This is a genomic window from Paraburkholderia bannensis NBRC 103871 (genome assembly GCF_000685015.1).
Lineage (GTDB): Bacteria > Pseudomonadota > Gammaproteobacteria > Burkholderiales > Burkholderiaceae > Paraburkholderia > Paraburkholderia bannensis.
This window is the reverse complement of the sequence record NZ_BAYA01000001.1, coordinates 511,072-566,802: the sequence shown is the minus strand read 5'-3', so window position 1 is coordinate 566,802 and position 55,731 is coordinate 511,072. Positions and strand designations below refer to the sequence as shown.

Annotated in this window: 55 protein-coding genes and 1 riboswitch (2 of these 56 cut by a window edge); of the genes, 27 read left to right on the top strand and 28 right to left on the bottom strand. The window is 62.4% G+C overall.

Features of this window, described 5'->3' with window-relative positions; all coding sequences use genetic code 11:
* From BBA01S_RS02610 to BBA01S_RS39795, 4 genes are all read right to left on the bottom strand, one after another.
* Positions 1-559 carry the 5' portion of a hypothetical protein gene (locus BBA01S_RS02610; protein WP_027815065.1) on the bottom strand. The gene continues 146 nt to the left of window position 1, outside the view, so the window shows 559 of its 705 coding nt (coding positions 1-559); the start codon lies at positions 557-559; its stop codon lies off the left edge, out of view.
* The gene (locus BBA01S_RS39800; RefSeq protein ID WP_052391655.1) at positions 556-1,287 is read right to left on the bottom strand and encodes a S49 family peptidase; all 732 of its coding nucleotides are present in this window, start codon (positions 1,285-1,287) and stop codon (positions 556-558) included. Before BBA01S_RS39800 ends, BBA01S_RS02610 begins: the two co-directional genes overlap by 4 nt.
* On the bottom strand, positions 1,287-2,078 hold the full coding sequence (locus tag BBA01S_RS02600) for a hypothetical protein (protein WP_027815064.1): 792 nt from the start codon (positions 2,076-2,078) through the stop codon (positions 1,287-1,289). The genes BBA01S_RS39800 and BBA01S_RS02600 overlap by 1 nt, the downstream gene beginning before the upstream one ends.
* Before the next feature lie 438 nt (positions 2,079-2,516).
* A complete protein-coding gene (locus tag BBA01S_RS39795; protein ID WP_042295679.1) occupies positions 2,517-3,224 on the bottom strand; it encodes a recombinase family protein in 708 nt (235 codons plus the stop codon).
* Positions 3,225-3,704: 480 nt separating this feature from the next.
* Between BBA01S_RS39795 and BBA01S_RS45690 the strand changes: the two genes are divergently transcribed.
* Both BBA01S_RS45690 and BBA01S_RS46620 read left to right on the top strand, forming a co-directional pair.
* Positions 3,705-4,859 (top strand): AAA family ATPase, encoded by a 1,155-nt coding sequence (locus BBA01S_RS45690; RefSeq protein ID WP_084161733.1) that lies wholly within the window; start codon positions 3,705-3,707, stop codon positions 4,857-4,859.
* Positions 4,852-5,511 carry a DUF3226 domain-containing protein gene (locus tag BBA01S_RS46620; protein WP_156965835.1) on the top strand — a complete coding sequence of 220 codons (660 nt, stop codon included), beginning with the start codon at positions 4,852-4,854 and terminating at the stop codon, positions 5,509-5,511. Before BBA01S_RS45690 ends, BBA01S_RS46620 begins: the two co-directional genes overlap by 8 nt.
* Positions 5,512-5,853: 342 nt before the next feature.
* On the opposite strand, the gene BBA01S_RS02590 is transcribed toward BBA01S_RS46620, so the two are convergent.
* The 3 genes from BBA01S_RS02590 to BBA01S_RS02580 all read right to left on the bottom strand — a co-directional run bounded on the left by BBA01S_RS02590 (position 5,854) and on the right by BBA01S_RS02580 (position 7,058).
* Entirely contained in the window at positions 5,854-6,108 is a 255-nt protein-coding gene (locus BBA01S_RS02590; protein WP_245641403.1) for a helix-turn-helix domain-containing protein, read from the bottom strand.
* 70 nt (positions 6,109-6,178) lie between these two features.
* Positions 6,179-6,505, bottom strand: coding sequence for a type II toxin-antitoxin system RelE/ParE family toxin (locus BBA01S_RS45685; protein ID WP_027815062.1), 327 nt, complete (start codon positions 6,503-6,505; stop codon positions 6,179-6,181).
* Positions 6,506-6,689: 184 nt separating this feature from the next.
* The gene (locus BBA01S_RS02580; protein WP_027815061.1) at positions 6,690-7,058 is read right to left on the bottom strand and encodes a hypothetical protein; all 369 of its coding nucleotides are present in this window, start codon (positions 7,056-7,058) and stop codon (positions 6,690-6,692) included.
* Between the two features lie 422 nt (positions 7,059-7,480).
* Between BBA01S_RS02580 and BBA01S_RS02575 the strand changes: the two genes are divergently transcribed.
* From BBA01S_RS02575 to BBA01S_RS02565, 3 genes are all read left to right on the top strand, one after another.
* Positions 7,481-8,419 (top strand): DMT family transporter, encoded by a 939-nt coding sequence (locus BBA01S_RS02575; RefSeq protein WP_027815060.1) that lies wholly within the window; start codon positions 7,481-7,483, stop codon positions 8,417-8,419.
* Positions 8,420-8,911: 492 nt separating this feature from the next.
* On the top strand, positions 8,912-9,478 hold the full coding sequence (locus BBA01S_RS02570) for an acyloxyacyl hydrolase (protein WP_027815059.1): 567 nt from the start codon (positions 8,912-8,914) through the stop codon (positions 9,476-9,478).
* Between the two features lie 209 nt (positions 9,479-9,687).
* The gene (locus tag BBA01S_RS02565) at positions 9,688-10,548 is read left to right on the top strand and encodes a 3-hydroxybutyryl-CoA dehydrogenase (RefSeq protein ID WP_027815058.1); all 861 of its coding nucleotides are present in this window, start codon (positions 9,688-9,690) and stop codon (positions 10,546-10,548) included.
* Between the two features lie 17 nt (positions 10,549-10,565).
* On the opposite strand, the gene BBA01S_RS02560 is transcribed toward BBA01S_RS02565, so the two are convergent.
* On the bottom strand, positions 10,566-11,651 hold the full coding sequence (locus BBA01S_RS02560; protein WP_042295676.1) for an aldose epimerase family protein: 1,086 nt from the start codon (positions 11,649-11,651) through the stop codon (positions 10,566-10,568).
* Positions 11,652-11,706: 55 nt separating this feature from the next.
* Positions 11,707-12,969: a XylR family transcriptional regulator gene (locus tag BBA01S_RS39790; protein WP_042295673.1), complete on the bottom strand. Its 1,263-nt coding sequence runs from the start codon at positions 12,967-12,969 to the stop codon at positions 11,707-11,709.
* Positions 12,970-13,242: 273 nt separating this feature from the next.
* Between BBA01S_RS39790 and xylA the strand changes: the two genes are divergently transcribed.
* The 6 genes from xylA to BBA01S_RS02525 all read left to right on the top strand — a co-directional run bounded on the left by xylA (position 13,243) and on the right by BBA01S_RS02525 (position 23,551).
* The gene (gene xylA / locus BBA01S_RS02550; RefSeq protein ID WP_027815056.1) at positions 13,243-14,565 is read left to right on the top strand and encodes a xylose isomerase; all 1,323 of its coding nucleotides are present in this window, start codon (positions 13,243-13,245) and stop codon (positions 14,563-14,565) included.
* 89 nt (positions 14,566-14,654) lie between these two features.
* Positions 14,655-16,145 carry a xylulokinase gene (xylB, locus tag BBA01S_RS02545; protein ID WP_027815055.1) on the top strand — a complete coding sequence of 497 codons (1,491 nt, stop codon included), beginning with the start codon at positions 14,655-14,657 and terminating at the stop codon, positions 16,143-16,145.
* A 242-nt stretch (positions 16,146-16,387) separates the two neighbouring features.
* Positions 16,388-17,416, top strand: a complete 1,029-nt coding sequence (gene xylF / locus BBA01S_RS02540) for a D-xylose ABC transporter substrate-binding protein (protein WP_027815054.1) — start codon at positions 16,388-16,390, stop codon at positions 17,414-17,416.
* An 80-nt stretch (positions 17,417-17,496) separates the two neighbouring features.
* The gene (gene xylG / locus BBA01S_RS02535; protein WP_027815053.1) at positions 17,497-19,050 is read left to right on the top strand and encodes a D-xylose ABC transporter ATP-binding protein; all 1,554 of its coding nucleotides are present in this window, start codon (positions 17,497-17,499) and stop codon (positions 19,048-19,050) included.
* Positions 19,047-20,246 (top strand): sugar ABC transporter permease, encoded by a 1,200-nt coding sequence (locus BBA01S_RS02530; protein WP_027815052.1) that lies wholly within the window; start codon positions 19,047-19,049, stop codon positions 20,244-20,246. Before xylG ends, BBA01S_RS02530 begins: the two co-directional genes overlap by 4 nt.
* A gap of 455 nt (positions 20,247-20,701) precedes the next feature.
* A complete protein-coding gene (locus tag BBA01S_RS02525; RefSeq protein WP_027815051.1) occupies positions 20,702-23,551 on the top strand; it encodes an ATP-dependent Clp protease ATP-binding subunit in 2,850 nt (949 codons plus the stop codon).
* 86 nt (positions 23,552-23,637) lie between these two features.
* On the opposite strand, the gene BBA01S_RS02520 is transcribed toward BBA01S_RS02525, so the two are convergent.
* Positions 23,638-25,920, bottom strand: coding sequence for an ATP-dependent DNA helicase (locus BBA01S_RS02520; protein ID WP_027815050.1), 2,283 nt, complete (start codon positions 25,918-25,920; stop codon positions 23,638-23,640).
* Positions 25,917-27,665 carry a VRR-NUC domain-containing protein gene (locus BBA01S_RS02515; RefSeq protein ID WP_027815049.1) on the bottom strand — a complete coding sequence of 583 codons (1,749 nt, stop codon included), beginning with the start codon at positions 27,663-27,665 and terminating at the stop codon, positions 25,917-25,919. Before BBA01S_RS02515 ends, BBA01S_RS02520 begins: the two co-directional genes overlap by 4 nt.
* Positions 27,666-27,821: 156 nt before the next feature.
* On the opposite strand from BBA01S_RS02515, the gene BBA01S_RS39785 reads away from it, so the two are divergent.
* The gene (locus BBA01S_RS39785; protein WP_042295670.1) at positions 27,822-28,397 is read left to right on the top strand and encodes a hypothetical protein; all 576 of its coding nucleotides are present in this window, start codon (positions 27,822-27,824) and stop codon (positions 28,395-28,397) included.
* A 34-nt stretch (positions 28,398-28,431) separates the two neighbouring features.
* Here BBA01S_RS39785 and BBA01S_RS02505 read toward each other — a convergent pair whose 3' ends face one another.
* Positions 28,432-29,775, bottom strand: a complete 1,344-nt coding sequence (locus tag BBA01S_RS02505) for a DUF3443 domain-containing protein (protein WP_042295668.1) — start codon at positions 29,773-29,775, stop codon at positions 28,432-28,434.
* Positions 29,772-30,266: a DUF2844 domain-containing protein gene (locus BBA01S_RS02500; RefSeq protein ID WP_027815047.1), complete on the bottom strand. Its 495-nt coding sequence runs from the start codon at positions 30,264-30,266 to the stop codon at positions 29,772-29,774. Before BBA01S_RS02500 ends, BBA01S_RS02505 begins: the two co-directional genes overlap by 4 nt.
* A 399-nt stretch (positions 30,267-30,665) precedes the next feature.
* Between BBA01S_RS02500 and bamC the strand changes: the two genes are divergently transcribed.
* Positions 30,666-31,931, top strand: a complete 1,266-nt coding sequence (bamC, locus tag BBA01S_RS02495; protein ID WP_027815046.1) for an outer membrane protein assembly factor BamC — start codon at positions 30,666-30,668, stop codon at positions 31,929-31,931.
* A 93-nt stretch (positions 31,932-32,024) separates the two neighbouring features.
* Here the strand turns inward: bamC and BBA01S_RS02490 are convergent, their stop codons facing one another.
* The 5 genes from BBA01S_RS02490 to BBA01S_RS02470 all read right to left on the bottom strand — a co-directional run bounded on the left by BBA01S_RS02490 (position 32,025) and on the right by BBA01S_RS02470 (position 37,967).
* Positions 32,025-33,626, bottom strand: a complete 1,602-nt coding sequence (locus BBA01S_RS02490) for an L-lactate permease (protein ID WP_027815045.1) — start codon at positions 33,624-33,626, stop codon at positions 32,025-32,027.
* Between the two features lie 283 nt (positions 33,627-33,909).
* Positions 33,910-34,461 (bottom strand): hypothetical protein, encoded by a 552-nt coding sequence (locus BBA01S_RS02485; RefSeq protein WP_322787805.1) that lies wholly within the window; start codon positions 34,459-34,461, stop codon positions 33,910-33,912.
* A gap of 263 nt (positions 34,462-34,724) precedes the next feature.
* Complete coding sequence (locus BBA01S_RS02480) at positions 34,725-34,946, bottom strand: glycine zipper 2TM domain-containing protein (RefSeq protein WP_042295663.1); 222 nt, start codon at positions 34,944-34,946, stop codon at positions 34,725-34,727.
* 272 nt (positions 34,947-35,218) lie between these two features.
* Positions 35,219-37,150, bottom strand: coding sequence for a phosphomethylpyrimidine synthase ThiC (thiC, locus tag BBA01S_RS02475; RefSeq protein ID WP_027815042.1), 1,932 nt, complete (start codon positions 37,148-37,150; stop codon positions 35,219-35,221).
* A gap of 98 nt (positions 37,151-37,248) precedes the next feature.
* Positions 37,249-37,388: riboswitch (TPP riboswitch) on the bottom strand.
* Between the two features lie 171 nt (positions 37,389-37,559).
* Complete coding sequence (locus tag BBA01S_RS02470) at positions 37,560-37,967, bottom strand: GreA/GreB family elongation factor (RefSeq protein ID WP_027815041.1); 408 nt, start codon at positions 37,965-37,967, stop codon at positions 37,560-37,562.
* A gap of 724 nt (positions 37,968-38,691) precedes the next feature.
* Here BBA01S_RS02470 and BBA01S_RS02455 point away from each other — a divergent pair.
* A complete protein-coding gene (locus BBA01S_RS02455; RefSeq protein WP_042295761.1) occupies positions 38,692-39,621 on the top strand; it encodes an EamA family transporter in 930 nt (309 codons plus the stop codon).
* A gap of 166 nt (positions 39,622-39,787) precedes the next feature.
* On the opposite strand, the gene BBA01S_RS02450 is transcribed toward BBA01S_RS02455, so the two are convergent.
* A complete protein-coding gene (locus tag BBA01S_RS02450; RefSeq protein ID WP_027815039.1) occupies positions 39,788-39,925 on the bottom strand; it encodes an entericidin A/B family lipoprotein in 138 nt (45 codons plus the stop codon).
* Positions 39,926-40,133: 208 nt separating this feature from the next.
* Here BBA01S_RS02450 and BBA01S_RS45680 point away from each other — a divergent pair, with 208 nt between their 5' ends.
* Positions 40,134-40,295 (top strand): DUF1328 family protein, encoded by a 162-nt coding sequence (locus BBA01S_RS45680; RefSeq protein WP_027815038.1) that lies wholly within the window; start codon positions 40,134-40,136, stop codon positions 40,293-40,295.
* Positions 40,296-40,353: 58 nt separating this feature from the next.
* Positions 40,354-40,896, top strand: a complete 543-nt coding sequence (locus tag BBA01S_RS02440; protein ID WP_027815037.1) for a ferritin-like domain-containing protein — start codon at positions 40,354-40,356, stop codon at positions 40,894-40,896.
* A gap of 51 nt (positions 40,897-40,947) precedes the next feature.
* Here the strand turns inward: BBA01S_RS02440 and BBA01S_RS39780 are convergent, their stop codons facing one another.
* The 7 genes from BBA01S_RS39780 to BBA01S_RS39770 form a co-directional block, all read right to left on the bottom strand.
* Positions 40,948-42,162, bottom strand: coding sequence for an MFS transporter (locus BBA01S_RS39780; RefSeq protein ID WP_042295660.1), 1,215 nt, complete (start codon positions 42,160-42,162; stop codon positions 40,948-40,950).
* A gap of 170 nt (positions 42,163-42,332) precedes the next feature.
* Positions 42,333-43,160, bottom strand: a complete 828-nt coding sequence (locus BBA01S_RS02430; protein WP_027815036.1) for a phosphodiesterase — start codon at positions 43,158-43,160, stop codon at positions 42,333-42,335.
* Positions 43,161-43,207: 47 nt separating this feature from the next.
* Positions 43,208-44,248 (bottom strand): ABC transporter ATP-binding protein, encoded by a 1,041-nt coding sequence (locus BBA01S_RS02425; protein WP_027815035.1) that lies wholly within the window; start codon positions 44,246-44,248, stop codon positions 43,208-43,210.
* A complete protein-coding gene (locus tag BBA01S_RS39775; RefSeq protein WP_042295657.1) occupies positions 44,245-45,144 on the bottom strand; it encodes an ABC transporter permease in 900 nt (299 codons plus the stop codon). The genes BBA01S_RS02425 and BBA01S_RS39775 overlap by 4 nt, the downstream gene beginning before the upstream one ends.
* The gene (locus BBA01S_RS02415; RefSeq protein WP_027815034.1) at positions 45,141-45,965 is read right to left on the bottom strand and encodes an ABC transporter permease; all 825 of its coding nucleotides are present in this window, start codon (positions 45,963-45,965) and stop codon (positions 45,141-45,143) included. The genes BBA01S_RS39775 and BBA01S_RS02415 overlap by 4 nt, the downstream gene beginning before the upstream one ends.
* Before the next feature lie 50 nt (positions 45,966-46,015).
* Positions 46,016-47,047, bottom strand: coding sequence for an extracellular solute-binding protein (locus BBA01S_RS02410; RefSeq protein WP_156965834.1), 1,032 nt, complete (start codon positions 47,045-47,047; stop codon positions 46,016-46,018).
* Positions 47,048-47,153: 106 nt separating this feature from the next.
* Positions 47,154-48,227 carry a substrate-binding domain-containing protein gene (locus BBA01S_RS39770; protein WP_042295655.1) on the bottom strand — a complete coding sequence of 358 codons (1,074 nt, stop codon included), beginning with the start codon at positions 48,225-48,227 and terminating at the stop codon, positions 47,154-47,156.
* A gap of 695 nt (positions 48,228-48,922) precedes the next feature.
* On the opposite strand from BBA01S_RS39770, the gene BBA01S_RS39765 reads away from it, so the two are divergent.
* The 4 genes from BBA01S_RS39765 to BBA01S_RS02385 all read left to right on the top strand — a co-directional run bounded on the left by BBA01S_RS39765 (position 48,923) and on the right by BBA01S_RS02385 (position 51,527).
* Positions 48,923-50,095 carry a tyrosine-type recombinase/integrase gene (locus BBA01S_RS39765; protein ID WP_084161730.1) on the top strand — a complete coding sequence of 391 codons (1,173 nt, stop codon included), beginning with the start codon at positions 48,923-48,925 and terminating at the stop codon, positions 50,093-50,095.
* A 169-nt stretch (positions 50,096-50,264) separates the two neighbouring features.
* Positions 50,265-50,675, top strand: coding sequence for a hypothetical protein (locus BBA01S_RS47465; RefSeq protein ID WP_167335993.1), 411 nt, complete (start codon positions 50,265-50,267; stop codon positions 50,673-50,675).
* Positions 50,602-51,105: a helix-turn-helix domain-containing protein gene (locus tag BBA01S_RS45670; RefSeq protein WP_167335992.1), complete on the top strand. Its 504-nt coding sequence runs from the start codon at positions 50,602-50,604 to the stop codon at positions 51,103-51,105. The genes BBA01S_RS47465 and BBA01S_RS45670 overlap by 74 nt, the downstream gene beginning before the upstream one ends.
* Positions 51,102-51,527 (top strand): DUF6941 family protein, encoded by a 426-nt coding sequence (locus BBA01S_RS02385; RefSeq protein WP_027815031.1) that lies wholly within the window; start codon positions 51,102-51,104, stop codon positions 51,525-51,527. Before BBA01S_RS45670 ends, BBA01S_RS02385 begins: the two co-directional genes overlap by 4 nt.
* A 298-nt stretch (positions 51,528-51,825) precedes the next feature.
* On the opposite strand, the gene BBA01S_RS02380 is transcribed toward BBA01S_RS02385, so the two are convergent.
* Both BBA01S_RS02380 and BBA01S_RS02375 read right to left on the bottom strand, forming a co-directional pair.
* Positions 51,826-52,059, bottom strand: a complete 234-nt coding sequence (locus BBA01S_RS02380; protein WP_027815030.1) for an ECs_2282 family putative zinc-binding protein — start codon at positions 52,057-52,059, stop codon at positions 51,826-51,828.
* 109 nt (positions 52,060-52,168) lie between these two features.
* Positions 52,169-52,738 (bottom strand): winged helix-turn-helix domain-containing protein, encoded by a 570-nt coding sequence (locus tag BBA01S_RS02375; protein ID WP_027815029.1) that lies wholly within the window; start codon positions 52,736-52,738, stop codon positions 52,169-52,171.
* Positions 52,739-53,102: 364 nt separating this feature from the next.
* Between BBA01S_RS02375 and BBA01S_RS02370 the strand changes: the two genes are divergently transcribed.
* The 7 genes from BBA01S_RS02370 to BBA01S_RS02340 form a co-directional block, all read left to right on the top strand.
* Entirely contained in the window at positions 53,103-53,369 is a 267-nt protein-coding gene (locus tag BBA01S_RS02370) for a hypothetical protein (protein WP_156965832.1), read from the top strand.
* Positions 53,362-53,565 carry a hypothetical protein gene (locus BBA01S_RS02365; RefSeq protein WP_042295644.1) on the top strand — a complete coding sequence of 68 codons (204 nt, stop codon included), beginning with the start codon at positions 53,362-53,364 and terminating at the stop codon, positions 53,563-53,565. Before BBA01S_RS02370 ends, BBA01S_RS02365 begins: the two co-directional genes overlap by 8 nt.
* Complete coding sequence (locus tag BBA01S_RS02360; RefSeq protein ID WP_156965831.1) at positions 53,558-53,890, top strand: hypothetical protein; 333 nt, start codon at positions 53,558-53,560, stop codon at positions 53,888-53,890. Before BBA01S_RS02365 ends, BBA01S_RS02360 begins: the two co-directional genes overlap by 8 nt.
* Positions 53,883-54,092: a hypothetical protein gene (locus BBA01S_RS02355; RefSeq protein WP_156965830.1), complete on the top strand. Its 210-nt coding sequence runs from the start codon at positions 53,883-53,885 to the stop codon at positions 54,090-54,092. Before BBA01S_RS02360 ends, BBA01S_RS02355 begins: the two co-directional genes overlap by 8 nt.
* Positions 54,093-54,337: 245 nt before the next feature.
* Positions 54,338-54,733, top strand: a complete 396-nt coding sequence (locus BBA01S_RS02350; RefSeq protein ID WP_027815024.1) for a hypothetical protein — start codon at positions 54,338-54,340, stop codon at positions 54,731-54,733.
* A gap of 78 nt (positions 54,734-54,811) precedes the next feature.
* Positions 54,812-55,222 carry a hypothetical protein gene (locus tag BBA01S_RS02345; RefSeq protein WP_042295641.1) on the top strand — a complete coding sequence of 137 codons (411 nt, stop codon included), beginning with the start codon at positions 54,812-54,814 and terminating at the stop codon, positions 55,220-55,222.
* 36 nt (positions 55,223-55,258) lie between these two features.
* Positions 55,259-55,731 carry the 5' portion of a hypothetical protein gene (locus BBA01S_RS02340; RefSeq protein ID WP_156965829.1) on the top strand. 496 nt of this gene lie beyond the right edge of the window, so the window shows 473 of its 969 coding nt (coding positions 1-473); it begins with the start codon at positions 55,259-55,261; its stop codon lies off the right edge, out of view.

Sequence of the window (55,731 nt, the reverse complement as noted above, 5' to 3'; positions counted from 1 at the left end):
CGGTGTCCACCTCGATACGTGCGGCATCGACCGCCTTGTGACTAGCCGCTACAAGCGTTTCCGATTCGGCGTTCGCGGGGGCTGGTCGCGGGACAGGCCAAGGTTGAGAGGAGTCAGCAGCTTCGGACAGTGGCAAGATGCCGAGTTCGTCCTCACCGCGCACGGCGCGAGCAGCCCGATAGACCGCGAATCCAGCACGGGAAACAATCGCCCATTGCCGTACATCAGCCTCAAGAAGCAACACTTCCTTCCGATTCGGTCTGCGCATTACCGTCCGCTTGGCAAGTTCAGCCGCATTGCGCTGGGAGGTTTCATACGCCGTCAACGCAATCTGGAGCGCGCGTCCGTGGCGGCCCTGACTGCAATCGACCAAGCGGCTTAGATGTTCGTCAATGTCGGCCAACTTGCCGCGAAAGCCTTCATGCGCTGGACCAAGTAAGCGCCGGATAAGTTCGACGCGGAGCTTCTCGGCTGTTTTCTTTCCCCGGCGCTCATACGGCAAGAGCCACAGGGGGATTGCCATGCGTTCGGCGTCAGCCGCGAGCGACGCGTAACTCATGCGGCCTCCCGAAGCTGTGTTGCCAGTTCGATAAAGGCAGCGTCTGGACTCATGACCGCGTCGGCAAAACCAACATCTATTGCGGCCTGGCCCAAAAACGTATCAGCTTGGGTTGCGCGAACTGCTTTGAATGACAAGCCTCGATTGCGGGCAACGGTCGTTACGAACAATTCGCCCATCGCGTCAACGTCGCGTTGGAATCGAGCGCGGGCTGTCAGCGTTAGCGGGGAAGTCTCGACCCCATCTGCTTTATGGTCGCCGTTATGGATCAGCGTTACGACGATACCTTGCTGTGCGAGCGAACCCGAAATATCAACATGGCTCGAAATGGCGCCCACCGAGCCGACACCGCCTGTACGCGGCACCGTCACTTGCTCGCATGCGCTGGCGATGGCGTACGCGGCTGAATACGCGGTTTCGGAGCAAATGGCGAGCAACGGTTTAACTGCACGCGACGCGTAAATAAGGTCTACGAGGTCAAAACACCCCGCGACCTCGCCGCCGTCTGAGTCGATAACAAGGGCAATTGCATTGGCTTTCGAGTCTGCCAACGCCTGCAAAAAATTCGCCTTGATCCAGTCGTATCCGGTCGTGTCGTCTGTGGCGTGCTGAGTGAGCGTGCCAGCGATTGGAATAACGGCGATGTCGTGAACGATGCCGTATTTAGTGTCGGCGGGGACGCCCCTCACGGGGCGAACTGCGGTGGAAAACAGATTCGGAACAAGCATTAGCGTACTCCGCCCGCACTGCGGTTCGTCGGCGCATCCGGCACGCCGTTTGGCCCATGCGAAGATCCACGCAGACTGTTGCCCGGCTTGATCCGCTGTGCCCTCGGGGTGTATTCGTGTTTTTTCAGGAGTGCGCGGGCCTTCGCCATTGGCTGCAATGCCGGGCGGATGGACTTCGCCTCGGCAGAGTCGTCGTGCTTCGGCTGGCTCAAGATGTTCTGTGCAGCGTCGGATGTCCGTCCTGTGCCGATTATTTGCATCGCGTGTCGCGGGTCGCTTACGTGCGCCAGGTGTAACCAATCGGCATTGGCTCCAGCGGCATAAGCGAATGCGCCATACGCTGCGTATAGTTCTCCGAGTTCATCGGCCTTCTCCACGATTCGGTTTGCTAGAACATCGCGCGCTTCATCCACGAGGATATTTAGTTCGAGGTTCAGCGCACCTTGCGCGGCCTGCATCTCGGCATTCAGTTTCTCGCCGGTTGAATCGAGCGCCTCCGATTGCCGCTGAAGACGAGCGGCGGCGGCGCGGGCGCGCTCTACGTCATCTTCAAGAGTGGCAATCTCCAAGTCGATGTCATCAGGGCTGGGCAAAAGTGCCTCCACCTCTTTGCTAGCGAGCTTTTGCTCGGCTTCGAGCACAGCAGTCTCAGCGCGAGCAAGTTTTCCGGGCAACTCCCTCACCGCAGCTTCAAGTGTGCGGAGCTTTGTGGCTACGGTCTCGCAGTCAGCGATAGCAGCGATAAGCTCGTCATGCGGGGCAGGGTACGATGCCGGGATTTGTTTCTTCATAAGCAGGATTCCTAAATAAAATGGTTGGATAAAGATCGAGTTGGGTCATTGGCGTGCCCGCGTCGATTGGCGGGTGGGCAGCCTGTTTCGGTGGTATCCCTCGGGACGATAGAGGGCAACCGCGCTTGGCAAAACGGCCCTCGATGGCCGCTTAACGAAGCGAAGTTCGGTTTCTTTTCGCAGGTGGAGCCGACATCCTTCATAGCCCCGAGGCTGGGGAGCCGTTCCTGCGTCACGACCTGAGTGAGGCCGACGGGCGCTAGCAATTGCCAGCATCCCATACGCTGAATTGTTAAAGAGCAGTTGAAAGCGAAATGCCAGCAGCACTAGGACGCCCCGATGGATGCGGGGAGCCGTAGTGCGCGCTGGTCATATGTTTTTCATCTTCAGTTGGCGCTGAAGAATTAATTAAGATCTTACATATATGATTTGTGAAAGTCAAGGGTGGATTGTTGTGCAGCTATCGCCGGCCGTATTTGGTTGTGCCGTGGAGGCAGCCAGCCCAGCGGCCTTCAGCGCACGCGAAATGGTGGGGCGGGTGGTTTTCAGGGTTTCCACGATCCTGCTGTATGAGAACCCGGCCTTGCGCAGCTCAACAATCCGGGCGTGCATCTTGGTGTCGGCCTTGCGGCCCGCGTAACCGGCTGTTTCCGTTTCCCCTGCGGCATCCCGCTGGCGACGGCGCGCTACACCTTGCGAGGCGCGCTCGCGGCGGACCTCATAGTCCTCTCGTGCCTTCGCTGCGGCTAACTCCACCATCAAATCGCGCAGGGCGGTTTCCGTGGCGTCGTGCGCCCAATCGTTCCTTTGTGCCTGTGTAGCTTCCAGCAATTTCCAAGTCATCGGTACGTACTTCGCGACTATCAGGACCTTCTGAGACTTAATGCGCGCTTTCAGCGCTTCCCAATCGTCCTGCGTTAGACGCGTAAGGCGGTCGATACCCTCGACTAGCAGAACGTCACCCGCGTACGCCTCCGTCAGCAGTTCATCTAGAGCGGGGCGATCCAGCTTCGTGCCGGATGCGTTCTCGACATAGAAAGCTGTGATGCGTGCGCCGTGCTCGGCTGCGAACGCCGTTAGCGATTCTCTCGCCCGGTCTGCGTCCTGGTCTGCGGTTGATGCTCGGAGGTATGCGCGGATCGACATAGCTACTCAGTAACGTTTAGGTGCGTGAATCTTAACTGGTAACGTTTACGTAGAAAAGTGTATTTTAACGTTACCGCCAATCATGCCGTTCCGTGGTTTCGTTACCGCATACCCAAAGAGAACCAACTCGCGCACAGGCTGCCCATCTGAAATGCATTTCCGTTTCTGTTGTTTTGTAAGATTGCAGGAGCTATCGGAAGCATGAGGTGGTGTCAAAATTACAATGAAACATCCGCATCTAGATGCGGCTGGTGAAGAGAGTTGTCGCCCTGATGCTGTTCAGTAGGTGCGCTGCCCAAAGGCAACTCCGCCGTACTGTAAAATTTGTCGCAAGGGCTGCTGTGTGATCGACGAGAGCCTTTTTTAGGCACAGGTTGTAGGGGTGACGAAATTCGAGACTGATGCTAGCAGGTACCTAGGCTGGCAACTTCGTGCGGGGCGAAGACACATGACATTGAATCTAAGTAGCGAGGTGATGGTGTGATCGATTCCATACATTTTGAGGATTTCCGATGCTTTACGGATTTCACTGTTTCCGGCTTAAATCGGATTAATCTATTCGTCGGGATGAATAACTCCGGAAAATCCACATTGTTGGAGGGGCTTCATTTCGTCGAATCTGGAAATTGGAATAGTCTTCTCCAAGTATTATTGCGTCGTGGTTGGTTAAAAAATGTTTTTCAGCAAAGTCAACTATATCAGTACGTTGATGTAAGGCATTCTCTGTTTAATGTGAAATCTCTTGCAGAGGGTAAGGAAAAATTCTCGATAGAAACGAGGAGTAAGAACGGTGATTTCGATAAGCTTCAGCTCGGGTTCGTATCTCCTTCGACGCCTTCCGATGCACAATTGCAGTTGCTGACCTCGCCTAGTGAGAATTTTTTATATCAACAACTTGGTGCTGCTGGAGTAATGCTTCAAGGCCAGGTAGGTCTTAAGGCAGAATATTCATATAGTGCCGATGGTACAGGTGGATCTTTCTCCAGTCCTAAAATTCCCTTGTTCGAAGGATCGGATGTTAGGTTTGATACATTTAATCATCTCGGTATGATGGTCGCAAATCAACGTCCGCAGTCAAGGGTTCTTTTTATAACCCCCGATGCAAATGATATCGGGAGTGCAAATAATGGTTGGTCGAAGATTGCGTTTAACGAGGATCTAGTTTCAAAAATTGTAAAATTTCTTCGAATTATGATACCGGATATTGAGGGGCTTCAGACGTTGCAGCAAACCCCAAATACCCTAAGCTCATTCTTCATTAAACTTAAAGGTGTTAGTGAGCCTCAGCCACTTGGCTCGTTTGGTGATGGTGTCAGACATATTTTGTTTCTGCTTTTGGCGTTCCCAAATACGCAAGGCGGAAGGGTTTATATTGACGAAATAGGGTCTGCTATACATCATTCACTGACGACAACCATGTGGACCGTTATATCTGAATTTGCACGATTTTTTAATGTGCAAGTTTTTGCTACCACGCACAGTCTTGATTGTATAAGAGGGCTGAGTCGTGTCTCTATAAACTGCGATGATATCGCGGCGCATCGGATTGATTCCCGACGGAAAAAATCCGTTCACTATGATTTTGAGGAAATTGCGGCGGCGGTAGACGAAGATCAGGAGATTCGCGGTGTCTAAAAAGGAACCCTCTAAACGACTCCTTATTGTTGAGGGTAACGACGATATTTCGCTTATTAGCGCTATTATGCGATCGCGTATCGAAGGTTGGGAGACTCCGCAGCAATTTTTGGTGGATATCGCGATGGCGGGAAGAGAAAGCTCAACAGGAGGGAAGTCCGCCATCACAGCGAAATCTGCATATACAAAGATTAAATCTGGTCGCTCGCACGTTGGTTTTGTTTTGGATGCGGATAATGATTGTGCTGCTGCCAAGCAACGTCTTGAGAACGTTGTGGCTGAGATAAAAGGGTTATGCGATGCCGATGGATTGGAGTGCCCGAAGATTGATTTTTGGGTTATGCCAAATAATGCAAGCAATGGAATGATCGAGGATTTTGCTCTTACACTGATTCCTGGAAGTTCGTTGTTGCAGCACGCAGAAGATTCGTCTACCTCGGCAAAAGGAAGTCACGCCGCACCGTTTCGAAATGGCGATGGAGCGCAAGGCGCAAACCATTCTTCCAAAGCAAAAATTCGAACTTGGTTGGCATGGCAGGATGAACCGGGGATGCGCATGGGGCACGCTGTTGCAGCAAAGGTCATCGATCCTAGGTCGCCCGGTGCGGACGCTTTTGTTAACTGGTTCAACGCTCTCTTTGAACTGCCTTGAGTGCCCCCTGAGTTGAGCTACTTTCGCGAGCAAGCGGCATAAGGCAAGGTGCATTTGAGACCTAGCTATGCATACAGACGGTGGATTGTTGTCGTGCCGGATCTGTTCATCATGATGCTTGGCTGTTACACTGACCTGTGACGCTGGTTACATCAAAGTTATTTAAGTCATTGATTTTATTGGGGGCGATCGAGGTTCAAATCCTCTCGCCCCGACCAGAAGTTAGAACCCGCACGGTGTCAAAACCGTGCGGTTTTTTTCATTGGTGGCCGGGAAAAGTGATGAGCGCTCGGGCCGCACGCAATGTGCCTTAGCCTGCGATCCACGCACCTCGTGGTTAACCTACACGAGCGAGATGCGCAGCGACTTGCCGCAAGCGGCGGCGTATTTACGTAACGTCGAAAGTGAAGGCGAGTGTTTCTCGCTTGCAAGGCACGACTCCAGGCGAGACACAGCGGAGGTTGTCGTCCCCATGCGTTCAGCGACCTGCGCCTGAGTGAGTCCCGCCTCTTTGCGAGCGGTAAGGAGCGCTTCCAGGGCGGAAAACTCTTCTTCCAGCGCGTCATATGCCGCCCGAAATGCTGGATCCCGCATCATCCGATCTGTGTCGGCCTTCGTGTGAGGCACTGGGTCGTATCGATCGTCGATTTCGGCGTGGCGTTTTGACCTAACCATTGTCCAAAACCTCTTTGAGGCGTTTGCGTCCGATGCGCAACTCAGCATCAGGCGTTTCCTGTGTTTTCTTGACGAATGAATGCAGGACTACGATGCGGTGCCCTAGCTGGGTGCAGTAGAACACGCGGCCTATGCCTTCACGTCCACGCGGGCGCAACTCGAAAAGACCACCACCCATCGCACGTGAATGCGGCATTCGGAGGTCGGCACCGAACATTTCTAGAATGTTTAATAGCCGGAAGTAGTCTGCGCGAATACCGACTGGTAGTGAAAAAACCTCTTTCTTGACCCGCTCGCTGTAGTACGTAACCGTCCACATACTGTCCTGATATTAGCAAATTTGCGAAATTTCAGCAAATTTGCCAGAAGGCAGTCATGGCGAATATGAGCGTGGGCAAAGAGTTGGCGGATTTTTCCGGTAGGTCTGAAATTAGGCGTATGCCGTCGGCTGCACTGCCATTTAAAGCGGCGCCGTTTCACACGGGCGCTGCTCCATGTGCCCCTCACCGCGCCTCGACAAACTCCACCACCTCGCCGCTGTCGCGCTTGAGGTACAGGTCATTGCCCTTCATGCGCACGTCGTTGCACGAGTAGGGAATCTTCGTGCCTTTGCTGCACACCTTGCCGTCCTGGGCCTGCCAGTCGCCGTGGTCGGCGAATCCTTTGCTCGATTTGAAATCGTAGTCGCCACTCATGCCGTACTGAACATGCCACATGCTGCCATCGCTTAGCTTGATGTCGAATGCCTTGCCGTTCAGATGCTGCTGGATATCAGCGGCGCTGGGCGTGGTGGCGTCGGCGGGAAACTCGCTGCCATCGGCAAAGGCAATCGCGGCGGGCAGGAGGAGCAGGGCGGCAAGGTAGTTTTTCATCTCGGTTCTCCTTTGCACGCAATCTACGCCGCCCGTTTTCCCCGTTATGTGGGCTCCCGCACATAGCGCCAGACCTTTCCTCAGACTGTTAACGCTTTGAATTCATAAGGTTAGCGTCGCGTAAGTCGAGAATAACTGAGCAAGAATCGGCTGTTAGTTTTTCTCACATATCGATGAGAATGATTCGCTATGAGAGACACGCCGCGCCGCTTACGATTAGCGCAATTCCGCCGGTGTTTCTGTCACGTTCCGCATGGCGCCGTTATGGCGACAACATGCGGGTTCCGCGCATTGCGCCTTCGCGGCAAATGCGGCCATGCCCGGACGCTTCACGTCGACAAGCAAAACGCGGCAATACCAGGCGATAGCCGGCAACACCCGGCGATACCAGGCATAACAGAGCGCGCCCCCGCGCCACTCCCATGAATCCGATCCAACTCGCTCAGCTCATTTTTCTCGCTTCCCTCTGGGGCAGCTCGTTTCTGTTTATCCGCGTCGGCGTGGTCGATCTGGGCGTGGCGCCGCTGATGGCGTTGCGCGTCGGTATCGGCGCGCTGTTCCTGCTGCTCGTGCTGTTTTCGCGCCGTCCGCCGCGCGAAGCGCTGGCAACCCTTCGCGCACGCGCCTGGCCGCTGCTCGTGGTCGGCATCCTCAATTCGGCGGCGCCGTTTTGCCTGTTCGCGTGGGCGGAACTCACGCTGTCCGCGGGCGTGACTTCGGTGATCAATGCGACCACGCCGCTGTTCGGCGCCGTGGTGGCCTATGTCTGGCTCAAGGATCGTTTGAGCGGCCCGCGCATCGTTGGTCTCGTGATCGGCTTTGTCGGCGTGCTGGCGCTGGTCTGGGATCAGATCGCCACGCGCGCCGGTGACGGCGCGAGCACGTCGGCGACCTTGCTGGCCGCGCTCGCCGCGCTGGTTGCGTCAGCGCTCTATGGCGTCGCGGCTAGCCTCACCAAGCGCCACCTGACCGGCGTCGATTCACTCACCGTCGCCGCCGGGACGATGACTGCCGCGGCGATCGTGCTTGCGCCGTTCGCTGTCGCCACATGGCCTCATGCTGCGGTGTCGCTGCATGCGTGGGGCGCGGCGCTCGCGCTGGGCATCGTGTGCACCGGCCTCGCGTACCTGATGTTCTTCCGCCTGATTGCGGCGATCGGGCCCGCGCGCACGATCACCGTGACGTTCGTGATCCCCATTTTTGGCATTCTCTGGGGGGCGATTTTCCTGGGCGAACGCGTGTCGATCGGCATGGCCGAAGCATGCTTCACGATTCTCGTGGGTACGGCGCTCGCGACCGGTTTCATCAAGCGTCTGCCAGGTCTCGGCCCGCGTACCGATCGCGCAGGCGCCAAACAGTAAATCCGTCTTTCACTCCATACTTGTCGTTGCGCGCACATCGATGTGTGCGCAACGATATCGCTTTGACGGGCAATCATTCTCCGCGTTTGCCCGCGCCATTCAATCGCACATTTGTGCTCTTTGATCCTCGCCGTTTTAAAACAATAATCGCCGCCATTATTCAGAAGTAATGGCGGCGATTATCTGCGAGTGATTCCCATTGCAGTTCCCGTCGCCCCCTTGAAAGCCAGAAGTCAGCTTCAGCATTGCTATGCGGGCGTGTGCGAGCGAACAAGCGGACTTGTTAAATCGCGTCTACACTGGGCGGCACTTTGCATTACTTATTTGCAAACGGCTGTCAGTCAAACGAAGTACTTGCGAAGCCGTTTTCAACAGCAACGGATTTTGCTGCGTCCGCTTACGCGCGCAGTGGCGCAGTAGAAACCCGTAGCAAGGGAGAGCAGGCCGTGCAACGGCCTCGTCGTGAAGTGTCGTTCCTTTTCGGGGATGTTCATGACAGAAAGAAAAAGGGCGTGGCAGGCCCGGCTGACGCGTTGTGCGTTCGCGGCGGCGCTTGCCTTTGGAGCAGCGGCGGCGCACGCCGATCAGTTCGGCGTACAGCTTGGCGCGGGCGTTGCGGATCATGACGTGAAGAAGCTCGATCTTGGCCTGGTCTGGGATCCGGGCTTGCAGTGGTGGCATATCGCCGGCTTCCATTTCACGGTGGTGGGCGAGTTTCACGCCGCCTACTGGAAACTCGACGAACTCGCCGCGTCGCAGCCGAATATCTGGGAGTTCGGCGTGACGCCGGTATTCCGCTTTATCAAGGATTCGGGCTGGATACGGCCGTTTATCGAGGCCGGCGTGGGCATACGCGTGCTCACGCACGTTGAGCTCACCCCCGATCGCACGATGTCCACCGCGTTTCAGTTCGCGGACATGGTGGGCATTGGCGCGCAGTTTGGCGAGCACCAGAATTACCAGGCGGGATTTCGCTTCCAGCACATCTCGAACGCCGACATCAAGACGCCGAACCCCGGCCTGAACTTCAGCCAGATCTACGTGCAATACAACTTCTAGGCCGCTGCGGCGGGCGCTCCCGTCCGCCGTACCGCGCATCGGCCCCCGCATCGCTCCCCCCCCGGTATGACCCCCTGTCGTCTGGCCACCCTCGCGCCGCGCAACCCGTTACACTCTCTGCTTATGATGCACTGCACAACGTGCACGGCATCACCGGTTTTCCATAGACGATGTACCGGCGTCGCAGATAAAGGAGTGAGGAGCAAGGCATGGCAATCGAAACAGTGGGGATCGTGGGAGCGGGCACCATGGGCAACGGCATCGCGCAGGCGGTGGCCGTCGCGGGCCTGAAGGCGGTGATGATCGACGTGACCGACGCGGCGCTGGAGCGGGGCGTGGCCACGCTCGCGCACAGCCTTGAGCGTCTCGTCTCGAAGGGCAAGCTCGACGCCGCCGTGCGCGATGCGGCGCTCAAGCGCATCGAAACCTCGACGGACTACGCGCGCCTGTCCAGCGCCGATCTCGTGATCGAGGCGGCCACCGAGAACGCCGAACTCAAGACGCGCATCCTCAAGCAGATCGAGGCGGCCGCACGCGCGGACGCGATCATTGCGTCGAACACCTCGTCCATCTCGATCACGGCGCTGGCCACCACGCTGGCCGAGCCCTCGCGCTTCATCGGCATGCACTTCTTCAACCCGGTGCCGATGATGCCGCTCGTGGAGGTGATTCGCGGCCTGCAAACCCGCGCCGATGTCGCGGACGCCGTGCGCGAGCTCGCGCAGCGCCTGGACAAGACGCCGATCGGCGTGAAGAATGCGCCGGGCTTCGTCGTCAACCGCATCCTCGTGCCGATGATCAACGAAGCCTTCTTCGTGCTGGCCGAAGGCGTGGCGAGCGCCGAGGAAATCGACGCAGGCATGAAGCTGGGCGCGAACCATCCGATCGGGCCGCTGGCGCTTGCCGACCTGATCGGACTCGACGTGTGTCTTTCGGTGATGGACGTGTTCCTGAAGGACTTCGGCGACTCGAAGTATCGCGCCTGCCCGCTGCTGCGCGAGATGGTGTCGGCGGGCCAGCTGGGCCGCAAGACGGGCCGCGGCGTCTACCAGTACGACAAGGTCTCTTAAGCGCTCTTAGGCCGGCTTCAGGCGCGCACGCCCAGCTTGTACTGGGTCACCTGGCGGTAGGTGCCGCCTGGGCGCAACACGGCGTCGTCGCAGTCGGGCGACGCCATATTGATCTGGTTCGGGAAGCCACCCGCTTCGAGGCACAAGCCGGCGTGCTTCACGCACGGCGCGCCGTGGCGTCCCGGCTGGCCCTCCAGATAATTCCCCGTATAGCATTGCAGCCCGCGCTGGTCGGTCGCGACCGTCAGCTCGCGCCCGCTGCCCGGCTCGTACACGCTCGCCACCTGGCGCAACGTGTGCGGCTGTCCGGCCAGCTCGCCGCCGCGCAGCACGTAGCAATGATCGACGCCGCGGGCGCGCGCGAGTTGCGCGTGTGGCCAGTCCAGCCGCGCGCCCAGCGGCGCGCCGTGCCGGAAGTCGAAGGCGCTGCCCGACACGTCCGCCATGCCAGTCGGGATCATCCGTTCATCGACTTCGAAAAACGCGTCCGCATCGATCGTCAGAATGTGGCCGCGAATGTCCGCACCCGCTTCGCCGCTCAGGTTGAAATAGCCGTGGCTCGTGAGGTTGAGCGCCGTGGGCGCGTCCGTGACGCCTTCGTAGTCGATCGTCAGCGTCCCATCGTCGTCGAGCGAGTAGCGCACCTGGACGCTCACATTGCCCGGAAATCCGCCGTCGCCCTCGGGCGAATCAAGGCGCATCACCAGCGCGCCGCGATCTTCCTCGACCTGCCAGAGCGCGCGGTGAAAGCCGTTCGCGCCGCCGTGCAGCAGGTTGCCGTTCTCGTTGCGATCGAGCGCGTGCTCGATGCCGTCAAGCGTGAAGCGTGCGCCCGCGATGCGGTTGGCCCAGCGCCCGATCAGCCCGCCCATGTAAGTGCTCGCGTTCAGGTACGCGGTGGGCGTGTCGTGGCCAAGCAGAATATCGGCGAGCCGTCCCGCGCGATCGGGTGCATGCCACGAAACCAGCGTCGCGCCGAGGTCGCTGATCGCCAGTTTCATGTCCTGCGCGTTGCGCAGCGTGTAGAGCCGGCAGGTATCGCCGCCAGGCAGCGCGCCCCAGGATTCGACGCTGATCGGGCTCATGTGCAGTGGGTTGTTCATGTGGCTTGAATGGTGGAAGTCGGAAGGCCGCTAGCCGGTCAGATTCAGTTCGATGTCACGACGATGAGGCACGCGAAGGCGAGGGCGAGGGCGAGGGCGCCGCCACGCTGTCCTGATACTCGCGCGGCGTGCAGCCCAGTTCGCGCCGGAACACCGCGTACATGTATTGCAGCGAGGTGAAGCCGCAGCGGATCGCGACTTCGGCGCTCGACGCGTCGCGGCTCGCGAGCATTGCCTTCGCCGCATCGAGCTTGTGCCGCAGGATCTCCTGATGGACGGTGCACTGCAACTCGCGCCGAAAATATTCTTCGAGCGACGAGCGCGACACGCCCACGTAATCGGCGACCTGTTCGGTCTTGATGCCCTGGCACGCATACTGGCGGATGAAATGCCGCGCGCGCATGACGTGCGGGCTCGACAGGGATTCGTGCTTCGTCGATGCGAGCACGTTGATGCCGACCGGCGGCACCAGGATCCTGCGGCCAGGAAAACGCGCGCCGCGCAGCATCTGGTGCAGCAAGTGCGCGGCCGTCTTGCCCATTTCCTCGGTGCCCTGGATCACGGACGAAATCGGAATGCGCGTGAGCGTGCGGGTGAGCGGGTCGTTATCGATGCCGATGATCGCGACCTGCTCGGGCACGGCGATGCCATGCACGAGGCACGCTTGCAGCAGATGGCGCGCACGCGCATCGGTCACGGCGATCACGCCCACGGGCTTGGGCAACGCATGCAGCCATTCGCGCAACTGCTCGCTTGCCTGGTTCCATGACGGTGCGCTGGTGGCGAGTCCCCTGAACACCGGCGCCTGCATGCCTTCCTCGCGCGCGAGTGCTTCGAAGGCCAGTTCGCGCTCCTGCGCCCAGCGGTTTTCCTGCGCGACAGGCAGGCTGTACATCGCCAGATGCGGCAGGCCCGCGCCGATCAGGTGCGTCCACGCGAGCGAAACGAGCTTGCGGTTATCGGTGGCGATATAGGGCAGTCCGGCGGGGTACTGCTGCGCATCCTCGAACGACGAGCCGACGGCCACAACAGGCAGCGGCGAATCCTGCAACGCGGCAGCGACGGCGGGGTCGTCGAAGTCGGCGATGATGCCATCGCCATCGAAGCGCTCGATGCCATCGAGCCGGCAGCGAAAATCCTCTTCGAGAAACAGATCCCAGGCCACGCGCGTCGAGCGCAAATAGTGGCCAATGCCCGCGATGATCTCGCGGTCGTACACCTTGTTCGCGTTGAACAGCAGCGCAATCCGATGAGCCGGATGGGCGGCGTGGGCGGCGTGCGCGGGATGGGGCGTCGGGGAAGCGGGGGCACGGTTCATGGCGTGGCGCGCGTAAGGGTTTCGCGGTCAGTTCCGCGAGTGTCTCCGTCTTGAATGCGGCGCGCGCGATGAAAATGCGCGGCGGCTCCTTTTTAAGCGTCTGGTTATTTTAGGCCGGGTGCGCCGCGTGCGCGCGAACAAAGCAGCGCGCTGGCAGGAAACATTATTCGCCTCGCGCAATTTCGCAATTGCCGCTCGCCCGGCGAGGCGGGCAGTATGGCGTCACCTTGCCGGGCGCTGCGCTGATGCGCCGCAACATTAAATGGAGACGCCATGTCGTATTTCGAAGCCATTCCCGCGATTCGCTACGAAGGCCCGCAATCGGACAATCCGCTTGCGTACCACCACTATGACCGCACGAAGAAAGTGCTCGGCAAGACGCTCGAAGAGCATCTGCGCATCGCCGTGTGCTACTGGCATTCGTTTGTGTGGCCGGGCGTCGATATCTTCGGGCAGGGCACCTTCAACCGGCCGTGGCAGCAGCCGGGCGACGCCATGGAGCGCGCCCATCAAAAAGCCGATGCGGCCTTCGAGTTTTTCACGAAGCTCGGCGTGCCGTACTACACCTTCCACGACACCGACGTCGCGCCCGAAGGCAAGGATCTGAAGGACTACAAGGAAAACTTCGCGCGCATGGTGGGCTACCTGGGCGAGAAGCAGCAGGCGAGCGGCATGAAGCTGCTGTGGGGCACGGCGAACCTGTTCTCGCACCCGCGCTATGCGGGCGGCGCGGCCACCAGCCCGAACCCCGAAGTGTTCGCGTATGCGGCGACGCAGGTGTGCAACGCGCTCGACGCGACGCACAAGCTCGGCGGCGAGAACTACGTGCTGTGGGGCGGCCGCGAAGGCTACGACACGCTGCTCAACACCGACCTCGTGCACGAGCGCGAACAGTTTGCGCGCTTCCTGGCGATGGTGGTGGAACACAAGGAGCGCATCGGCTTCAAGGGCGCGCTGCTGATCGAGCCGAAGCCGCAGGAGCCGACCAAGCACCAGTACGACTACGACGTCGCGACCGTCCATGGATTCCTCACGCAGTACGGACTGCAGAACGAAATCCGCGTGAACATCGAAGCCAATCACGCGACCCTCGCGGGTCATTCGTTCCATCATGAAATCGCCATGGCGTATGCGCTCAACGTGTTCGGCAGCGTCGATGCGAACCGCGGCGATCCGCAAAACGGCTGGGACACGGATCAATTTCCCAATAGCGTCGAGGAACTCACGCTCGCTTTCTACGAGATCCTGCGCCATGGCGGCTTCACGACCGGCGGGATGAATTTCGACGCCAAGGTGCGCCGCCAGAGCAGCGCGCCGGAAGACATGTTCTACGGCCACGTGGGCGCGATCGACGTACTGGCGATTGCGCTGGAGCGCGCAGCGGTGCTGGTCGAGAACGACCGGCTCGAACAGTTCAAGCGTCAGCGCTACGCGGGCTGGGATACGGAGTTCGGCCGCAAGATTCTTTCGGGTGGCTATTCGCTGTCGTCGCTGGCCGCCGACGCCGCCGCGCACGGCATGAATCCGCAGCACGCGAGCGGACAGCAGGAGCGCCTGGAAAACGTCGTCAACCAGGCGATTTACGGCCAGCGCTAAACGCGGCCGTGATGGCAGCCGGTGCTGTTTGCAGCGCCGGCCTGCATGTCCTGCAAGCAGCAGGGCAGCAAAGAAAAAAGGATGGAGACATGTTTATCGGTATCGACCTCGGCACGTCGGGTGTAAAGGCGGTGCTGCTCGACCGCGCGGGCGACGTGCTCGGCAGCGCGAGCGCGCCGCTCACGGCGAGCCGCCCGCAGCCGCGCTGGTCAGAACAGGCGCCGCAGGACTGGTGGCGCGCCACGCAGCGCGCGCTGCACGATCTGCTCGATACGGTGCGCCGTAACGGCATCGACACGAACGGCATTGAAGCGCTCGGCCTGACCGGGCAGATGCACGGCGCGACTTTGCTCGACGCGAAAGGCGAGGTGCTGCGCCCAGCGATTCTCTGGAACGACGGTCGTTCGGATACCGAATGTATTGAGCTGGAGCGAGCAGCGCCCGAGCTGCACGCCTTGGCGGGCAATCTCGCCATGCCGGGTTTCACCGCACCCAAGCTGCTGTGGGTGAAGAAACACGAGCCGGAGATTTTCGCGCGCATCGCGCATGTGCTCCTGCCGAAAGACTATCTGCGCTGGCTGCTGACGGGCGTGTTCGCCACCGATCCTTCGGACGCGGCGGGCACGCTCTGGCTCGACGTGGCCAAACGCGATTACAGTGACGCGCTGCTGGACGCCTGCGGGCTCACGCGTGCGCAAATGCCCGAGGTTTTCGAGGGCAATCAGATCACCGGCAAGCTGAGCGCCGATATCGCACGCGAATTCGGCCTGCGCGAGATTCCCGTGGTGGCGGGCGGTGGCGACAACGCTGCGGGCGCGGTGGGCGTAGGCATCGTGCGTCCGGGCGACGCGATGCTGTCGCTCGGCACGTCGGGCGTCTATTTCGCGGTCTCGGACGGCTTTCTCGCCAATCCCGATTCTGCGGTGCATAGCTTCTGTCACGCCTTGCCGCACACGTGGCACCTGATGTCGGTGATGCTCAACGCAGCCAGTTGCCTCGACTTCACCGCGCAGTTGACGGGCCACGAAAGCGTAGCCGCGCTGCTCGCCGATGCCGAAGCCCATACGGATGCCGATCTCGACGCGCGCCGTCCCTGGTTCCTGTCTTACCTGAGCGGTGAGCGCACGCCGCACAACAACGTCAACGCCAAAGGCGTGTTCTACGGCATGACGCCCCAGACGTCGCGTGCCGATCTCGCCAATGCGACGCTCGAAGGCGTGGGTTTCGCGCTGCTCGACGGCATGGATGCGCTGCATGCAGCGGGCCTCGTGCCGCAGACGATCACGGTGATCGGCGGCGGCTCGCGCAGCGCCTACTGGACGCAGATGCTCGCCGATATCAGCGGGCGTGCGCTCACGCTGCGCGCGGGCGGCGAAGTCGGCCCGGCGCTGGGCGCGGCGCGTCTCGCGCATCTTGCAGCCGAACCGGATGCTTCGCTCGAATCGGTGTGTCCGCAACCACCCGTGCTGGCCGTGCGCGAACCCGATGCCGCGCGCCACGCGTGGTATCGCGAGGCGCGCCGCCCGACATTCGGTGCGCTTTATCGCGCGCTCGAACCGGTGTTTGCTGGCGGCGCTTGAATTAGGCGCTCGGATTATTTAAACCCGCTTTATCGCAAGACCGCAATAACGTAGTCCCTTGCCGTACCGCGTCCGATCCTCGCGCCGCCACGATTGCGCTGGCGCGCGTGGGAACGTGCGCGCCGTTTCATCGCAGTTTGCACTGAACTCGCACGAAAACTCGCAACGCCATTCAATAACGCAACGACGCGCCGCCGCCGCGCATCGCACGGCCAGCGCGCGATAACACGAGGAGTGGAGACATGAAGTTCGCCAAACGTCGTTCGGTTCTGGGTTCGCTCGTCTGTGGCGCCGTGCTTGCCAGCCTGTCGCTGGCCGCGCCGCTCGCCCACGCGAGCAAGGATCATCCGGAGATCGGCTTCTGTATCGACGATCTGCGCGTCGAGCGCTGGTCGCGCGACCGCGATTATTTTGTCGCTGCCGCCGAGAAAATGGGCGCGAAGGTCTCGGTGCAATCCGCCGACGCCAGTGAGGAGCGCCAGATTTCGCAGATCGAAAACCTCATTTCGCGCGGCGTCGATGTGATCGTGATTGTGCCGTTCAATTCGAAGACGCTCGGCAACGTCGTGGCCGAAGCGAAGAAGGCGGGTATCAAGGTGGTCTCATACGACCGCCTGATTCTCGATGCCGATGTCGATGCCTACATCTCCTTCGACAACGAAAAGGTCGGCGAACTGCAGGCCCAAGGCGTGTTCAACGCGCAGCCCAAGGGCAACTACTTCCTGCTGGGCGGCGCGCCCACGGACAACAACGCCAAGATGCTGCGCGAAGGGCAACTGAAGGTGCTCAAGCCCGCCATCGATCGCGGCGACGTCAAGGTGGTCGGCCAGCAGTGGGTGCCGGAGTGGAGCGCGTCGACGGCGCTGCGCATCATGGAAGATGCGCTCACGGCGAACAACAACAAGATCGACGCCGTGGTCGCGTCGAACGACGGCACGGCAGGCGGCGCGATCCAGGCGCTGGCCGCACAGCATCTGGCGGGCAAGGTGCCGGTTTCGGGCCAGGACGCCGATCTCGCGGCGGTCAAGCGCGTGATCGCGGGCACGCAGACCATGACGGTTTACAAGCCGCTCAAGCTCATCGCAGGCGAAGCGGCGAAGCTTGCCGTCGATCTGGCGAAGGGCCAGAAGCCCGCATTCAACGCGCAATACGACAACGGCAAGAAGAAGGTCGACACGGTGCTGCTGCAACCGACGCTCCTGACCAAAAGCAACGCCGATATCGTCGTGAAGGACGGTTTCTATACGCAGGCACAACTCGCCAGCCAGTAATTCGGGCGAGCCGGGCAACCAGGCGTCCCGCGCGCGACGATGCAGTCGTGCGCGGGCTCACAACGCGGGCAAACAAGCGTATGACCGAACCCTTGCTGACGATGCGCGGCATCGTCAAATCCTTCGCGGGCGTGAAGGCGCTCGACGGCATCGACCTCACGGTGCGGCCCGGTGAATGCGTGGGCCTGTGCGGCGAGAACGGCGCGGGCAAGTCCACGCTGATGAAGGTGCTCTCGGGCGTCTATCCGCACGGGACGTGGAGCGGCGAGATCCGCTGGGAAGGCGCGCCGCTCGAAGCGCACAGCGTGCGCGACACGGAGCGCGCGGGCATCGTCATCATCCATCAGGAGCTGATGCTGGTGCCCGAGCTGTCGGTGGCGGAGAACATCTTTCTCGGCAACGAAATCACGCTGCCGGGCGGGCGCATGAATTACGCGGCGATGTATCAGCGCGCCGACGAACTGCTGCGCGAACTCAACATCGATGCGATCAACGTCGCGCAGCCGGTGATGAACTACGGCGGCGGCCATCAGCAGTTGATCGAGATTGCCAAGGCGCTCAACAAGCGCGCGAAGCTGCTGATTCTCGACGAACCGTCGTCGTCGCTGACGGCGGCGGAAACGAAAATCCTGCTCGATATCGTGCGCGACCTGAAGCGGCGCGGCGTGGCCTGCGTCTACATCTCGCACAAGCTCGACGAGGTGGAGGCCGTGTGCGATACGGTCAGCGTGATCCGCGACGGCCGACATGTCGCCACCGAGCCGATGGCGTCGCTCACCACCGACCGCATCATCGCGATGATGGTGGGGCGTGAGATCAAGAACCTCTTTCCGCGTGAGCCGCACGAGATCGGCGAGGTGCTGTTCGAGGCGCGCAACGTGACGTGTTACGACGTGACGAATCCGCGCCGCAAGCGCGTGAACGATGTGTCGTTCTCGGTGCGACGTGGCGAGATTCTGGGCGTGGCGGGACTCGTGGGCGCGGGGCGCACGGAAACGATGCAGGCGATCTTCGGCGCGTATGAAGGCAATTGCACGGCGACGGTGCTGCTCGACGGCAAGCCGCTCAGGATACGCGCGCCGCTCGACGCGATTCGCGCCGGTATCGCGATGGTGCCCGAAGACCGCAAGCGCCACGGCATCGTGCCGCAACTGGGCGTGGGGCACAACATCACGTTGTCCGTGCTGGAGCGCTTCGCGAAGCATGGGCGTATCGACGCCGCCGCGGAACTCGACACGATTCGCACGGAAATGCAGCGTCTTTCCGTGCGCGCGGCCAATCCCATGCTGTCCATCGCGAGCCTGTCGGGCGGCAACCAGCAGAAGGCCGTGCTCACCAAGATGCTGCTGACCGAACCGAAGGTGCTGATCCTCGACGAACCCACGCGCGGCGTCGACGTCGGCGCGAAATACGAAATCTACAAGCTCGTGTTCCAGCTCGCAAAACGCGGCGTGGCCATCGTGATGGTGTCGTCCGAGTTGCCGGAAGTGCTCGGCATCAGCGACCGCGTGCTCGTGATCGGAGAGGGCGAGGTGCGTGGCGACTTCGTCAACGACGGCCTCACGCAGGAACATATTCTTGGCGCTGCGATCCAGAACGCGCGCGCCCAAACTCTTTCAGCGAGTGCAGCATGACCCCGGACGTCACGACTCAAGGCGCGCGCGAAGACCAGTTGACCGGCGGCAATGGCGTCGGCATGCGTTTTCAGCAACTGTTTGCGCGCTACAAGATCCTCGCCCTGTTGCTGGCCGTGGCCGCCATCTGGGTGTTCTTTTCGGTGCTGACGCACGGTGCGTTCGTCACGCCGCGCAATGTCTCGAACCTGCTGCGGCAGATGTCGATTACCGGCATGCTCGCGTGCGGGATGGTGTTCGTCATCATCGCCGGCGAAATCGATTTGTCGGTGGGCTCGCTGCTCGGCTTGCTGGGCGGCGTGGCGGCGATCCTCGACGTGAACCGTCATTGGCCGATTGGCGTGACGGTGCCGGTGGTGCTGGCGCTGGGCGTGCTGGTGGGCCTCTTCAACGGCTGGTGGTCGACGTATCGGCGCGTGCCATCGTTCATCGTCGGGCTGGGGGGCATGCTGGCGTTTCGCGGCGTGCTGCTAGGCATCACGGGCGGTTCGACGATCGCACCTGTTTCGGATTCCTTTGTGTTTATCGGGCAAGGCTATCTGCCGCGTATCGTCGGCGACGTGCTGGCCTTCGCGCTGTTCGTGCTGCTCGCGTTGCTCACGGTACGCCAGCGCGCGAACCGGCGGCGTTATCAGTTGAGCGTCGTGCCGCTCTGGCAGGACGGCGTGAAGATCGTCGGCGCGGGTGCGATCGTGCTGGCGTTCGTGGTGATGCTCGACAGCTACGGCGGCATCCCGGTGCCTGTGCTGTTGCTGCTCGCGCTGCTCGGCATCTTTACGTGGATCGCGACGCAAACGGTGTTTGGCCGCCGCATTTATGCGGTCGGATCGAACCTCGAAGCGACGCGTCTTTCGGGCGTCAACACGAACCGCGTGAAGCTTGCGATCTTCGCGTTGATGGGGCTGATGTGCGCGGTCGCGGGCATGGTCAATACCGCGCGGCTCGCGGCGGGCTCGCCTTCGGCTGGCACGATGGGCGAGCTTGATGCGATCGCCGCGTGCTTCATCGGCGGCACGTCGATGCGTGGCGGTTCCGGCACCGTCTATGGCGCGTTGATCGGCGCGCTTGTGATGGCGAGTCTCGACAATGGCATGTCGATGCTCGACGTGGACGCCTATTGGCAGATGATCGTGAAGGGCGGCATTCTCGTGCTGGCCGTGTGGGTCGACGTGGTGTCGGGATCGAACCGGCGTTGAGGGTGTCGCGACGATAGCAAACCTCGCGATATTCGTATGACGTAGAAAATCCGCAATCGCAGGTGTTTCAGGTTGTTCTCCTCGCGCGCTTCCAGTCGCGCACTCCGGGCGGGGCGCCAATCCCGCCCGCTTTCTTTTGGGCGGCATCTGGCATTTTGTTTGGCCTTTGCACGCTGCAAACGCGACGTTCGGATTCCTGCCACAATCGATTCGTCGTGTGGCTGCGTTGCATGTGATGCGATGTTCAAGCGTCATGTCGCCGTAGTCGCTACCGCCCGCCGCGGCGCCGCACGTTTCGCGCAATCTGCGTAGTCGTATCGATCTGTTCCGATGAGCCTCAATCGGCTTCCATCTGTGCGACGCGCTGCCGCCTGTCACATTTCCGATGCATCCCCGCGATGCGTCGTGCCGTTTCGCATGCCGCGATACGGCGCCGAACTGGAGACGAGTCGACCATGCCTACTCTCTGCGAGATCTGCAATACGCGGCCCGCTGTCGCACGCGTGACCGTGGTGCAAAACGGCCAGCGCAAATCGATGTCGATTTGCGATTACGACTACCGGCAATTGATGCGCCACCAGAGCATGATGAATCCGTTCGATTCGCTGTTGGGCGGCGGCGGCCTGTCGCGCTTCTTCGGCGGCGACCATGAGCACGACGACGGCGAAGACGACGAAATGAGCTTTGCCGCTGAAGTGCCGCGCGAATCGGTCGACGCGACCGATGCGTTCAGCGAGCAGACGCTCGAAATCCTGCAACGCGCCGCGGAAAAGGCACACGAGCTCAATCGCACCGAACTCGATACGGAACACCTGCTTTATGTGCTCGCCGACACCGATGTTTGCGCTGCGCTCTTAAAGGAACTCAAGCTCTCGCCGCAGGACATCACGGCGTATATCGATCAGCACGCGCAGAAGGGCAAGGCCGAGCCGGACGCGCCGATCGACAAGATGACGATTTCGCCGCGTCTGAAGAAGGCGTTTCAGTTCGCGTTTCAGGCATCGCGCGATCTGGGCCACTCGTATGTCGGCCCCGAGCATCTGCTGATTGGGCTTGCGTCGGTGCCGGACAGTATCGCGGGCACGCTGCTCAAGAAGTACGGCGTGACGCCCGAGGCGTTGCGCCAGAAGGTCGTGAAAGTGGTGGGCAAGGGCGCCGAAGACGGGCGCGTGGATGCGCCCACGGGCACGCCCACGCTCGACAAGTTTGGCCGCGATCTCACGGCGATGGCGCGCCAGGGCAAGCTCGATCCGGTGCTGGGCCGCGCCCAGGAAATCGAAAGCACGATTGAAGTACTGGCGCGCCGCAAGAAAAACAATCCGGTTTTGATTGGTGAGCCGGGCGTGGGCAAGACGGCCATCGTCGAAGGGCTCGCGCAGCGCATCGTCAATGGCGACGTGCCGGAAGTGCTGCGCGGCAAGCGCCTGGTTGAAGTGAATATCAATTCGATGGTGGCGGGCGCGAAGTATCGCGGCGAATTCGAAGAGCGCGCCAAGCAGTTGATCGACGAGGTGACGGCCAAGCACGACGAGCTGATTCTCTTTATCGACGAGCTGCACACGATCGTGGGCGCGGGGCAGGGCGGCGGCGAGGGCGGCCTCGATATCGCCAATGTGCTCAAGCCTGCGCTGGCGCGCGGCGAACTGAGCCTGATCGGCGCGACCACGCTCAACGAATATCAGAAGTACATCGAGAAAGACGCGGCGCTGGAGCGGCGCTTCCAGCCGGTGCTGGTGCCCGAGCCGACCGTCGAGCAGACCATCGTGATCCTGCGCGGCCTGCGCGACAAGCTGGAAGCGCACCATCAGGTCACCTTCGCCGACGATGCGTTCGTGGCGGCAGCGGAGCTGTCGGATCGCTACATCACGTCACGCTTCCTGCCCGACAAGGCCATCGACCTGATCGACCAGGCGGCGGCGCGCGTGCGTATCGGCGCAACGTCGCGACCGGCCGATATTCAGGAGCTCGAAGCGGAAATCGCGCAGCTCAAGCGCGAGCAGGATTATGCGTCCTCGCGCAAGCGCTTCGACGAAGCCAAGGGTTTCGAGGAGCGCATCAAGGAAAAGCAGGCGAAGCTGGAAGAACTCACGGAAGCCTGGCAGCGCAAGACGGGTTCGGAGACGCTGGAGGTGACGGTCGCGTCGATTGCCGAAGTCGTTTCGCGGCTCACCGGCATTCCGGTTGCCGACCTCACGCAGGAAGAGCGCCAGAAGCTGCTGAAGATGGAAGAGAAGCTGCGCGAACGCGTGATCGGACAGAGCGACGCGGTGGTCGCGGTCAGCGACGCGGTGCGGCTTTCGCGCGCGGGCCTTGGCCAGGAGCATCGACCGATTGCCACCTTCCTGTTCCTCGGGCCGACCGGCGTGGGCAAGACCGAACTGGCGAAGGCGCTCGCGGAAACCGTGTTCGGCGACGAGCAGGCCATTATCCGCATCGACATGAGCGAATACATGGAGCGCCATACCGTCGCGCGGCTGATCGGCGCGCCGCCTGGATATGTGGGCTACGACGAAGGAGGCCAGCTGACCGAGCGTGTGCGGCGGCGTCCTTACAGCGTGATCCTGCTCGACGAGATCGAAAAGGCGCACCCGGACGTCTATAACGTGCTGCTGCAGGTGTTCGACGATGGGCGGCTCACGGACGGCAAGGGGCGCGTGGTCGATTTCAGCAACACGATCATCATTGCGACGAGCAACCTGGGTGCGTCCATCATCATGGACAACCTGGAGCAGCCCGAGGACAAGCGCAAGAGCGAAAAGGAAGTGCGCGGCGAACTGATGAAGGTGCTCAAGGGTCACTTCCGGCCCGAGTTCCTCAATCGCATCGACGAGATCATCGTGTTCCATGCGCTGTCGAAGGACAATATCCGCAACATCGTGCAGATCCAGCTCGACCGCGTGACGCGCACGGCGGCGGCGCAGGGCATTACGCTCAAGATGAGCGACGCGCTCGTCGAGCATCTGGTCGAGGCCGGTTACCAGCCCGAATTCGGTGCGCGCGAATTGAAGCGGCAGATTCGCCAGGAAGTGGAAACGCGGCTTGCCAAGGAGATCCTCGGCGACGCGCTGCAAACCGGCGATACGGTCGAGATCGGTTACGACAAGGCGAACGATGAAGTGACGATCAACAAGATCGCCGTGCCTGCCGATATTCCCGAAGCGAAACCCGCGAAGAAGGGCAAGGGCACGAAGCCCGATGTGCAGGAGGTCGCGCCGGAAATCGCGGCTGACGATATGGAAGGCGATCCGCCTCCGCCGCCGTCGAAGAAGAACGGCAAGGGCGCTGGGAAGTCGAAATCGGCCTGATGCGTCGATGAGGTGAAAGAAGCAGCGCCGTCATCGGCGCTGCTTTGCTTTGCGACAGTTGATATGGAATCCGTATTAATCGCGCGTCAGGAAATATCCCACCACGCAGGCAGCAACGCACGCACATCGGGCCGCGCGAAGCGGTCGTCGAGCAGATGCACGACACCGCTGTCCACTTCGCTGCGAATCACACGGCCTGCCGCCTGCACAACCTTGCGCAAGCCAGGAATCAGATAGGTGTAGTCGAAGCCCGCACCATAGAGCGCGTCCATGCGCTCGCGCATCGCCTCGTTGACGGGATTCACCTGCGGCATGCCCAGCGTCGCGATGAAGGTGCCGATCAGGCGCGTGCCCGGCAGGTCGATGCCTTCGCCAAACGCACCGCCCAGCACTGCAAAGCCGATACCGCAGCCGCCTTCGACGAAACGCGCCACGAATCCCTGTTGCTGCGCCTCGTCCATCGTGCGCGACTGCATCCACGTCTCGACGTGAGGATGGCGCGCGACGAACACCCCGGCGGCCTGCTGGAGATAGTCGTAGCTGCTGAAGAAGCACAGGTAATTGCCGGGCCGCGCCGCGTACTGGCGCGCGACACGTTCGACGAGCGTATCGAGCGAGCGCGCGCGATCCTTGTAGCGCGTCGAGATATCGCGTGCGATCTGCACGTCGAGTTGCTCCGCGCGAAACGGCGTGCCGATTTCGACCTGAACGGTGTTTGCGGGCAAGCCGAGCATATCGGCGTAAAAGTGCGCGGGTGCAAGCGTCGCCGAGAACAGCGTCACGCTATGCGCGGCGGCCACCCGGGGCCGCAATGCGTTGGCCGGCACGAGATTGCGGATGCAGAGGGTTGAGCGTGGTTTTTTTGTATTCGCCTTCGCGTTAAAAGCAGGCAATGGCGTTACGTCGAACATCGACTGCGAGTCGAAGCGCTCCGCAAGCCGCACGAAATGCAGCGCGTCGAAGTAGAAGCGTTCGAGTTCCGGGTCGCGCACGAGCGCCGGTTCCGCAAGTTGATCGCCGATCGCGGCAATCACGTCGCCTAGCGCGGCGATCAGTCCATCGGGCAAGGCATCGCTCGCGCGCCACGCATCGGGCGCGATTGCGTTCTGCTCAGTCCAGTGGCGCGAAAGACGTGTGAGCGCGCGTTTGACCGGCGCGCTCGCAGCGCGCCGGACGGCATCCACGCGCGTCTGCACGAGTTCGGCGGAATACATCGCGCGGGCGCGTTCGGGCAGGTTGTGCGCCTCGTCGACGAGCAGGCTCATGCGCCACTGGTTGTGCGCGCCGAGCATGAACAACATCGCACTGACGTCGAAGTAATAGTTGTAGTCGCCGACGATGACGTCGCTCCAGCGCGCGAGTTCCTGGCCGAGGTAATACGGGCAGACCGCGTGTTCGCGTGCGACTTCGCGCAGCGTTTCGCGTGTGAGATTCACGCGCGCGATGGCGGCGTCTCGCGCAGCGGGCAGGCGGTCGTAGAAGCCGCGCGCAAGCGGACACGATTGCCCGTGACACGCGAGTTCGGGATGCTCGCAGGCCTTGTCGCGCGCAACGAGTTCCAGCACGCGCAGCGGCAGCGTCGCGCCGTCCTGTGCATGGGCGTCGGCAAGCGTTTCGAGTGCGTCGAGCGCAAGCTGGCGGCCCGGACTTTTCGCGCTCAGAAACAGCACCTTGTCGATGGTGCCGCGTGCACAGGCCTTCAACTGCGGGAACAGCGTGCCGATGGTCTTGCCGATGCCGGTGGGCGCCTGCGCGAGCAGACAGCGGCCTTGCGTGGCGGCGCGCCAGACCGCTTCGGCGAGATCGCGCTGGCCCTGGCGAAAGGTCGCATAGGGCAGGCGCAGTTCGCCGAGCGCCGTATCGCGCGTGATGCGGTGCGCGCTTTCCTGTTCGGCCCACGCGACGAAACGCGCACATTGCGCTTCGAAACCCGCGCGCAATTGCTGGGCGCTGGCTTGCTCGACGAGCGCGGTCTCGCGGCCCGAGCCGATGTCGTAGTAGACGAGCGCGAGTTCGAGCGTGTCGAGGCCAAGCTTCTCGCACATCAGCGCGCCATACACGCGCAGTTGCGCCCAGTGCAGCGCGCGCTGATTTTCGCGCATCGCGTCGAGATCGCCGCGATAGGTCTTGAACTCTTCGAGCCGGTGGCGCGCGGGATCGTAGCCGTCGGCACGCCCGCGCACGGTGAGTGCGCCGAAGCTGCCGCTCAAGGCGATTTCGGTTTCGTAGCCGGCGGGGCGCCGTTTGGCGATGGCGGCGTGGCCCGCGCGGCCTTCGCTTGCGTCGGGCGAGGGCGTGAAGCGCAGGTCGAGGTCGCCGCGTTTGGCGGTGAATTCGCAGAGCGTGCGAACCGCGACGGTGTACGTCATGGCGCCAGCGCCGCCGTGGTTTCGCGGCTTGCCCAGCGCGCCTGCAACACGGTCACAGGCATGCCGTGAGCGGCGCAGTAAGCGAGCCAGCGGCGCTGGTTGTCCTGCAAGCGGTCGCCGGGGCCCTTGACTTCGATCAACTCGTAGCGGCGCTCGCCTGGCCAGAAGCGCACGAGGTCGGGCAGCCCCGAACGATTCGCGGCCGGTTCGCGCAACAGGCGCTCGAACCACAAGCGCAGATGGGCCGCGGGAAAGCAGTCGAGCGCCAGCGCAAGCAGCGCGTCGTCGAGCGCGGGCCACGCCACGAACGGCGATTGCGTGCCGTATTTATCGGCGAAGCGCTGCTTGATGGTCGCGCGATAGGCGCCCGTTTCGAGTTCCGCGAGGCAGGCGGCGAACAGCGCAGCGCGGCGTGTGACGAAATCGGCGGCGTGGAGATCGGCGGGGCCACGCTGAAACGGATGGAAGAACGCGCCTGGCAACGGCGCGAACAGCGCGGGCCAGCAGAGCAGGCCGAAGAGGCCGGTGATCAGCGTGTTTTCGACGTAGAACACGGGCGCGGCGTCGCTGGCGAGCGCGCGGCGCGAGGCTTCTTCCACACGTAGATGGACGTATTCGGCAGGCAGCGTGAGTTCGATCGACGTATGCGTCGGTGCGGTATCGGCGGCGTGTTCACGCCTGACCGTCGCGCGCTTGCGTGTCAGGCGGCCCAGCGTGCGTGCGGCGCGCTGCGCCTCTTCCTCGTTCGCGGGCGCGGCGGCGATGGTCTCGGCAAGCGCGCAGGCGTCGTCGCGGCGGCCCAGTTGCTCCAGCACGCGCACGCGGCGATAGCGCGATTCCGGGTGGCCGCACGTTTGGTAGGCGCGCATCGCAAGCGCCGCGTCGCCCAGTTTTTCGGCCGCCTGGCCCGCCGCGTGGCGCACGCGATCATGGCGCGCGCGCAGCCAGGCGTTGGGATGCGTGTGCGGGGCGAGGGCGTCGAGGATGTCGAGCGCGGCGGCGAGCACATCGGCGTGCTGCTCCTGTGGCGCGAGATCGAAGGCGTCGCGGCAGTCGCGCAGCGCCAGATAGGCGTCGATGTCCGCGCGCTGCTGGAACGCCCGCGACGCGCCGTCGAGCGGCACTGGTTCGTAGCGGTACACGCCCAGATCGGCGAGCACGAATTCGCTCCAGTCCTGGCGCAGGTTGCCGAAGAACATCAGGCGCAGCCGTTCGCACAGCGCAGTGACGGCGAAGTGGAGCACCGTATCCGGCGAGTCGGGAAACCACGCGTCCCAGCCGCGTGCTGCCGGAGCGGCGACGGTGAGCGCGTCAAGCATCGCCGTTCGGGTAGCGGAGCGCAGGTTCAGCGCGCGCAGTGCGTCGAATCCGGCGGCGTCCTCGTGCGCCTCGGCCAGCAGCCGCACGGCGAGCGTCTGTAGTTCCGCCCGCGTGACCAGCGCCGCGAGCGCGTCGAATTCGAGCACCGGCACGCCGTCGAGCCAGCCCGCCTCGATCAGGTGCGTCGCCGCCGCGCGCGGGCAGCCAATCTCGGCATAGTCGAGCTTGCTCGCGCGGAACTGCGGGCCTTTGCGCATCAGCATCCGGACGAACAGCGCGCGCGAGGCGCGGGGCAGGGCGCCGAAGCCTTGCACGAAGCGCTGCTCGGCGTCGTCGAACAGGTCGGCGCAGCGCGCGCCGAGCCAGCCGAGCGCGCGCTCGAAGTTGGCGAGGTAATAAAACGGAGCGGGGGAGTCGGGAAGCACGCGCGGCACTGTATGGATATACAGCCGCGATGATAGCAGGCTCGCGCGGCGGGCCGCTCCGCCATTCGGCCGTTCGGCCCGTAAGCTACAATTGCCGCAGCCTGAAAACCCAACCGCGCGCCTCGCGCGATGACAGCGAATACAGCGACAAGAGCGATGAAGAAACGGAATGCCTGTCTCGTCGGCCTCGCGGCCGGCGCCACCCTGCTCGCGGGCTGCGTTGCGCAGTACCAGAACCCCAGCGCCTGCGAACAGGAGATGCGCTCCCGGCTCGCCCAGACGTCGCAGGGCGAACTCTCGGTGACGCACACAGCGGTCGCGTATCGCGGCCAGCGCGTCGTGATCGAAGGTCAGCTCAAGCGCGGCGCGTTGCCGGCTTCGGCGGCGGCGGCTTCGGCTGCTTCTGACTCTTCTGCGGCTTCCGCGGCAACGGCTGCGGCGGCGCCTGCATCGGCGGCGTCGGGCGCCACCGCAAAGCAGCATGCGACATTCGCGGCAGGCGCTTCGGCGGCGAGCGCCGTGGTCGTAGCGTCCGCGCCCCAAGCTGAAGAGCCCAAGCCCACTACGCCCATCGCGATCATTGTCGCGAAGCTCGGCCTGCACAAGACGCCGCCTCCGCAAACCGCCGCCGAGTGCGTCTACGACCACACCGGCGCGCTCACCTCGTTCCACTGGCTCTCGCCCGCGGCGCTGGCGAAAACCACGCCCGCTTCGGATGCCCAGGCAAACTGACGTCGATACTGGACGTCGATAACGCCCGCCAGGCTCAAAACGCGTAGTACGGCCCCGCACCCGCGGGCGTCGTCTGCGCCTCGATGGCCGTGTACACGCGCCGTCCGAAGAAAAACGGCAGTCCCCAGCCAAACGCGCTGCCGTTGTACCCCGCGAGATCATTGAAGGCCCAGTTGCCGGTGGCGAACAGCGATGTCGCGTTGGCCACCGACAGCGACGCGTTCGCCGTCACGCCGTCCACGCCCTTGAGCGTCGCGCTGAGGCTTTGCGGTGAACTCGGGCAGAACCACACGCCGCAGCGCGTGAGCGTCGTGTTCGCGAAGAAAAAGCCGTTCGATCCGCTGTCGATATAGCTCTGCGAATAGACCGAGCCGTCCGAGGTCGTGGTCGACACGAAGCCCGTCACCGAGTTGCCGCGCAGCACCGTCGCGCTGCCCAGCGCATTGTTCGCCTGCGAGCCGATGCCGAAGATCAGCGATCCGCTTACGCTGCCCTGGCCCGTCGCGGGAATCGCGGGCAGATCGATCACGACGCCGTTGTTGTCGGTGGCGAACGCCGCCACCGGGTTGCTGATCTGTTGCGCGAGCGGCTGGGCGCTGGGCGTGCAGCTGCCGGAGGCGCCCGTTGGGCACGCGTAGTACCACGAACTATTGGGGCCGTTCACGCAGGCTGCGCCGCAATCCGCGCCGAACGGCCCGACGCCGAGAATGCCGTTCGAGCGCAGCACCGTGCTGTTGAGCATGGCGAGGCCAAAGCTCTTGCAGGCGCTGGGCGCGCCCGGCACCGACGGATCGGCGATCAACTGGATCGGCAACGCGGAGGCGACTTCGCCCGCGAGCTTGACGTCGGCGCTGCGCACCGCCCCCCAGGTATAGCCGGAGCCGAAGGCGGCGCAGGAGCCGGCCGGAGCGGAGCCGCCGCCGGCCGCGACGGCCGGCAGCGCGAAGCCAGCGGGCAGTGCGGACGCGAGCAGGCGCAGCCCCTGCGAGCCGGTATCGACCTGGACGTTGTCGACGATCGCGCAGGTGCGGGTGCCGGGAATGCAGACCGTGACGCTCGCCATCAACATATTGCGCGTCGATGTCGGCGTCGAGGCGACGCTGATCGGCAATACGTTCGGCGTGGAGGACTGGGCGACGCTGCCGGTGGTCGAGGCGGGCGGCGTACTCGTGGTGGCGCCGGTGCCGGAAGCCGCGGGGGCGCTGGCGGTGGGCGTGCTTGTGGGCGTACTTGTTGGCGTACTGGCGGGCGTCGCCGTGCCCGACGTCGAGCCGCCGCTCGCACCACCGCCGCCCCCGCAGGCGGCCAGCGCCAGGGCGAGCCCACTCGCAAGCGCACCCGCGAGCACAGCCGCGCGCAGCGTGAGGCGCGTGCTCATCGCACATCTCCCTCGGTCATGCCCGCCGGCAGCGCGCCGGGCAACCAGGCGCGGCCCACGTAGCTGCGCATCAGGCCGCCGGATTCGACGATCACGGCCGGCGTGTCCACGCGTGCGGCGTGCAGGCCGTCGCGCCCGGACACATGGAGCGCGATCGTGCCGCACTGGTAGTCGTCGGCGTAACGGCCGAGCAGCGTGTCGAGGTTCGGCGCCGACGGCCCTTGCCAGGTGTAGGCGAAAACCTTGCCGCTGGCGGTTGCGCTGTATTCGCGCAGGCGGGTGCCGCTGGCATCGACCGATTGCGTGACCTGCACCGCACCGCCCAGCAGGGTTTGCGTGGCGTTCGTGCCGCTGGCCGCATTGACCGGCGTGCGCACGGCGACGATATCGCCCAGCGCCGCGCTGGCGGGGCCCGCCACCGTGGCGAGCGACGAGACGAGGCAGGCGCAGGCCGCGGCCCGGCCGGCCTGCTTGAGGCTGTAAGTTGTCATGACGCTCTCCGTACGACGTTTTTCGATTTCTTATTTCGAATTTTTGGGAAAAATTAGCACCGGGTCGTCGTGACAAGTCGTGCGAAGCAGAAATGCCGATCAGCGCAAATTGACGGACAACGTGTTTGTCGCGCCAAGTTATTGATAAAAAATGAATTTGTCCGATGGAGGTCGCGTGTGTGGCGTTTTTAGAATGTTGATGAAGGTTACGTCCGGGGCGTAAAAACGCCCTTCGTACCCTGTCGGAGGCCGCCGCGCACGCCCACTTCTTACCCGGGCAACACTCGGAAACGCGCCGCCTTAACCCTGTTTTTGCACAGCGCGCCATCTCGCCGGTAAAATGGCTGGTTGATCCACGCACACACTGGCCGTGGCCGTAGCCGAAGGGATTACCCGAACATGAGTGATTTTCATCAACGTCTCGCCGCACGCGCGATTGCGCTCCTGATGGCGGGCGGGCTGGTCGCCGGCTGCAGTTCGCCGACGCCGGGCAAGATCGATTACCGTAGCGACGCAAAGGCGAAGCAGTCCTCGCTGGCTGTCCCGCCCAACATGCTCGACGAAACCGCCGACCAGCGCTCGCTGCCCCCGCAGGGCGGCGAAACCTCGCTGTCGGCGCTCAAGCAGGTGCAGGCCGACTCGCCCGCCACCGACGAGAACAGCCAGGTGCTGCCGCAGGTTCCGGGCATGCACATCCAGCGCGATGGCACGGAAAGCTGGCTCGTCATCGACAGCCGCTCGCCCGCCGACGTCTGGGCGCAGGTGCGCCGCTTCTGGCAGGAACAGGGCTTCCTGCTGGTCGTCGACCAGCGCGACAAGGGCCTGATGGAAACGGACTGGAACGAAACCCATCCGAAGATCAACGACGGTCTGATCCGCAACACGCTGTCGTGGGCCACGGGCAATTCCTACGTCACGGCAGAGCGCAACAAGTACCGCACGCGCCTGGAAACGTCGCCGACGGGCGGCACCTACGTGTTCATCAGCCAGAAGGGCCTGAGCGAACAGCTTTCCGGCAACAACAACGAAACCAGCAAGTGGGTGCCCAAGCCCAACGATCCGGCGCTCGAACAGGAATACCTCAAGCGCCTGATGGTGACGCTCGCGCGCGCCAAGCCGGGCGTGCCTGACGCGCAGGTGGCGGCTGAAGCCGACGCCAAGGCCAGCGACAACGCCAAGGGCGCCAAGGGCGCGAGCGCATCGTCGAAGCCGGATGCGGCGGCGGCGGCCATCGCTGCGCAGAACGCGGCGGCTGTGGGCCAAAGCGCAGCGGCGACGGGCGCAGGCAAGAGCGGCGCGGCAGGCACGGCGTCCGGTCAGTACACCTCGACCGAACTCACGCTGGGCGAGCCGTATGACCGTGCATGGCTGCGCGTGGGTCTGGCGCTCGACCGCGCGAACTTCACGGTGGACGACCGCGATCGCTCGAAGGGCATTTACTACGTGCGCTACGTCGATCCGCAGGATATGACCTCGGCCGAGCAGGGCTTCTGGAACCAGATCTTCCATGGCCGCAAGGAAAAGGTCGCGAAGCAGTACAAGGTCAACGTGCGCGCCGTCACCGAAAACCAGACGCGCATCGCGGTGGTGGATGACTCGGGCCAGATCGATTCGTCGCGTCCCGCACGCGAAATCATGGGCCTCGTGGTCGAAGAACTGCACTGACCTTGCGCTAACGCACAAGCGTTACCCATAAAAAACCCGCCTTGCGCAAGCAGGCGGGTTTTTCTTTTGGCGCGTTCGATGCACTCAATGTGCTCAATGCGGCGGAATCATCCACGTGAACACGTTTTGCTGCAGCCACACCAGAATGCCGAGCAGCATCGTCATCAGGATCGAGTGCTTGAACGTGCGCGCGAACACGTGGCCTTCCTGGCCTTTGAGTTCGGTGGTCGCGACGCCTGTTGCGATGTTCTGAGGCGAGATCATCTTGCCCATCACGCCCCCCGACGAATTGGTGGCCGCCATCAGCACGGGGTTCAGGTTGAGCTGCTGCGCGGCCACCACCTGGAGATTGCCGAACAGCGCGTTGCCCGATGTATCGCTGCCGGAGAGGAACACCGCAACCCAGCCGAGGAACGCCGACACCAGCGGGAACAACGCGCCCACCGACGCGACGGCCAGACCCAGCGTATAGGTGAGCCCCGAGTAGTTCATCAGGAACGCGAGCCCCACGATGGTCGCCACGGTCAGGATGGCGATGCGCGTCTGCACCCAGGTGTCGACGACCGCGCCGCCGAAATCGGCGGGCTTCAGCCGCACGACGAACGCCGTGATGATGGCGGCGACGAGGATCGCGGTGCCGGTCGCGAGCGGCTGGAAGTCCCACACCGCGCCGTAGGGCGTCTTGTAGAGCGTGATGAAGACGGCTTTGTTCAGGCCCGGCCACGGCACCTTGATGTCGCCGATCGCGAACACTTTCGCGACCGTCCAGATGATCACGACTGCCGCGACGATGATCCACGGATACCAGCCCTGCGCGCCGGTCACGCTGCCGCGCACTTCCTTCGCGCGATCGACGTGAATTTCGAAGCGCGGATCGGGCGCAGGTTTCCACACACGCAGGAACAGGATCGTGAGGATCAGCGAAACGAGCGAGGACAGCACATCGGTGAGGCTGTAGTTGACGAAGTTCGCGGTGACGAACTGCGTGAGCGCAAAGCTGCCACCCGAGACCAGCAGCACCGGCCAGATGCGCAGCATTGCGTCCACGCCCGCGTAAATCGCGATCACATAGAACGGCAGCAGCAGTGCGAAGAACGGCAACTGGCGTCCGACCATCTGGCCGAGCACGTCGGCAGGCAGGTGGGTGACCGCGCCGAGCACCGTGATCGGCACCCCCAGCGCACCGAACGCGACCGGCGCCGTGTTGAAGATCAGCGTGAAAGTGAGCGCCTCGAGCGTCGGAAAGCCCAGCATGATGAGCAGCGAACTCGTGATGGCGATGGGCGTGCCAAAGCCGGAAATGCCTTCGAACAGCGCGCCGAACGAAAAGCCCACGACCACGAGCACGATGCGCCGGTCGTTCGGCAGATTGTCGAGCAGCCACATGCGGAACGCCGCGAAACGTCCGGAGCGCAGCGCGATGTTGTAGAGCAGCAGGGCCGTGACGACGATCCACATGACCGGCCAGAGCGCGAAGACCACGCCATTGAGCACCGCGCTGACTGCCAGCTTGACCGGGAACTGCCAGCCCACGATGGCGACGACGAGGCCGACGACGAGCCCCGCGAGCGAGGCCTGCCACGCGGGCCTGCGCGCCCAGCCCAGCAAAATGAGCACGACGACAATCGGCAGGACGGCGACGAGAAACGAAAGGAACAGCGAATTACCGATGGGCGTCAACAGCTGATGGAACATGGCGTCTCCTTTCTGCTGGTTCGTATCGGGCGCGCCCGGATGCCGGTGGCAAGGCATAGACGCGCGCGGCGCCCCTTGATGGGCGCGGCGATGCAGGCGGTGCAGCGAACGACAAGGCAGGCAGCGCGCTGGAGCCGGTAAAGCACGGCAGCGCAGCGCGCAGAGGAGGGCTTATTCAGTAAGGCAGTGTTTCATTCCCCGATGCCCATTTGCAGGATAGAAAATGGTGCGCAAGCGTCAAGGAGGGAAAGTACGGTCGTGCGGGCTGGAGCGTGGAAAAGAACTAGCGGTGCCAGTGGCCGCCGCCATAGCCACCATAGCCACCGCCGTGGCCCCAGTATCCCCCATGCCCCCAATAGCCTCCGCGTCCCCAGTAGCCACCGCCCCAGAAGCCGACGCTGAGCGACACGGCCGGTGCGCCCCAGCCCCAGCCGGAGTAGCCGTAATAAGCGGGATACGGATAGTACGCGGGAGGGTAGTACGCCGGATAAGCCGCATAAGCCGGATAGGCGTTCCATGCCGGCACCGCGACCGCGACGGGCGGCGATGGGTACAGCGGCCCCGGATACTGCGCATCGGCGACAGCGGCGGGCGCTGGATTCGGTCGCTGCTGGGCTGAGCGCGTCGTAGCAGTTGAACCTGCAACGGCCACGGCGGTTTCCTGCTGCGTGCTGGTGGAAGGGACGGTCGCGTAGTAGTACGGCGGGTACGGCGAATAGCCGTAAGGCGTGTAGTAATAGCAACCGCCGAGCGCGAGCATCGCACCGGTCGCGCAAGCCGAAGCCGCGCAACGCAGGGCGCGGTGCGTCGTGTAAGTGTGGAAAGGGGATTTCATGGCAACTCCAGGCGGACTATTCAGGCTATCACGCCGGGGCATTTTCGCCATTGCATCGACACAAAACAGACGCGGCGCATGCCCTGCTGGAGCATGCGCCGCGTATCCTCTCTGACTCCGGCGCGAGGGCCGGTTTGCCTGCTGTTTCGTGAATCCTTTCGTTGTTCTTCTGGGCGGCTTTCTCTCGACGATTTGCGGAGACAAGCGAGGCAAAAACCGTGGAGCGTTGCGTTGCAAAACGTTACGCGAAGCAGCGAGCGTTTTTACTTGCCGACCTGGTTGCCGATAATGCCGCCGACTGCCGCGCCTCCGACGGTGGAGAGCGCACTGCCGCCGATAACGGCGCCAGCCGCACCGCCGACACCCGCACCAATGGCGGTGTCGCGGTCGCGTCGGGACATGTTGTCGCAAGCCGACAGGCTGGCGATCACGGCAACAAGCGTAGCCACGGTAAGCAGGGTACGAGTGCGAGCGAAGGTTTTCATTTTTCGACTCCGACTGAATGAGCGTTGTGGTGTAGAACCAGACGCATAAATCACGCCCAGTCCGCACCTCCAGTACACCCATCGTAGCCAGCGGTTACGTATCCGGGTGTGTGCGCTTGTCAGAGAGTTGTCGGAGTCGTTAAAAAGTGTTTCGGCGTCTTAAGTGCTGATTGCGCAGCATTGCACTGCGTGTCGCCACCTATCGCTACGTACCGCTGCGCTGCACGATGCCCTGCGGCGTGTGTGCAGCGCAGCGATTCATCGGATATCGCTTACTGACGCTGATAGATCTCCGCGCCTTGCTTGATGAACTCGACGGCCTTCACTTCCATGCCTTTCTTCAGGGCTTCGTCGTCGCTCACGCCTTGCTTTGCCGCGAACTCGCGCACGTCCTGCGTAATTTTCATCGAGCAGAAGTGCGGGCCGCACATCGAACAGAAATGCGCGACCTTGGCCGAGTCCTTCGGCAGCGTTTCGTCGTGGAACTCACGCGCCTTGTCCGGATCGAGACCGATGTTGAACTGGTCTTCCCAGCGGAACTCAAAGCGCGCTTTCGACAGTGCATTGTCACGCACCTGCGCGCCCGGATGACCCTTGGCCAGATCGGCCGCGTGCGCCGCGAGCTTGTACGTGATGATGCCTTCCTTCACGTCGTCCTTGTTCGGCAGGCCCAGATGCTCCTTCGGCGTCACGTAGCAGAGCATCGCCGTGCCGAACCAGCCGATCATCGCCGCGCCAATGCCCGAGGTGATGTGGTCGTAGCCCGGCGCGATGTCCGTGGTGAGCGGCCCGAGCGTGTAGAACGGCGCTTCGTCGCACCATTCCAGCTGGAGATCCATGTTCTCCTTGATGAGCTGCATCGGCACGTGGCCCGGGCCTTCGATCATCACCTGCACGTCGTGCTTCCACGCGATCTGCGTCAGCTCGCCGAGCGTCTTCAGTTCGCCGAGCTGGGCTTCGTCGTTGGCGTCGTAGATCGAGCCAGGACGCAGACCGTCGCCGAGCGAGAAGCTCACGTCGTACTCCTTCATGATTTCGCAGATATCTTCGAAATGCTCATAAATGAAGGATTCCTTGTGATGCGCGAGGCACCACTTGGCCATGATCGAGCCGCCGCGCGAGACGATGCCCGTCATGCGGTTGGCCGTCAGCGGCACGTATTGCAGACGCACGCCCGCGTGGATCGTGAAGTAGTCGACGCCTTGCTCGGCCTGCTCGATCAGCGTGTCGCGGAAGATTTCCCACGTGAGGTCTTCGGCCTTGCCGTTGACCTTTTCGAGCGCCTGGTAAATCGGCACCGTGCCGATCGGCACCGGCGAGTTGCGGATGATCCACTCGCGCGTTTCGTGGATGTGCTTGCCGGTCGAGAGATCCATGACCGTGTCGCCGCCCCAGCGGATCGCCCACGTCATCTTGTCGACTTCTTCGCCGATCGATGACGTGACCGCCGAATTGCCGATGTTCGCGTTGATCTTCACGAGGAAGTTGCGGCCGATGATCATCGGCTCGCTTTCCGGGTGGTTGATGTTCGCGGGAATGATCGCGCGGCCGCGGGCGATTTCCTCGCGCACGAACTCGGGCGTGATTTCCTTGAGCGCATTCGCGCCGAAGGCTGCTGCGCCGAACGCCTGGCCCGGATGCTGGCGGCCCATCATGGCGGCGAGTTTCGCGCCGTTCGGGCCGCTCGACTTGAGGCTTTCGAGGTATTCGGCGCGGCGCTGGTTTTCGCGGATCGCGATGTATTCCATCTCGGGCGTGATGATGCCCTGGCGCGCGTAGTGCATCTGCGTGACGTTCTTGCCCGCTTTCGCGCGGCGCGGCGTGCGGTGCAGGCCGGGGAAACGCAGTTCGGCCGTGGCCGGGTCGGCGGCGCGCTCGCGGCCGTAATCGGAGGAGAGCCCCGGCAGCGCTTCGGTGTCGTCGCGTTTCTCGATCCAGGACTGGCGCACGGCGGGCAGGCCGGCGCGAATGTCGATCTTCGCTTCGGGATCGGTGTACGGGCCCGACGTGTCGTAGACGTAGATCGGCGGATTCTTTTCGCCGCCAAAGCCCGTGGGCGTGTCCGCTTGCGTGATCTCGCGCATCGGCACGCGGATGTCGGGCTGCGAGCCGCTCACGTAGATCTTGCGGGAATTGGGCAGCGGCGCGATCGCGGCTTCGTCGACGTGCGCGTTGGCGGAAATGAACTTGGGATTGGCGTTCATGCGTCTCTCTCCAGGCAATGCAAAGTGGGAACAACGGCTTCGCAGGAGACGAGACGGAACGTGGACGGACCTCGCAATGAGGAGTGCTGCGTGTGATGCTGCGAAGTCCGGACGCTTCCCTGCGCTGGCATTATCCAGATCAGGTTCAAAGGGTATTTCTCACCCGCGAAATACGCTGCCGGAACATTCGTAAGAAGAGTTCGAAGCGGCGCATGACGCAGGACCCCCGCGTAAGCAGGCCAAACGATACACCGCGCTGCGACACTCTGGCAAGTGCCTTTGCGCGGCCGATGTGGCAGGAGGCGTGGCGGAAAAACGCGGATTTCGCGCGCGCGACCCATATAGGAGAAGGCGCGTTTTTTCGGCGAAAACCGGGGAGAAAAAATCGCGCGCGGGCGGCGAAAAAAACTTAAAGCGCGAAGTCGTCGGCGGCTTCGGGCTGGAAAAGGATCTGCGCGATCTTGAGCGTTTCGGTCTCGCCGCTGGGCGGGGTGAAGCGCACTTTGTCGCCGCGTTTTGCGCCGAGCAGGGCGAGCCCGGCGGGTGAGAACACGTTGAGGCGGCCCGCGTCGACGCTCGCGTTGGCGGGGTACACGACAGTCCAGGTCACGGGCTCGCCGGTGCGCTCGCTCACGAGCGTGACCTGCGAGTTCATGGTCACGACATTGGCGGCGACCTTGCGCGCATCGACGATTTCAGCGCGTTCGAGCAGTTCGTCGAGCATGAGCTGGCGCGCGGGCGCAGCGCCTGGCTCGGCGGCGCATTTTTCGAGGCGGGCGAGATCGAGCTCGGTCAGGTAGCGGATTTTCTTCGACATGGGGATTCTCCTTGCGATCCAGATAAACAAGGCCGGGGACGGCCAGAAAATGGGGAATGGGATCGGCCCGGAGCCCGACTGAACGGCTCCGCAGCAGGAGGGTGGTTCAGTGCGAACGCCGGGCGAAGGCGAGCGGGTTCGGCAGGCGGCCGGTGCATCGCAGCGCGCACGCGCGCGCCGCCGCACCGCGCATGGCGCGCGGTGGAAGCGAGGCGGGGACGGCAAGCGATGAGAGCACGGTAAAGGGGACGGCGATGTAAGAAATATGAAAGAGTATGACATCCTAGCACGGTCTCAAAAAGCGGCATCAGCATGAGCCGATGCGACACTTTTCTGCCTTCATGCGACATGCCCGCGCCCCGGTTTTACAGACCGTTGCGCGCACGCAGCGCGCCCACGCATAAAGCACGCTCGCCGCATCCGCAACGAATCGCCTTGTTGCATAATGCGTGGCGCCCGCTTCGGGTATTTCGGGCAGCTTGCGAACCGCTTGCAAATTCATACGCTGGCGTCTCGTGCGTTGCCTTGATGCGCTTCCTCTCGCGTTTCCTTCTCTGACCGCCTCCATCATGCCGTCGCGCTTTATTCGCCCCGTCCCTCGTCTGGCGGAGCGTTTGCGGTTCGTCCTCCGGTTCAACCCCGCTCATCGGACGGTGCAATGACAACGCCGCCGCGTTTGCCCACCGGTTCCTCGCTGAATCCCTATTTGCTCGGTCTGCTGCGCATGCTTGGCGCGCTGGGTTCGCAAGCCTGGCGTTTCGCGCGCGGCGTGCGATTGCCGCAGTCGCGCAGCGGTCGCGTTGCGCTGTCGCTGGCGGTCGTGTACTTCGTCTGGGGTTCGACCTATCTGGCCGTCCACGTGGCGCTCGAATCGTTCCCGCCGCTGCTGCTTTCGGGCTTGCGTAACCTGCTGGCGGGCATTGGCCTGTTCGTGTTCGCGATGCGGCGGCGTCCCGTCATGCCGACGCTCACGCAGGTGCGCAACGCCGGCGTGGTCGGCACGATGCTCGTGGGCCTGTCGAGCGGGATGCTCGCCTATGGGATGCGTACGGTCGGAACCGGCACTGCCGCGGTGATGGTCGCCACGGTGCCGCTATTCGCCACGCTGATCGCGGCGGCGGCCGGGCGGCGCATCGCGAAAGGCGAATGGGCGGCGGTCGGGCTCGGCTTGATCGGCATTGCAATTCTTAGCCATGGCGGTGCGGCAAGCGGCACGGCAGGCGGATGTCTCGCGATTCTGGGGGGCGCGCTGTTCTGGGCGGTTGGCGCACATCTGGCCGGGCGACTGGAGTTGCCCTCCGATCTGTTCATGGCGACGGCATTGCAGATTGGCCTGGGTGGCGCGATTTCGACGATGGTGGCCTGGATCACTGGCGAGCGCATGGGCGCGCTGCATTTCGTGCCTTTCGTTGCATTCGCGTATCTCATGCTGATCGGCACGATGGCCGCTTATGTCGCGTACGGCTACCTGATCCGCAACACGAGTCCGCTCGTGGCGAGTAGCTGCATGTACGTCAATCCGGTGGTTGCGGTGGCGCTGGGCGCCCTCACGCTGGGCGAGCCGATCACTCAGGCGACGGTCATCGCGACCGTGCTGATTCTGGGCAGCGTTGGGCTGTCGTTCGTCTTCGACGACAGAAAACGGACGTCTTGAACGACAAGAAAGCTTCGGATCGCTGATTGATCTGGCGAGCCATCTGACGAGCGTGCCACGCCGCTCAATCAAGCCGACAAAAAGCAATTTCACGCCGTGTTTCAAGCACTCCGACGCCGCCCAGGAGGGCGACGCCGGATGCAAAAAACCACGCAGGCCGAGGCGATTACTTCGCTTGCTCAGCCGAGTTCGTGATGGCGTGACCGCCCGCGGACATATCCTGACCGGCGCCCGCAACGGTGTTGCAGGCAGCCAGACCCGCCGCCGACGCGGCAACGAGAAGCAAGGCAATCAGGCGTTTCATAGGGAATTCTCCACGGTATAAGGGAATCCACCCTACAGCACGTGGCGTGCCTGACCTCGGCCGAAGTTTGCCGACATCGTCGGCATCGCCTCGGGATCACCCCTTGCGCATGGCATGACGCAGACGACAGCGCAGTCATATTCGAACTCACGTTCCGAAATCACGCTCGAAAGACGTTCCTGCGCCCCCCCACAAGGAGGAGTACGCCGTGCTTCATTACGCCATTGTGTTTCTCGTGATCGCCCTCATTGCCGCCGTGTTCGGCTTTACCGGGATCGCCGCAGGGGCGGCTGAAATCGCGAAGATCCTTTTTTACCTCTTCCTTGTGGTGTTCGTCGTCACCTTGCTGCTAGGCGTACTGCGCCCGTAGCCGTGCGTGCGCCTCAGCGCTGCACCATGCCCATCCCCACAGTCCGAAGGAGAGTCAGATGTCAAAGTCACACGCTGCGTTTGAGTTCGACCTGAAGCGCGTGCGCGAGGAAGCGCGCCGCCATCTGGATCAGGGTTCCGTCACACCGAGCTACAGCGCGAATCGCGAGACCGTGCTGAAGCTGCTCAACGATTCGCTCGCCACCGAACTGGTTTGCGTGCTGCGTTACAAGCGGCACTATTTCATGGCGAAGGGGATCGAGTCGGAGGCCGTTGCCAGCGAGTTCCTGCAGCACGCCAACGAGGAGCAGCAGCACGCGGACATGCTCGCCGCGCGCATCGTGCAACTGGGCGGCGAGCCCGATTTTGCACCCGAGCATCTGAGCGAACGCTCGCATTCCGAGTACAAGGAAGGGAAGGATCTGCACGACATGATCCGCGAAAACCTCGTCGCCGAGCGCATTGCGATCGAGAGTTATCGCGCGATTATCCAGTACATCGGCGATAACGATACGACCACGCGGCGCATCTTCGAAGAGATCCTCGCCGTGGAAGAAGAGCACGCCGACGACATGACCGACCTGCTCGATTCCGGTCGCTAACGTACGTAAAACCTGACGTACGTTAAACCTGGCGCTCGCGAGCCGCGCAGCTTAGAGCGCCTGCGTGCTCGCGCCGATGCGCTCGCGCGTGGCGAAGTGAATCCACGCCGCGAGCGCGCTGAAGCACAGCCCGGCCACGCACACGCCGATCCAGCCGAACGCGTGCCACGTAGCTGCGCCCACGGCCGAGCCGGTTGCCCCGCCGATGAAGTAGCACACCATGAACACGGTATTCACGCGGCTGCGCGCCTCGGGGCGCAGTGCATAGATGCGCGACTGGTTCGAGATCTGCGCGGCCTGCACGCCCACGTCGAGCACCACCACGCCGATCACGAGGCCAATCAGGCTCTTGCCCGAGAACGCAAAAATCACGAAGGCGAGCGCGATCAGCGCGATCGACAGCGTGATGACCGCACGCGGGCCGCGCTTGTCGGCGGAGCGGCCCGCCCACGGCGCCGCAAGCGCGCCCGCCGCACCGACGATCCCGAACAGTCCTGCGACCTGCGGGCCGAGATGAAACGGCTCGCCCGCAAGCAGCAGCGTGAGCACGGGCCAGAACAGGCTAAAGGCAGCGAACAGGCAGGCGCCGGTCGCCGACGCTTCGCGCAGGCCGCGCAGTTCCACCACCAGATGCCACATCGAGCCAAGCAGCTTGCCGTAGCTGAGCGTCGAGGTCGGCTTGCTCTTCGGCAGTTTCTTCACGATCACGACCGCGAGCGCCAGCAGCGCCACGATCGACGCACCGAACACCGCGCGCCAGCCGAAGTACTGGCCGACGAAGCCTGCCGCCGTACGCGCGAGCAGGATGCCGAGCAGCAGCCCGCTCATCACCGTGCCGACCGCATGGCCGCGCGCTTCGGGCGGTGCGAGTTCGGCGGAGAACGGCACGGCCTGCTGCGCGATGGTCGACAGAATGCCGATGGCGAGACTCGCGCCGATCAACACCGGCAGCGAGGGCGCGAACGTGGCGGCCAGCAGCGCGATGCACAGCAGGCCGATCTGCATAAGGATGATGCGGCGGCGATCGAAGCGGTCGCCCAGCGGCGCGAGCAGCAGCATGCCCGCGGCGTAGCCGAGCTGGGTCGAGGCGGGCACCGCGCCGATCCATGCCGCGCCGTCCGGGAAGGCCTTGCGGAAATCGTCGAGCAGCGGCTGGTTGTAGTAGATGTTCGCGACCGAGATGCCCGCGATGGTCGCGAGCAGAAGCAGCAGGCCGCGCAGCGACTGGCTCTCGCCAGTGGGTGCGTGTTCGGGTGTGGTGGACATGGGCACGAGGGCACGAGTGCGGGCGAGGCCCGCCGCAGACGGAAAACGGGCCCGGGCAAGGCCAAAGCCAGGCCGGGCGTGCCGATCATACCGGAGCGCGTGCGATCGTGCTGGCGGTGCTCCGGGCCGGGCCGCAACGGGCCGCCGTGCAGCCGTACCGAAGTATCGCTTCAGGGGATCAATTCGCCCGACGGCTCGTGGAACGGGTAGGGGCCGTCGGCGTCGTCGACATAGGCGTGATGGGTCACGATCCCGCGCGTCGCGTCGTAGCGATGCAGCGCGAACGCCGGCGGCTCCAGCGTGAAGGTGGAAGGCGCATCGGGCGCGAGGTCGAGCGTGACCTGGTGCGCGGGCGCGGGCACCGCGCTCGCAATGGTGCCGCCGAAGCGCACGAAGATTGGACGGTGCACGTGGCCGCAGAGCACGCGCTCGACGTTCGGATGCTGGGCAATCAGCGTCTCAAGCGCGCGTGCGGCGGTGTCGTCCAGACGGATCGCATCCATATGGCCGATGCCGCAATCGAAGGGCGGGTGATGCAGCGCGACGATCACAGGCTTGCCGCGCGCCGCGTCGAGTTGCTGCGCGAGCCAGTCAAGACGCGCGGCGCATAGCGTGCCGCCGCTCTGGCCCGGCGTCATCGAATCGAGCGCGATCACGCGCAGCGGCCCGAGATCGGCGGCGTACTGGATGAAGTCGCCGCCCGTATGGAGTTCGGCGCGCTCGGGGAACACTTCGCGCAAGCCATCGCGGCCATCGTGATTGCCGACCAGCAGCCAGTAGGGAATTTCGAGCGGCGCGAGCAGGGACTTGAGGTGGCGATATTCGTCGGCGTGGCCGCGATCGACCAGGTCGCCGGTCACGAGCACGGCGTCGGGACGCGGCGACAGCGCATTGAGCCGCGCGACGGTGCGCGCGAGCCGCGCGGCCGTATCGACGCGCCGATAGGCGAGCGCGCCCGGTTCCTTGATGTGCAGATCGCTGATTTGCGCGAGCAACATGGGTGGCCTCGATGGAAAAAGCTCGTTGAACGAGTCGATTGTAAGAATTACGCGAGCGCGATGAGCGCCTCTGGCGCGATGGCAATGCCCACCTGCGTGCCGCGCGCCAGCTCGATGCGGCCCGCGACATCGACAAAGAGCGCATCGGGCGCCGCGCCGCCGATGGTGAGCCGCGTGCGCTCGCCGAGGAAGGTCGATTGTTCGATGACGCCGCGCAGCGCAGCGTGCGCCGGATCGGCGAGGCTGGCGTCCTCGGGGCGGAAGAAGAGTTCAGGCGAACCCGTGGACACGGGCGCGGGGACGCTCAGCTTGCCGCCCGTCGTGACGAGCGCGCCGTCGCGCCATTGTCCTGCGACGCGGTTGAGCGTGCCGACAAACTGCGCGACCGCCCGGCTCGCGGGCCGGTAGTAGATCTCGCGCGGGGTGCCGATCTGCTCGATGCGCCCCGCGCTCATGACGACGACGCGATCGCCCAGCTCCATCGCCTCGGCCTGATCGTGCGTGACGTACACGGTCGTCACACCCAGCTCGCGCAGCAGTGCGTTCATCTCGCCGCGCAACGTATCGCGCAGGCGCGCATCAAGGGCCGTGAGCGGCTCGTCGAGCAGCAGCACGCGCGGACGCGGCGCCAGCGCCCGCGCGAGCGCCACGCGCTGGCGCTGGCCGCCCGAAAGCTGGCCGATGGGTTTATCGGCGTGATCTTGCAGACGCATCATCGCGAGCAGTTCGTCCACGCGCTCGCGCGCGGCGGCGGCGCCCACGCGTGCAATCTTCAGACCGTAGCCGATATTGCCGCGCACATTGAGGTTCGGGAACAGCGCGTAGTTCTGGAATACCATGCCGACCTTGCGACGCTCGATGGGCAGGGCGGTGACATCGTCGTCGCCAAAGCGCACCTGGCCGCCCGCGTCGGGCGTCTCAAGGCCTGCGATCAGGCGCAGCGTCGTGGTCTTGCCGCAGCCGGACGGCCCGAGCAGCACCAGTGTTTCGCCCGCGCCGATCGACAGGTCGAGCGGCTCCAGTACGCGCGTGCCGCGAAAGGTCTTGCCGCACTGCGTGAGCGTGATCGGCATTGAATCGAGTTTCATTGGGAGTCCGGATGAGTGCGCTCAGGAGCGATGAAGCTGGGCGTCTTGCGGCCCGGCGTCTGCGCGCCGAGCCATTGCATCGCCACGAGCAGCGGCATGGTCATCACGAAGAAGAGGATCGTGTATGCGCTGCCGATTTCAATGCGCATCGAGGCATAGGTATCGGCGAGACCGACGGGCAGCGTTTTCGTATCGGGCGTGTGCAGCATCCAGGTGAGGTTGAATTCACCGATCGAGAGCGTGAGCACCGCGAGCGCGCCCGCCAGGATGCCAGGCCGCGCGTTGGGCAGCACGATCGTGAAAAAGCGCTGCACGAAACTGGCGCCAAGGCTCGCTGCGCCTTCCTCCAGCGTGCGCAGATCCGCGGCGGCGCAGACCGCCGAGACGGGCCGCACCATGAACGGCAGCGTGAAGATCACATGGCCGACGACGATAAACGCAGCGCTCATGCGGAACGTGGAAAAACCGCCATAGACCACCAGCAGCGCGAGCGCGGACGCGAGTCCGGGGAGCGCGACCGGCATCACGATCAGCTCTTCGATCAAACGCGAGAGGCGCGTGCGGCTGCGCGCCAGCGCATAGCCCGCGGGTACGCCCACCAACAGCGTGACGACGAGCGTCGCGGCGGCGACTTCCAGCGAGAGGAACACCGAGTCGTGATACTGCGTCCAGACTTCATCGAGCCAGCGCAGCGTGAGGCCGCTTGCGACGCCGCGAAAGTAATTCACGGTCAGGCCCGCGACAATCGACATCACGACGGGCACAACCAGGAACGCGCAGGTGGCGAGCGTGACCAACCATTGCAGCGCCGCGAGCCAGGCGCGCGTGGACGGGAGCGCGAAGCGCCGTCGCGCGTTGGCAGCGTGCGGCGCTTTAGTGGTGAGCAGCGTATTCATGCCGTCGCCGCGACGGACGCGCCCGTGAGGCTGCGCGCGAGCGTCAGCACGGCCCACGTCACGACGCCCAGCACGATCGACAGGCCGGCGGCCGTGACCATGTTGGCGTTGAGCGTGAATTCGGTGTAGATCGTCATGGGCAGCACGTCGATATCGGTGGCGAGCGTGAAGGCCGTGCCGAACGCGCCCATCGCGGTCGCGAAGCACACGGCGCCGGCGGCGATCAGCCCCGGTGTCAGCGCGGGCAGGATCACGTCGCGCGTGACGCGCCACGGCGATGCGCCGAGCGAGCGCGCGGCTTCTTCGAGCGAAGCGTCGAGCTGGCTCGCGCTGGCCATCACCGTGACGATGACGCGCGGAATCGAGAAGTACAGGTAACCCACGAACAGGCCCGCCATCGAATAGGCGAACACCCAGCGCTCGCCTGCCAGGCGCAGCGCGAGCGCGCCGATCAATCCCTGGCGGCCCGCGAGCATGATGACCATGAAGCCCACCACCACGCCCGGAAACGCGAGCGGAAACGTCAGCAGGGCCACGAGCACACGGCGCGCGGGGAATTCGCGGCGCGCGAGCAGCAGCCCGCAGATCGTGGAGAGGACGAGCGTCGCGACCGTCACCGCCGCCGAGAGCAGCACGGTTTCAAACAGGCTCGTCATGTAGCGGCCATTCGTCAGGAGTGCACGATAAGTCGCGAGCAGGTGGCCGTCGGCGCTGACCTGGACGAGCGCCACCATCGGCAGCAGCCAGAAGGCGAGGAACACCGCGAGCGCGGGCGCGACGAGCGCCACGCGCCAGCGCAACGGGAAGGTGAGGTCGTGCATGAACGATGAAGGTGGATAAGCGAAAACGTGCTTTAGGCGTGCATTAGGCGTCAGTGCATGATCTGCAGATAGCGCTCGCCGAAGCTCTGCTGCTGGCCCGCCATCTTCGCGAAGTCGACCGGCTTGGCGCGCGCGTAGTCGCTCGCGGGCAGGAACTTCGCGGCGGCCTCGGGCGACAGGGCGCTTGCGCGCACCGGGCGCAGATAAGCGTTCGCCCAGAGCTTCTGGCCTTGATCCGAGAGCACGAAATCCAGCACTTTCTTGCCGTTCTGCGCGTGCGGCGCGTTCTTCACGAGGCTCATCACGTAGGGCACGGAAATCGTGCCTTCAGTGGGAATCACGAATTCGACGTTGGCGTGATCCTTGTACTTCGCGCGATAGGCGTCGAAGTCGTAGTCGAGCAGGATCGGAATCTCGCCCGACAGCACGCGCGCATAGGCGGTCTGCTTCGGCACGATCGGCTGGTTTGCCTTGAGCTTGCTGAACCACGTGAGGCCAGGCTGGAAGTTATCGAGCGTGCCGCCGAGCGCGAGATTCACCGCCACTGCGCCCGCATAGCCGACGAAGGCGCTCGACGGATCGAGGTAGCCGATCATGCCTTTGTATTCGGGCTTGAGCAGGTCGGCCCAGGAGCGCGGCACCGGCTTGCCGTCGAGCGCGTCCTTGTTGACGAAAAAGCCAAGCGTGCCCGAGTGGATCGCGAACCAGTAGCCCTGCGGATCCTTGAGATTCGCGGGGATGTCGTCCCAATGCGCGGGCTTGTACGGAGCGATCACGCCCTTGTCCTTCGCCTGGAACGCGGACGAGACGCCCAGGTACACGACATCGGCGACCGGGCTTTTTTGTTCGGCCATGAGCTGAGCGATCGACTGGCCCGAGTTCTTGTTGTCGAACGGCACGCGAATACCGGTCTGACGCTGGATCGCCTGGATCTGGCTTGCCCAGTCGGCCCATTCGGGCGGGCAGTTGTAGCAGATGGCGGTTTCATCGGCATGAGCGGGCGTCGAGGCGGCGAAGCTGGCCGCGAGCGCGCACACGAGGCTGAGCGCCGTGCTGGCGGCGAGGGCGAAGCGGCGTATCACGTCGGGTCTCCTGGTCGGATGCGGTGCGATGTGCAGGGGTGTGACGGGCCGCGCGCGGGTGCGCCTGTTCGTGCGTGGCCGGTTGATTCGATGGGGAATGGGGCGCCTAGATGAGTGCGTCGCCCTGGGTGACGCCGCGTCCGGCCACGCTGCTCACGCGCGCTGCACCGCCCCCCGCCGCGATGGCCGCGATCGTGCCGCCTTCGCGCAGCGTGTGCGGCAGCGTGAGATCGAGCGTCGGGCCCACGTATTCCCCGCTGATGCGCGCCATCAGGCGCTGCCAGGCGGCGCGGCCGATCTCGCCGTTGGGCGTGCCGATGCTCGCGAGCGGCGGGGCCAGCAGTTCGCTCATCGCGAGACCGTCGAAGCCGAGGATCGACATGTCCTGGGGAACGCGCAGGCGAGCGCGGCGCAGGCCGCGCATGACCACCATCGCGAGCAGGTCGTTGCTGCAAAAGAGCGCGGTGGGGCGCGCGGGGCCGTTGCTCAGGTGTGCGAGGACGGACGGCGCGAGGGCTTCGGCGTTGAAATCGATTTCCAGTGCGGGGGCGGGCGTGAGCCCGGCTTGCTCCATCGCGTGGGCGTAACCCGCGTAGCGCTGGCGCGCGCGGTCGGACGCGGCGAGCGTGCCGGCGAGCATCAGGATGCGCCGGTGGCCATGCGCGATCAGCATGCGCACGCCGTCGCAGGCGGCCTGGTGATTGTCGACCGACACCGAGGGGCGGCGCGTCGTGTCGTTGTGCATCAGCACGTAGAGCGGGCCGTCGGCGTCGAGTTCGTCGAGCAGCGGGTGGGTGTCCGCATCGGCCACGGTCAGGATCAGGCCTTCTACCCGTTGCGCACGCAACGTTTCGATGGCGTGGCGCTCGCGCTGGGCGTCGTACTGCGTCGTCATCAGCATGAGGCGAAAACCCTGCGCCGAGGCAAGTTCGTCGATGCCTTGCAGGCACTCCGCGAATACGGGGTTGGCCAGGGTCGGCAGCACGACGCCGATCAGGCGCGTGCGCTCGCCGCGCAACTGGCGGCCGATCGGGCTGGGGCGGAACTTCAGCGCGTCGATCGCTTCGCGCACCTTGGCGAGCGTGACGGGATTGACCGTATGCGGTGCGTTGATTGCCCGCGAAACGGTGGCAATCGAAAAACCGGCGTGTGCGGCGACATCCTTGATGGTTGGCGTCATGCGGGCGGCCCGAGCGTTGTAAACGTTTTCGATGCGGCCGATTATGGAAAGCGCATGTGACCGGGCGATGACGCGATGGGCCTCGCGCGCTTTGGAGGGGCCGGGAGGCAGTGGTAGAATGCCGTCCGCCCTGCCGGCGTGATGAAATTGGTAAACATAGCGGACTTAAACACAGATTGAGTGCCCAGCTGGAAACGGCTGGTGCAGAACCCCTCAAATTCGGCGAAACCCCTGGCACCAGGCGACGCGAAAGCGCGCAGTGCCGAGGCGACGCCGAGCCAAGCCCGTTGGCGCGCAAGCGTCGGCGCGGAAGGTGTAGAGACTAGACGGGGGGCGCCTAAGGTTTGGATGGCCCGCGCGGCTGCAATGCGCGCGATGGTTGTCAGGCTAGGGTGAAGGCATAGTCCAGCGCACGAACGCCGCTTGGGGTTTTGACTCACAAGCGCGCGGCGTCTAAAGACGTAGTGTGACGAAAATCCGCCGCCTCACGGCTTACCGGTTCGATTCCGGTCGCCGGCACCACAGGGCCTCCCAACGTTGCCCAGGATCTACCAAAAATCCTGTGCAGTCAAGGGATTACGGGAATATTGTTCCCACGCATTGCCAGCATTTCCCGTTGACTGCTAGCGAAAACGGGGGCATCTTAGGGGGCAATTCCCCCTGTTTTTGGGTGGCTTGATGCCCCCATCAGAACTATGCCCCTTACTGATGTCGCTGCCCGTCAGGCAAAGCCACGAGAAAAGTCGTACAAATTGACGGATGGCCACGGCATGTACCTTGAGGTCATGCCGAACGGTTCAAAATACTGGCGCCTGAAGTACCGCTTCGACGGAAAAGAGAAGCGGATGGCTCTCGGCGTCTACCCAGCGGTCTCATTGCTTGCTGCGCGCAAAGCGCGTGATGTTGCGAAAGAGCAACTTCGGTCTGGGAAAGATCCATCTGCGGAAAAGAAGCGCTTGGCGGGCGAGAGCGAGCCGGTAGGCGAGCTCGTTAAGCCGCGCACCGTCGCTGACGCATTTGACGAATACGTTAGAAAGGTCTCTCCTCGCAAGACTAGCGGTCGAGCAGAGGGGTTACGCCTGGAGAGATTTAAGGCCGATTTTCCTGATCTAGCGTCTATGCCCTTGGCGGATTTCAAGACGCCTCAACTCGCCGAATGGCGCGATGCCCGGCTTGCTGGCTACATTAGACCAGACGGATCCGCGGCACTGCCGGTATCGTCTTCGTCGGTCAATCGCGAAGTAAATCTGATCCGAAACGTCTTCACAGTTGCCCGTGAAGAATGGCACTGGATGGAGCATAACCCCTTCAAAGGTCTTCGTTTGCCGCCGGAGGGCGCTCCCCGTACCCGGCGGGTAGATCCTTGGAAAGAGGTTCGGCCGCTTGTGCGTCGTCTGGGCTATCGAACTGGCCATGCACCGCAGACGAAGAGCCAAGAAGTTGCATTGGCGTTCCTTATCGCATTGCGAAGCGCTATGCGAGCTGGCGAGATCTTGTCGCTAGGGAAGGGCAACGTCGACCTGAAAAGGCGTATTGCTACGATTAAGCACAAGATGCAGTATTTGACCGGGCGACCGAGAGAGGTGCCATTGACCCGCGGTGCTATTCGCCTGCTAAGGCCGATCGCCGATCGCGACCAATGTTTCACTGTGACATCGGACTCACTCGCTGCGCTGTTCATCAAGGCCAAGAGATCTCTTCAGATCGATGGCCTCCATTTTCACGATAGTCGAGCTGAGGCGCTCACCCGGCTTGCGAGGAAGGTCGATGTTATGACCCTTGCCAAGATCAGCGGACACAAAGATCTCCGAATTCTGCAGGAGCACTATTATCGGGAGACGTCTGAGCAAATTGCGGCACGGCTTTGATGTAAGATTTATAGGGTTCAATCTGACATTCATGGCGTGCACGTCGACAACGTGCCGTTGGGTCAGGGCGCGTCCCGAATGTGAGGTGCTAGACAACCTTCACGCTATGTGTAGCAAAGCACCACGCTTTGTGTTAGCCTCCGCGCAAGCCGATAACTAACCAGTTATAATGAGCAAATTCCTCATCGAAAGTAGTGCGGATGACGACATCGATGAGATCTTCGGTGTAGACGAGGATGCGGCAGCCATGATCCTTGCTGTCCTCGAAGCAATTTCTGACAACGAGCAGCTTCAACAAAGGTTGTTCCGTCATGGTCATCGCAATGTTGCTAACCCTACATTTGACGTCAGCGAAGTTAGTAGTCTCTTCAATCACGACTACGTCGTACTTCGCCTGAAAATCTGGAGCGAGGGCGGAGTCCTCATCCCTTACCGAGCACTGTATGCATATGACGGTCGAACGGAGACCTATCATGTCCTTGGCGTCCTCCACAGATCAATCGCTTATGACCTCGATCACCCAAGAGTCAAGCGATTGCTTGCCGAGTATGAAAGTCTTGGGATTTTCCCCTTCAACTGAAGATGCGACAGCCACCAAGACAGAAGGGTGGATCATTGTGGCCATTCCGGTGACGATGCACTCTCATAGCCCAGCGCTCCAGCAGGCCTCGCATGGCGCAAAAGCGATCTCTGACGTTGTCGGGCGCCATGAAAAGGTTGCGTCCCGGAAGGCTGCGATCGAGCGCGCTCGCATGAGCTTGGCTAGGAGGATTGCCGCGGTGGAAGGAGCGGAGTCGTTGACAAGTATGAGGCTTGCACGTGGCTTATCCCAGGCAGCGCTTGCGGAGAGAGTTGGAACCCAACAGCCATATATCGCGAGGCTCGAAAAAGGTGAGATCCCCAATCTTTCTGCACCGGTAATCAAGAAGCTCCGAGATGCCTTAGGGGTATCTGCGGATCAGATTATTGATGCGCTGACAAAAGCGACATCCTCAGATTCGACCGAATGATGGAAGAAATCACCCTTCTGGAAAGGTCCCTGTCGGCACTCTTCTGTGACGACGTCCGGCATGAGGTAGGCGGGAAGATAACGTTGGTGGGCGTCTACCAAAACGTTGCCCTTTTCCCGACATTCCCCGCTCGCGTAAGCAAGCTTGCCATCTTTGTCACTTGCCATGCGCCGAAAACAAGGCCGTTCAGGTCCGTCAAGATCAAAATATACCGGGACTCTGAATTCCAATCGGAGTCGGAATTTGTTCCTCCCGATGGCGCATGGCAAGCGCCGGGGAATTCTGTGACTATTGCGACCACTTTCATCGCAGAAAGCCTTGATATCGATAAGGAAACGGTATTTAGAATCCGCGCCGTATTCGATGACGGTGAGGTGATAGGATGCCCGGCACTCACATTGAGATCTGCTCAAACAGTGTAATAGTGGGGCGCCGTAAGCTGGCGCTACAGGCTAGGGCGCAAGACTTACGTAACGACTAGATTTGCTACATGCGTTTCTGGAGGCGCATCTTGTGCGACCAATCGGGAAGACTCCGCCACCAGTTGTGAAGCCGACACGGAAATCGTCCGAAGGGGGCGTTTCGCGGAACGATACCCCCTCACCGCTGTAGCAATTTCTTCGCGAGATGAGAGCGGGTGCGGATCACAACCGAAAGCACTAGTCGCCTCGCCTGTTCGGCGGCGGGAGGATGTTGGAGCCGGCAGTAGTCCAAGCCAAGTTAGTTCCTCAGGGCCTTCCGGATGGCGTCGCCAACCAGATTCGTGAACACTTCGCCGATCTTCCCAACCTGATCCTCAATTTCGTCACGGCTGACGATGCGACCGCAGGCGGCGCAGGTGGCTCCGGCAAGTGCAGCAGGCGGTACGTCGCCGTCTGCCCCGTCCTTGATGAACTGATCGCCGCCGCAGTCAGGGCAGCGGATATTCACTGAGCCGATGTTGTGAGTTGTCATAGTTCGTCCCTTTCCGTGTGGTTGCGGTAGCAATAAATTAGCATGGAACAACTGTAACGCGATGCTTTGGAATGAGCCAATGCCGGCGCCCCGTTCGCCGGCGTATCCATCAAGTCATGCTTGCGAAGAAGCTTGCCGCAGCGCGCTTCACAAGATAATTCTGTAGTGTGGTCGCCTCAATACCTGAAAGCGAAAGTTCTATCTGCCCTCCGCGCATGAGGATGAGGCTACCGTCGTTGGCGACCGCGCACGAGAACCCACCGTCTGATCCAGCGTTTGATGATTTGCTTGCGGACGCAGGGTTAGGCGCACTCTTGCGCCTTGGCGCTTCGCCGGGGATATCGAACACACTGTTGCGCGCAGATGCTGCCTTCGTAATCGGTGGCGCGTCGCGCGCCTCGATGGTGCGCTGTTGGATGCGCTCGGCAGCATCAGGCGGCAGTTGCTCAAACAGGTAGTAGGCGTTCTGATTTCTACCATTGTGAAGCACTCTCTCCGGCACGATCCGGTTGCTGCGTATCGCTTTCCATAGCGCGTTCGACACCTCGGTCGGCTCCTTCAGGCCCAGTTTCTCTGCGATCTCAGCTGATGTGATGCCAGGGTGTTGCTTGATCAGTTCTAACATTGCGGCGCGTTTCGTTTGTTGCCTTGGTGCTGGTTTCACTTCTTTGTTCTCCATTCGATATGGCCCATCGTCACCGTGACGCAGGCTGATCTCAGGATAGTTGCTTCTAGCATCGGCTCAAGCGTTTACAATTTGGCGCTTGACGCCGATATGTTGGCGGAATAGGATTTACTCGTCGCTGAGACAACAGCGGCCGGGTTTGGCGACCCGATGTTTCTAGGCGGACGAACCGCCTCAAGGCGGTATTTTTTCGTCCGTAGTATCATCGCACGTACCCAGTTTATGGGTGGGCCATGATAGGGATGCGCTCGCGCGCATGCCGGTTTCCTAGAACGCCGGTTCGCCAACCCTGTCATGTGCCTGCCCACCTCATTTGGCGATGAGTGGCAGGCTCTAACTTGTTCTAGGAGTCCTGATCATGGCTTCAAATGCATCCGCTCGTTCTGAGCAAAAGCGTTCCCCTCATCGATTTCCATTGTTTTCCTGCGCTGGAAGGCGCGCCGCCGAAATCTGGCTGCTCAGCGCGACGATGAGCGCCGGCAGCCTGCGTGATCTTCACTTCCGCAACCTTATCTCCGGGGTCGATCCGATGCCCGGTGACGTCCTGCGCCGCGAAGCGTTCAATGACGCATTCGCACACCGCATTGCTGAGGCTATCGTGCATGCGGAGGTCGATCGTGACTAATCGCGCTGACCAATTCAACCAAGCCCGCTGCGACGCATGGACGGTCTACAACCTCATTGCAGTGCTACATGCGGCGCTGCCCGACGACTCGCTAGACGCCCTGCCAGTGCGTTGCATGCTGAGTCACATCATGGATCTGGCGAAGGACATCCCGGATGCGATTGAGCAGCTTGAACGGGAGGTGGATCGTGGCTAAGAAACCTCTTGCGATGCTCGCGGAAATCCCGTTGGAGCAAACTAAAGAAGTCAAGGAAGCTGGCGAGGCTCCTGCAGCTCTGCCCCTCGACGAATCGTTCTTCGTGGTCGACCAACAACGGATTTTTTACGGGCCGGCAATGACCATCGGGCAGGCGAGGGAGAAAGTCGCTCGAAAAAACAAGCCTGGCGTCGAAATCGTACCTGCATGGCTTGCAATCGACACGATCGCACGTCTTGTGGGGGCCTCACTCACGCGTGTCGAAATCGCGTCTTTGCTCGATCTGATCATTGAGGATTCCTCAGAGGAGGTGGATCGTGGCTAAGCGTATGCTTTCGGGCATCCAACAATGGATTCCGTTCGCCATGACCGCAGGTCGCGAGTCCGAGGACATGCAAGCAGGAAAGACCTATTACGGCGAGCCGCTTTCCGAAGAGACTCAAGCTTGGGCCGAAGCTCGGCGCATGTGCGATTACTTTGGCGGAATTGGCTTCGGCGTCAAACAGATCAACTTTGCGGAGATTTAAAATGCCCCCAATCGGGGGTATTTCATCAAGACGCAGCGCGGGCAGGGCGGCGGCACTTGGCTGCACCCCGACCTGGCCGTTTAGTTTGCTCGCTGGCTTGATGTCCGGTTCGCAAATTGATGCTATAGGCAGATCCGCGGGCCTATCACTGGCGCACATCTGTCTCGTGACCGCACAAGGAGTCCAACAAGGAGCGCAAAAGGATTCCCAAGCGCCTGGATTCGTAACTTCTATGAGGTATTAACGTGGACTACCAGCGTAACGCATTCATCATCCGTCGTGGATCCTCGAGTTCGACTGACCGGAATGAAGAACTCGCGACTGCGGCGTTTGAGCGGCGCCTTATTGTATATTTGGACGAGTGGTCTAATCGCCGAACCTTGGAGGCTCGCGTATATGGTGCGACGCAAGGAGAGCGGCCAGTTCTGATTGGATTTCAGTTAGATGCGGGCTATGGGGTCGCGCCTGAGCAGATCTGGAAGGTTATCGACGACCTGGATCGTGTCCTCGTGCAGCAAGAAACATACGAATTCTGCGAGCGCACGCTGCCGGCACAATACACAAGTCAGGTGCTGAAGTTCCACGCCGTATCGCCAGACACCGATTTGGATATGTCGAAGCACGAAGAGGCCGGAGACTAGGGCCAACGTCCTTACGTTGATCGTTTTGTTACTTTTGGAGAGGCGATGCCGAAGTCGAGTAAGGTACGGAAAAAATCGATGCCCACGTTCACCCGCATGTGGATTGAACGATTCCCATATGAGGCGCTGGCGTCTCGTGACCAACGTCCGGAGATCGCAGACCGCGACCTGAAGGGATCTTTGCCTGATGGGTGTGTGGTGGCGTATGTCGACGAGATCGATAGAACCCACATTATGGAGGCGCGGGCGTACGGGCCGACAACCGGTAATCGGAAGTTGTTGATTGGCTATCAGTTTGCCGGCGCACTTGTGCCTGAGCCGACTTGGAAGGCGGTCGAGCGGTACGACCGCGTTTTCGTCATTGCCCGCGACATTGAGTTCCCGCACAGGACGATTCCGGCCCAGTTTGCTAACCAGTTCACTGGGGTTCCAGTTGTAGCCCCTGAGACCGGCCTCGATCTGACCACGCACGAAGGGGAAGGATATTGAAGTATGAACGGGAAGAATTGAACGGGAGAAATGGGCATGGCCGACAATGTTCGAAGCATTTCGGATAGTTTGGATGCTAAAGAGGGTATCGATGCGGATATAGAGCAGGCATCACAGGGTCTGGTCAAATTCATAGACGAGGATCCCATCCGGTTTGTTAGGTTGGTGTGCGAGGGGATTCTCGGTATAGATCATGGAGATTCAAATCCGTTTCTGGTGAAAAATCCCGGAAGCAGCGATAGATTGAATAATTTCGTTTTGAACACCAAAAAGATCCACGGTGGATTCGCGCAGATAATATTAAGTGTCATACATGCGGATTCGACAGAATCTTTTTTTACTGAGGATTTCATCCCGTTCTTTGATCTAATCGCAGGACAGTTTTCGGCCAGCTTTAAGTTCTTGCAAGGGGAAGAATTTTCTGAGTGTACGGATCTTATGACGGTCATGCATACGCTGCTTGAGAAGTACAGCGGTGACTTGGGGTTTGCCATTGACACGGCTGCTTA

Coding starts and splice junctions, on each gene's coding strand:
- BBA01S_RS45670 (WP_167335992.1), top strand. CDS start 50,602: ATGACCTCGATCACCCAAGAGTCAAGCGATTGCTTGCCGAGTATGAAA.
- BBA01S_RS02375 (WP_027815029.1), bottom strand. CDS start 52,738: ATGGAGAACAAAGAAGTGAAACCAGCACCAAGGCAACAAACGAAACGC.
- thiC (WP_027815042.1), bottom strand. CDS start 37,150: ATGAACGCCAATCCCAAGTTCATTTCCGCCAACGCGCACGTCGACGAA.
- BBA01S_RS02450 (WP_027815039.1), bottom strand. CDS start 39,925: ATGAAACGCCTGATTGCCTTGCTTCTCGTTGCCGCGTCGGCGGCGGGT.
- BBA01S_RS39770 (WP_042295655.1), bottom strand. CDS start 48,227: ATGACGCCAACCATCAAGGATGTCGCCGCACACGCCGGTTTTTCGATT.
- BBA01S_RS39775 (WP_042295657.1), bottom strand. CDS start 45,144: ATGAATACGCTGCTCACCACTAAAGCGCCGCACGCTGCCAACGCGCGA.
- BBA01S_RS02370 (WP_156965832.1), top strand. CDS start 53,103: ATGGCTTCAAATGCATCCGCTCGTTCTGAGCAAAAGCGTTCCCCTCAT.
- BBA01S_RS02580 (WP_027815061.1), bottom strand. CDS start 7,058: ATGAAAAACTACCTTGCCGCCCTGCTCCTCCTGCCCGCCGCGATTGCC.
- xylF (WP_027815054.1), top strand. CDS start 16,388: ATGAAGTTCGCCAAACGTCGTTCGGTTCTGGGTTCGCTCGTCTGTGGC.
- bamC (WP_027815046.1), top strand. CDS start 30,666: ATGAGTGATTTTCATCAACGTCTCGCCGCACGCGCGATTGCGCTCCTG.
- BBA01S_RS02520 (WP_027815050.1), bottom strand. CDS start 25,920: ATGACGTACACCGTCGCGGTTCGCACGCTCTGCGAATTCACCGCCAAA.
- BBA01S_RS39785 (WP_042295670.1), top strand. CDS start 27,822: ATGAAGAAACGGAATGCCTGTCTCGTCGGCCTCGCGGCCGGCGCCACC.
- BBA01S_RS02485 (WP_322787805.1), bottom strand. CDS start 34,461: ATGAAATCCCCTTTCCACACTTACACGACGCACCGCGCCCTGCGTTGC.
- BBA01S_RS02525 (WP_027815051.1), top strand. CDS start 20,702: ATGCCTACTCTCTGCGAGATCTGCAATACGCGGCCCGCTGTCGCACGC.
- xylA (WP_027815056.1), top strand. CDS start 13,243: ATGTCGTATTTCGAAGCCATTCCCGCGATTCGCTACGAAGGCCCGCAA.
- BBA01S_RS02385 (WP_027815031.1), top strand. CDS start 51,102: ATGATGGAAGAAATCACCCTTCTGGAAAGGTCCCTGTCGGCACTCTTC.
- BBA01S_RS02500 (WP_027815047.1), bottom strand. CDS start 30,266: ATGACAACTTACAGCCTCAAGCAGGCCGGCCGGGCCGCGGCCTGCGCC.
- BBA01S_RS02490 (WP_027815045.1), bottom strand. CDS start 33,626: ATGTTCCATCAGCTGTTGACGCCCATCGGTAATTCGCTGTTCCTTTCG.
- BBA01S_RS39790 (WP_042295673.1), bottom strand. CDS start 12,969: ATGAACCGTGCCCCCGCTTCCCCGACGCCCCATCCCGCGCACGCCGCC.
- xylG (WP_027815053.1), top strand. CDS start 17,497: ATGACCGAACCCTTGCTGACGATGCGCGGCATCGTCAAATCCTTCGCG.
- BBA01S_RS39795 (WP_042295679.1), bottom strand. CDS start 3,224: ATGTCGATCCGCGCATACCTCCGAGCATCAACCGCAGACCAGGACGCA.
- BBA01S_RS02570 (WP_027815059.1), top strand. CDS start 8,912: ATGACAGAAAGAAAAAGGGCGTGGCAGGCCCGGCTGACGCGTTGTGCG.
- BBA01S_RS02345 (WP_042295641.1), top strand. CDS start 54,812: ATGCCCACGTTCACCCGCATGTGGATTGAACGATTCCCATATGAGGCG.
- BBA01S_RS02480 (WP_042295663.1), bottom strand. CDS start 34,946: ATGAAAACCTTCGCTCGCACTCGTACCCTGCTTACCGTGGCTACGCTT.
- BBA01S_RS02575 (WP_027815060.1), top strand. CDS start 7,481: ATGAATCCGATCCAACTCGCTCAGCTCATTTTTCTCGCTTCCCTCTGG.
- BBA01S_RS39765 (WP_084161730.1), top strand. CDS start 48,923: ATGCCCCTTACTGATGTCGCTGCCCGTCAGGCAAAGCCACGAGAAAAG.
- xylB (WP_027815055.1), top strand. CDS start 14,655: ATGTTTATCGGTATCGACCTCGGCACGTCGGGTGTAAAGGCGGTGCTG.
- BBA01S_RS45685 (WP_027815062.1), bottom strand. CDS start 6,505: ATGTGGACGGTTACGTACTACAGCGAGCGGGTCAAGAAAGAGGTTTTT.
- BBA01S_RS02565 (WP_027815058.1), top strand. CDS start 9,688: ATGGCAATCGAAACAGTGGGGATCGTGGGAGCGGGCACCATGGGCAAC.
- BBA01S_RS02530 (WP_027815052.1), top strand. CDS start 19,047: ATGACCCCGGACGTCACGACTCAAGGCGCGCGCGAAGACCAGTTGACC.
- BBA01S_RS02560 (WP_042295676.1), bottom strand. CDS start 11,651: ATGAACAACCCACTGCACATGAGCCCGATCAGCGTCGAATCCTGGGGC.
- BBA01S_RS02470 (WP_027815041.1), bottom strand. CDS start 37,967: ATGTCGAAGAAAATCCGCTACCTGACCGAGCTCGATCTCGCCCGCCTC.
- BBA01S_RS02505 (WP_042295668.1), bottom strand. CDS start 29,775: ATGAGCACGCGCCTCACGCTGCGCGCGGCTGTGCTCGCGGGTGCGCTT.
- BBA01S_RS02440 (WP_027815037.1), top strand. CDS start 40,354: ATGTCAAAGTCACACGCTGCGTTTGAGTTCGACCTGAAGCGCGTGCGC.
- BBA01S_RS02430 (WP_027815036.1), bottom strand. CDS start 43,160: ATGTTGCTCGCGCAAATCAGCGATCTGCACATCAAGGAACCGGGCGCG.
- BBA01S_RS02415 (WP_027815034.1), bottom strand. CDS start 45,965: ATGCACGACCTCACCTTCCCGTTGCGCTGGCGCGTGGCGCTCGTCGCG.
- BBA01S_RS02425 (WP_027815035.1), bottom strand. CDS start 44,248: ATGAAACTCGATTCAATGCCGATCACGCTCACGCAGTGCGGCAAGACC.
- BBA01S_RS39800 (WP_052391655.1), bottom strand. CDS start 1,287: ATGCTTGTTCCGAATCTGTTTTCCACCGCAGTTCGCCCCGTGAGGGGC.
- BBA01S_RS02380 (WP_027815030.1), bottom strand. CDS start 52,059: ATGACAACTCACAACATCGGCTCAGTGAATATCCGCTGCCCTGACTGC.
- BBA01S_RS02455 (WP_042295761.1), top strand. CDS start 38,692: ATGCTTGGCGCGCTGGGTTCGCAAGCCTGGCGTTTCGCGCGCGGCGTG.
- BBA01S_RS47465 (WP_167335993.1), top strand. CDS start 50,265: ATGAGCAAATTCCTCATCGAAAGTAGTGCGGATGACGACATCGATGAG.
- BBA01S_RS02590 (WP_245641403.1), bottom strand. CDS start 6,108: ATGATGCGGGATCCAGCATTTCGGGCGGCATATGACGCGCTGGAAGAA.
- BBA01S_RS39780 (WP_042295660.1), bottom strand. CDS start 42,162: ATGTCCACCACACCCGAACACGCACCCACTGGCGAGAGCCAGTCGCTG.
- BBA01S_RS02600 (WP_027815064.1), bottom strand. CDS start 2,078: ATGAAGAAACAAATCCCGGCATCGTACCCTGCCCCGCATGACGAGCTT.